The sequence below is a fragment of the Pseudarthrobacter sp. ATCC 49987 genome, assembly GCF_009928425.1.
Lineage (GTDB): Bacteria > Actinomycetota > Actinomycetes > Actinomycetales > Micrococcaceae > Arthrobacter.
In genome coordinates, this window is the sequence record NZ_JAABNS010000001.1 from 2334466 (window position 1) to 2390649 (window position 56184).

56 protein-coding genes (2 of these 56 cut by a window edge) are annotated in these 56184 nt (G+C 68.4%); 14 read left to right on the forward strand and 42 right to left on the reverse strand.

The genetic code is table 11. The features are described from left to right. Positions 1-303: the 5' end (the start) of a molybdopterin molybdotransferase MoeA gene (locus GXK59_RS10960; protein ID WP_160666722.1), read on the reverse strand. 921 nt of this gene lie to the left of the window's left edge; 303 of the gene's 1224 nt are visible here — the first part of the coding sequence; the start codon lies at positions 301-303; its stop codon lies off the left edge, out of view. Positions 304-394: 91 nt separating this feature from the next. Beyond that, on the reverse strand, positions 395-1966 hold the full coding sequence (locus tag GXK59_RS10965; RefSeq protein WP_160669109.1) for a molybdopterin-dependent oxidoreductase: 1572 nt from the start codon (positions 1964-1966) through the stop codon (positions 395-397). A 238-nt stretch (positions 1967-2204) separates the two neighbouring features. On the opposite strand from GXK59_RS10965, the gene moaA reads away from it, so the two are divergent. Next, positions 2205-3341 carry a GTP 3',8-cyclase MoaA gene (gene moaA, locus GXK59_RS10970; protein ID WP_202129113.1) on the forward strand — a complete coding sequence of 379 codons (1137 nt, stop codon included), beginning with the start codon at positions 2205-2207 and terminating at the stop codon, positions 3339-3341. 7 nt (positions 3342-3348) lie between these two features. Further along, positions 3349-3615 carry a MoaD/ThiS family protein gene (locus GXK59_RS10975; RefSeq protein WP_160666724.1) on the forward strand — a complete coding sequence of 89 codons (267 nt, stop codon included), beginning with the start codon at positions 3349-3351 and terminating at the stop codon, positions 3613-3615. Positions 3616-3645: 30 nt separating this feature from the next. Here GXK59_RS10975 and GXK59_RS10980 read toward each other — a convergent pair whose 3' ends face one another. Further along, positions 3646-4779, reverse strand: coding sequence for a helix-turn-helix transcriptional regulator (locus GXK59_RS10980; RefSeq protein WP_160666726.1), 1134 nt, complete (start codon positions 4777-4779; stop codon positions 3646-3648). A gap of 132 nt (positions 4780-4911) precedes the next feature. On the opposite strand from GXK59_RS10980, the gene GXK59_RS10985 reads away from it, so the two are divergent. Beyond that, positions 4912-5193, forward strand: coding sequence for a hypothetical protein (locus GXK59_RS10985; protein WP_160669111.1), 282 nt, complete (start codon positions 4912-4914; stop codon positions 5191-5193). 27 nt (positions 5194-5220) lie between these two features. Here GXK59_RS10985 and GXK59_RS10990 read toward each other — a convergent pair whose 3' ends face one another. The 15 genes from GXK59_RS10990 to GXK59_RS11060 all read right to left on the reverse strand — a co-directional run bounded on the left by GXK59_RS10990 (position 5221) and on the right by GXK59_RS11060 (position 22080). Further along, entirely contained in the window at positions 5221-6126 is a 906-nt protein-coding gene (locus tag GXK59_RS10990; RefSeq protein WP_160666728.1) for an alpha/beta hydrolase, read from the reverse strand. Then, entirely contained in the window at positions 6123-6812 is a 690-nt protein-coding gene (locus tag GXK59_RS10995) for a TetR/AcrR family transcriptional regulator (protein ID WP_160666730.1), read from the reverse strand. The genes GXK59_RS10990 and GXK59_RS10995 overlap by 4 nt, the downstream gene beginning before the upstream one ends. Further along, positions 6809-8425, reverse strand: a complete 1617-nt coding sequence (locus GXK59_RS11000) for a class I adenylate-forming enzyme family protein (RefSeq protein ID WP_160666732.1) — start codon at positions 8423-8425, stop codon at positions 6809-6811. Before GXK59_RS11000 ends, GXK59_RS10995 begins: the two co-directional genes overlap by 4 nt. Then, positions 8422-9693 (reverse strand): branched-chain amino acid ABC transporter permease, encoded by a 1272-nt coding sequence (locus GXK59_RS11005; RefSeq protein WP_202129114.1) that lies wholly within the window; start codon positions 9691-9693, stop codon positions 8422-8424. The genes GXK59_RS11000 and GXK59_RS11005 overlap by 4 nt, the downstream gene beginning before the upstream one ends. After that, on the reverse strand, positions 9690-10565 hold the full coding sequence (locus tag GXK59_RS11010) for a branched-chain amino acid ABC transporter permease (RefSeq protein ID WP_024366608.1): 876 nt from the start codon (positions 10563-10565) through the stop codon (positions 9690-9692). Before GXK59_RS11010 ends, GXK59_RS11005 begins: the two co-directional genes overlap by 4 nt. Beyond that, the gene (locus tag GXK59_RS11015) at positions 10562-11341 is read right to left on the reverse strand and encodes an ABC transporter ATP-binding protein (protein WP_160666734.1); all 780 of its coding nucleotides are present in this window, start codon (positions 11339-11341) and stop codon (positions 10562-10564) included. The genes GXK59_RS11010 and GXK59_RS11015 overlap by 4 nt, the downstream gene beginning before the upstream one ends. Then, positions 11338-12102, reverse strand: a complete 765-nt coding sequence (locus GXK59_RS11020; RefSeq protein WP_160666736.1) for an ABC transporter ATP-binding protein — start codon at positions 12100-12102, stop codon at positions 11338-11340. The genes GXK59_RS11015 and GXK59_RS11020 overlap by 4 nt, the downstream gene beginning before the upstream one ends. 111 nt (positions 12103-12213) lie before the next feature. Then, entirely contained in the window at positions 12214-13410 is a 1197-nt protein-coding gene (locus GXK59_RS11025; RefSeq protein WP_160666738.1) for a substrate-binding domain-containing protein, read from the reverse strand. Positions 13411-13652: 242 nt separating this feature from the next. Next, positions 13653-14138 carry a DUF1579 family protein gene (locus GXK59_RS11030; protein ID WP_160666740.1) on the reverse strand — a complete coding sequence of 162 codons (486 nt, stop codon included), beginning with the start codon at positions 14136-14138 and terminating at the stop codon, positions 13653-13655. A gap of 182 nt (positions 14139-14320) precedes the next feature. Beyond that, positions 14321-15664, reverse strand: a complete 1344-nt coding sequence (locus tag GXK59_RS11035) for a M16 family metallopeptidase (protein WP_160666742.1) — start codon at positions 15662-15664, stop codon at positions 14321-14323. A 163-nt stretch (positions 15665-15827) separates the two neighbouring features. Next, positions 15828-18086: a polyribonucleotide nucleotidyltransferase gene (locus tag GXK59_RS11040; protein WP_160666744.1), complete on the reverse strand. Its 2259-nt coding sequence runs from the start codon at positions 18084-18086 to the stop codon at positions 15828-15830. Positions 18087-18333: 247 nt separating this feature from the next. Then, positions 18334-18603, reverse strand: coding sequence for a 30S ribosomal protein S15 (rpsO, locus tag GXK59_RS11045; RefSeq protein ID WP_024366600.1), 270 nt, complete (start codon positions 18601-18603; stop codon positions 18334-18336). 158 nt (positions 18604-18761) lie between these two features. Continuing rightward, complete coding sequence (gene kynU, locus GXK59_RS11050) at positions 18762-20054, reverse strand: kynureninase (protein ID WP_160669113.1); 1293 nt, start codon at positions 20052-20054, stop codon at positions 18762-18764. Positions 20055-20059: 5 nt separating this feature from the next. Beyond that, positions 20060-20914 (reverse strand): tryptophan 2,3-dioxygenase, encoded by an 855-nt coding sequence (kynA, locus tag GXK59_RS11055; RefSeq protein ID WP_160666746.1) that lies wholly within the window; start codon positions 20912-20914, stop codon positions 20060-20062. A gap of 143 nt (positions 20915-21057) precedes the next feature. Next, positions 21058-22080, reverse strand: a complete 1023-nt coding sequence (locus GXK59_RS11060; RefSeq protein ID WP_160666749.1) for a bifunctional riboflavin kinase/FAD synthetase — start codon at positions 22078-22080, stop codon at positions 21058-21060. Between the two features lie 235 nt (positions 22081-22315). Between GXK59_RS11060 and GXK59_RS11065 the strand changes: the two genes are divergently transcribed. Continuing rightward, a complete protein-coding gene (locus GXK59_RS11065) occupies positions 22316-23101 on the forward strand; it encodes a DUF937 domain-containing protein (protein ID WP_160666751.1) in 786 nt (261 codons plus the stop codon). Positions 23102-23320: 219 nt separating this feature from the next. After that, on the forward strand, positions 23321-23530 hold the full coding sequence (locus GXK59_RS11070; protein ID WP_160666753.1) for a hypothetical protein: 210 nt from the start codon (positions 23321-23323) through the stop codon (positions 23528-23530). Here GXK59_RS11070 and GXK59_RS11075 read toward each other — a convergent pair. From GXK59_RS11075 to GXK59_RS11085, 3 genes are all read right to left on the reverse strand, one after another. Further along, positions 23508-23960 (reverse strand): hypothetical protein, encoded by a 453-nt coding sequence (locus GXK59_RS11075; protein ID WP_237393860.1) that lies wholly within the window; start codon positions 23958-23960, stop codon positions 23508-23510. The genes GXK59_RS11070 and GXK59_RS11075 overlap by 23 nt on opposite strands. Before the next feature lie 149 nt (positions 23961-24109). Beyond that, complete coding sequence (locus GXK59_RS20700; RefSeq protein ID WP_237393861.1) at positions 24110-24346, reverse strand: hypothetical protein; 237 nt, start codon at positions 24344-24346, stop codon at positions 24110-24112. Between the two features lie 477 nt (positions 24347-24823). Then, on the reverse strand, positions 24824-26575 hold the full coding sequence (locus GXK59_RS11085; protein ID WP_160666755.1) for an HNH endonuclease: 1752 nt from the start codon (positions 26573-26575) through the stop codon (positions 24824-24826). 481 nt (positions 26576-27056) lie between these two features. Here GXK59_RS11085 and GXK59_RS11090 point away from each other — a divergent pair, with 481 nt between their 5' ends. Continuing rightward, the gene (locus GXK59_RS11090) at positions 27057-27629 is read left to right on the forward strand and encodes an NUDIX domain-containing protein (RefSeq protein ID WP_160666757.1); all 573 of its coding nucleotides are present in this window, start codon (positions 27057-27059) and stop codon (positions 27627-27629) included. Here GXK59_RS11090 and GXK59_RS11095 read toward each other — a convergent pair. From GXK59_RS11095 to truB, 3 genes are read right to left on the reverse strand one after another with little or no spacing between them, the layout of a single operon-like run. After that, entirely contained in the window at positions 27626-28081 is a 456-nt protein-coding gene (locus tag GXK59_RS11095) for a hypothetical protein (RefSeq protein WP_160669114.1), read from the reverse strand. The two genes, GXK59_RS11090 and GXK59_RS11095, sit on opposite strands and share 4 nt — an antisense overlap. A 45-nt stretch (positions 28082-28126) precedes the next feature. After that, complete coding sequence (locus GXK59_RS11100; protein WP_160666759.1) at positions 28127-28480, reverse strand: hypothetical protein; 354 nt, start codon at positions 28478-28480, stop codon at positions 28127-28129. After that, on the reverse strand, positions 28480-29445 hold the full coding sequence (truB, locus tag GXK59_RS11105; RefSeq protein ID WP_160666761.1) for a tRNA pseudouridine(55) synthase TruB: 966 nt from the start codon (positions 29443-29445) through the stop codon (positions 28480-28482). Before truB ends, GXK59_RS11100 begins: the two co-directional genes overlap by 1 nt. Positions 29446-29515: 70 nt before the next feature. On the opposite strand from truB, the gene GXK59_RS11110 reads away from it, so the two are divergent. Then, entirely contained in the window at positions 29516-30673 is a 1158-nt protein-coding gene (locus GXK59_RS11110; RefSeq protein WP_202129115.1) for a pyridoxal phosphate-dependent aminotransferase, read from the forward strand. Between the two features lie 146 nt (positions 30674-30819). Then, positions 30820-31020, forward strand: a complete 201-nt coding sequence (locus GXK59_RS11115) for a hypothetical protein (protein ID WP_160666765.1) — start codon at positions 30820-30822, stop codon at positions 31018-31020. Positions 31021-31072: 52 nt separating this feature from the next. On the opposite strand, the gene GXK59_RS11120 is transcribed toward GXK59_RS11115, so the two are convergent. The 3 genes from GXK59_RS11120 to GXK59_RS11130 form a co-directional block, all read right to left on the reverse strand. Beyond that, positions 31073-31420 (reverse strand): CU044_2847 family protein, encoded by a 348-nt coding sequence (locus GXK59_RS11120; protein ID WP_160666767.1) that lies wholly within the window; start codon positions 31418-31420, stop codon positions 31073-31075. Between the two features lie 28 nt (positions 31421-31448). Then, a complete protein-coding gene (trxA, locus tag GXK59_RS11125; RefSeq protein ID WP_160666769.1) occupies positions 31449-31886 on the reverse strand; it encodes a thioredoxin in 438 nt (145 codons plus the stop codon). A gap of 102 nt (positions 31887-31988) precedes the next feature. Beyond that, positions 31989-32474 carry a nucleoside deaminase gene (locus GXK59_RS11130; RefSeq protein ID WP_160666771.1) on the reverse strand — a complete coding sequence of 162 codons (486 nt, stop codon included), beginning with the start codon at positions 32472-32474 and terminating at the stop codon, positions 31989-31991. Between the two features lie 215 nt (positions 32475-32689). Between GXK59_RS11130 and GXK59_RS11135 the strand changes: the two genes are divergently transcribed. Beyond that, a complete protein-coding gene (locus tag GXK59_RS11135; protein WP_237393862.1) occupies positions 32690-33823 on the forward strand; it encodes a ScyD/ScyE family protein in 1134 nt (377 codons plus the stop codon). 96 nt (positions 33824-33919) lie between these two features. Here GXK59_RS11135 and rbfA read toward each other — a convergent pair whose 3' ends face one another. From rbfA to rimP, 5 genes are all read right to left on the reverse strand, one after another. Continuing rightward, on the reverse strand, positions 33920-34429 hold the full coding sequence (gene rbfA / locus GXK59_RS11140) for a 30S ribosome-binding factor RbfA (protein WP_160666775.1): 510 nt from the start codon (positions 34427-34429) through the stop codon (positions 33920-33922). A gap of 250 nt (positions 34430-34679) precedes the next feature. Further along, positions 34680-37571, reverse strand: a complete 2892-nt coding sequence (gene infB / locus GXK59_RS11145; protein ID WP_160666777.1) for a translation initiation factor IF-2 — start codon at positions 37569-37571, stop codon at positions 34680-34682. Between the two features lie 152 nt (positions 37572-37723). Continuing rightward, entirely contained in the window at positions 37724-38065 is a 342-nt protein-coding gene (locus GXK59_RS11150) for a DUF448 domain-containing protein (RefSeq protein WP_160666779.1), read from the reverse strand. 263 nt (positions 38066-38328) lie between these two features. Then, the gene (gene nusA / locus GXK59_RS11155) at positions 38329-39309 is read right to left on the reverse strand and encodes a transcription termination factor NusA (protein ID WP_024366138.1); all 981 of its coding nucleotides are present in this window, start codon (positions 39307-39309) and stop codon (positions 38329-38331) included. Continuing rightward, complete coding sequence (gene rimP / locus GXK59_RS11160; protein WP_160666781.1) at positions 39309-39926, reverse strand: ribosome maturation factor RimP; 618 nt, start codon at positions 39924-39926, stop codon at positions 39309-39311. The genes nusA and rimP overlap by 1 nt, the downstream gene beginning before the upstream one ends. 108 nt (positions 39927-40034) lie before the next feature. Here rimP and GXK59_RS11165 point away from each other — a divergent pair, with 108 nt between their 5' ends. The 3 genes from GXK59_RS11165 to GXK59_RS11175 all read left to right on the forward strand — a co-directional run bounded on the left by GXK59_RS11165 (position 40035) and on the right by GXK59_RS11175 (position 43277). Then, on the forward strand, positions 40035-41195 hold the full coding sequence (locus tag GXK59_RS11165) for a ferritin-like domain-containing protein (RefSeq protein ID WP_237393864.1): 1161 nt from the start codon (positions 40035-40037) through the stop codon (positions 41193-41195). A gap of 235 nt (positions 41196-41430) precedes the next feature. Then, positions 41431-42162 carry a VIT1/CCC1 transporter family protein gene (locus tag GXK59_RS11170; RefSeq protein ID WP_160666785.1) on the forward strand — a complete coding sequence of 244 codons (732 nt, stop codon included), beginning with the start codon at positions 41431-41433 and terminating at the stop codon, positions 42160-42162. A gap of 26 nt (positions 42163-42188) precedes the next feature. Continuing rightward, positions 42189-43277 (forward strand): aminoglycoside phosphotransferase family protein, encoded by a 1089-nt coding sequence (locus tag GXK59_RS11175; protein WP_160666787.1) that lies wholly within the window; start codon positions 42189-42191, stop codon positions 43275-43277. Here the strand turns inward: GXK59_RS11175 and GXK59_RS11180 are convergent. The 8 genes from GXK59_RS11180 to GXK59_RS11215 form a co-directional block, all read right to left on the reverse strand. Then, the gene (locus GXK59_RS11180) at positions 43274-44707 is read right to left on the reverse strand and encodes a pyridoxal phosphate-dependent decarboxylase family protein (protein WP_160666789.1); all 1434 of its coding nucleotides are present in this window, start codon (positions 44705-44707) and stop codon (positions 43274-43276) included. The genes GXK59_RS11175 and GXK59_RS11180 overlap by 4 nt on opposite strands. Positions 44708-44787: 80 nt before the next feature. Continuing rightward, a complete protein-coding gene (locus GXK59_RS11185) occupies positions 44788-45582 on the reverse strand; it encodes a sulfite exporter TauE/SafE family protein (protein WP_160666791.1) in 795 nt (264 codons plus the stop codon). 19 nt (positions 45583-45601) lie between these two features. Further along, positions 45602-47413: a proline--tRNA ligase gene (locus tag GXK59_RS11190; RefSeq protein ID WP_160666793.1), complete on the reverse strand. Its 1812-nt coding sequence runs from the start codon at positions 47411-47413 to the stop codon at positions 45602-45604. A gap of 427 nt (positions 47414-47840) precedes the next feature. Continuing rightward, the gene (locus GXK59_RS11195) at positions 47841-48728 is read right to left on the reverse strand and encodes a GNAT family N-acetyltransferase (protein ID WP_160669115.1); all 888 of its coding nucleotides are present in this window, start codon (positions 48726-48728) and stop codon (positions 47841-47843) included. Continuing rightward, positions 48691-49857 (reverse strand): flavodoxin-dependent (E)-4-hydroxy-3-methylbut-2-enyl-diphosphate synthase, encoded by a 1167-nt coding sequence (ispG, locus tag GXK59_RS11200; RefSeq protein WP_160666795.1) that lies wholly within the window; start codon positions 49855-49857, stop codon positions 48691-48693. Before ispG ends, GXK59_RS11195 begins: the two co-directional genes overlap by 38 nt. A 38-nt stretch (positions 49858-49895) precedes the next feature. Continuing rightward, positions 49896-50189 (reverse strand): YciI family protein, encoded by a 294-nt coding sequence (locus GXK59_RS11205; protein ID WP_160666797.1) that lies wholly within the window; start codon positions 50187-50189, stop codon positions 49896-49898. Between the two features lie 97 nt (positions 50190-50286). Next, positions 50287-50784: a hypothetical protein gene (locus GXK59_RS11210; RefSeq protein ID WP_160666799.1), complete on the reverse strand. Its 498-nt coding sequence runs from the start codon at positions 50782-50784 to the stop codon at positions 50287-50289. Then, entirely contained in the window at positions 50781-51512 is a 732-nt protein-coding gene (locus GXK59_RS11215; protein ID WP_237393865.1) for a MarR family transcriptional regulator, read from the reverse strand. Before GXK59_RS11215 ends, GXK59_RS11210 begins: the two co-directional genes overlap by 4 nt. A 227-nt stretch (positions 51513-51739) precedes the next feature. Between GXK59_RS11215 and GXK59_RS11220 the strand changes: the two genes are divergently transcribed. Next, positions 51740-52207 (forward strand): hypothetical protein, encoded by a 468-nt coding sequence (locus GXK59_RS11220; RefSeq protein WP_160666801.1) that lies wholly within the window; start codon positions 51740-51742, stop codon positions 52205-52207. Here GXK59_RS11220 and GXK59_RS11225 read toward each other — a convergent pair. Together GXK59_RS11225 and dxr are read right to left on the reverse strand one after the other, a co-directional pair. After that, entirely contained in the window at positions 52191-53522 is a 1332-nt protein-coding gene (locus tag GXK59_RS11225; protein WP_160666803.1) for a M50 family metallopeptidase, read from the reverse strand. The two genes, GXK59_RS11220 and GXK59_RS11225, sit on opposite strands and share 17 nt — an antisense overlap. An 18-nt stretch (positions 53523-53540) precedes the next feature. Continuing rightward, the gene (gene dxr, locus GXK59_RS11230; RefSeq protein WP_160666805.1) at positions 53541-54725 is read right to left on the reverse strand and encodes a 1-deoxy-D-xylulose-5-phosphate reductoisomerase; all 1185 of its coding nucleotides are present in this window, start codon (positions 54723-54725) and stop codon (positions 53541-53543) included. A gap of 71 nt (positions 54726-54796) precedes the next feature. On the opposite strand from dxr, the gene GXK59_RS11235 reads away from it, so the two are divergent. Then, positions 54797-56184 carry the 5' portion of a lipase maturation factor family protein gene (locus GXK59_RS11235; protein WP_160666807.1) on the forward strand. The gene runs 109 nt beyond the window's last position, so 1388 of the gene's 1497 nt are visible here — the first part of the coding sequence; the start codon lies at positions 54797-54799; the stop codon falls past the right edge of the window.

A 56184-nucleotide genomic window follows, 5' to 3' on the forward strand; every position in this document is an offset into this window, starting at 1 on the left:
CGGGGCGGCTGTCCCGGGGGCCAGTTCAGGGGGCGCGGCCCCGGCCGCGACGGGGGCGACGACGCGCAGTTCGGCGCCGCCGTCGGGCACGTCGGCGCTGCGGATGGCAAAGCCGTCCATCTGCGAATTCGCGAACGGCGGCAGGTCCAGCGGAGCCACGATGTCCGCCGCGAGTCCGCGGCCCAGCGCCGAAAGGAGCGGGAGCCGTTCAACCCGGTCCGGGGTGCGGAGCGGGGACAGCAGCTGGCGGACCGCTTCGCGGTGCGCTTCCACGGTGACGTGCCGTGCCTGGGTGCGGTGCATGCGTTGGTGACCCCTCGTCTTGAGCCATAGGCTGAGTTCGCCGGTCCGGCTCCTGGCCCGGCTCCGTGGCCTGGCGTGTTGGCCCGGCCCGTTAGGACTTCACGTCAACTCTAACCGTGTGAAAGCCCGTGGCCCCGCTGGGCGCCACCGGCGCACGGTCCTCCACCTGCGCGGCGCCGTTGAGGTCCGTGGCCCGGACCTGGACCTCGTACTGGCCGGGGGTCAGCGGCAGGTCGAGTTTCCACTGGTACCAGGTGTCGTGGGAGATCCCGGGAGCGAGCTCCGCCTGCTCCCACGCGCCGCGGTTGACCCTGAGCTCCACGCGGCCGATTCCGGTGTGCTGGGCCCAGGCCACCCCGCCGAAGGCCACCGTGCCGGCGCGCACGGAGCGGCCGTCCCGGGGCACATCGATGCGGGACGAGGTCTTGATGGGCCCCCGCTCGCTCCAGCCGCGCGGCGTCCAGTATCCGACGTCATCCGCGAAGCGCGTCACCTTGAGCTCGGTGACCCACTTGGTGGCCGACACGTAGCCATACAGGCCGGGGACGATCAGCCGGGCCGGGAAGCCGTGCTCCAGCGGCAGCGGTTCGCCGTTCATGCCAACAGCCAGGAGCGCGTCCCGGTCGTCCGTCAGCACGTCCAGCGGGGTGCCGGCGGTCCAGCCGTCAGTGCTGCGGGACAGGACCATGTCCGCCCCGTCCTTCGGGCGTGCGAGTGCCAGCAGTTCCCGGACCGGCCAGCCGAGCCAACGGGCGTTGCCAATCAGGTCCCCGCCCACCTCATTGGAGACGCAGGCAATAGTGACGTGCCGTTCGATCAGGGGTTTGGCCAGCAGCGCGGCGAAGTCCAGGGAGATCTCGCGCTCCACGAGGCCGGTGACCTTGAGGGTCCACTGGCCCGGGTCCACCACCGGGACGCGCAGCGCGGTGTCGATCCGGTAGAAGTCCTTATTGGGAGTCACCAGCGGGCCCACGCCGTCCAGCCGGACCTCCGCTCCGGCCGGGACCGGCGGGGCCGGGGACGCCGGCGCGGGGAGCGCCAGTTTGCTGCGCAGTTCACTCACGACGGCGGCGGCGCCCCGGATCGTCGAGGCCAGGACGCCGGCGACGGCCGCGACGGCGGCCGTTCCGCCGAGCGCCTGGAAGAAGCGACGGCGGGAAGGAGGCTGCCTGGGGGCGGTCGTTTCCGGGGCGGTCGTTTCCAGACCGGGATCCGCGGGCGGGCGTGCCTCGCCGGTTTGCCACTCCCCCAGCCGCCGGACCAGCCACCGCAGCAGGATCATGGACAGGACGGCGGCGAGCAGCGGGACCGGGATCGCGTTCACGGTCAGTTCGGTCCGGCCAAGGACGGCCACGAGCCCCACCACCCCGAAGACGGCGATGATGGCGACCCCGGCGAGCCTGCGCCGCAGCTCCACAATTCCGGACAGCGCGGCCAGTGCAGCGATGAGAAGCCCCATGCCGCCCAGCAGGGCAATCTTGTCCGCCGTGCCGAAGAGCGACACAGCCCAATCCTTAACGCCCGGCGGGACCGCGTCGATCACGGCGCCGCCGACAGCAGTTACCGGGGACAGTGAGGGGCTCACGAACCCAGCCGCGAGTTCCCCCAGGGCAAGCCCCGTTCCGACGGCCACGACTCCGGCTGCGGCCGCCCAGGCGGTCACGTGCCGGGCCGGACTTGGCCGGCCGGGTTTCTGCGGCCCGGGGGTGGCCGTCCCGGAAGTGGGCGTGCCAGGCGTCTGCTGGCCGGGCCGCGGTGTGGCGCCTGGCGTGCCTGAGTGAGCGTGCGGGGTGGTGTTCACTCCACCAGCATAGGTACGCGCCGGTACGACGGAACCGCCGACGGCGGAATCCTGGCACAACAGGAGTGATGCCGGCGCCGAGGTGGCGTAGCCTGACGTTATGAGTGTTCAGCTAGGTATGCCCCAGCCCCGCGCGGATGACGGACCCGGCGCGGGCACCTCCGGCGCGCAGCTGGCCGCGCGCCCGGCCGGAATGCCCGCCGGCCTCGTGGACCGTTACGGCCGCCGTGCCACCGACATGCGGCTGTCCCTGACGGACAAATGCAACCTGCGCTGCACCTACTGCATGCCGGCCGAGGGCCTGGAGTGGCTGTCCAAGCAGGCGGTGATGTCGGCGGAGGAGATAGTCCGGATCGTGCGGATCGGCGTCGACATTCTGGGTGTGCGCGAGCTGCGGCTCACCGGCGGGGAACCTCTGGTCCGGGCCGATCTGCTGGACATCATTTCGGCGCTCCGCCAGGCCCACCCTGACCTTCCGATCTCCATGACCACGAACGCCGTCGGGCTGGACAAGAAGGCTGCCGGGCTCAAGGCCGCCGGACTGTCCCGCATCAACGTCTCGCTCGACTCGCTGCATGAGGAGACGTTCACCCAGCTGACCCGCCGCCCCTTCCTGAACAAGGTCCTGGCCGGCGTGGACGCGGCCTGGGCGGCCGGACTGGGACCCGTGAAGCTCAACGCCGTGCTGATGCGCGGCATCAACGACGTCGAATCCCCGGCATTGCTGGCTTGGGCGCTGGACCGCGGCTACGAGCTTCGGTTCATCGAGCAGATGCCGCTCGACGCCGACCACGGCTGGACCCGCCGGAACATGATCACCGCCGCGGAAATCCGTGAGCTGCTCTCCGTGGACTACGTGCTCAGCGCCGATCCCCGGGACCGCGACGGCGCCCCGGCGGAACGCTTCGAGGTCCGGGCCAGGGTCCCGGGCACGGCCGAGGCCGCCGGCCCGGTGCTGGGAACCGTGGGGATCATCGCCTCCGTCACCGAGCCGTTCTGCTCCGACTGCCGCCGCACCCGCATCACGGCCGAGGGCAAGATCATGAGCTGCCTGTTCTCCCGCGAGGAAGTCGACCTGCTGGGGCTGCTCCGCGAAGGTGCCAGCGACGAACAACTCGCCGGGCGCTGGCAGGACGCCATGTGGATCAAGCCCAAGGCCCACGGCATGGACCACGTCGGACTGGACGCCCCGGACTTCGTCCAGCCGGACCGCAGCATGAGCGCCATCGGAGGCTGAACCACCTGTGAACGTACGTTACTTCGCTGCCGCGCGCGCTGCCGCCGGCGTCGATGAAGAGAGTTTTGACCTCCCCGCGGACGCCACCGTCGCCTCACTCCTGGCGGCGATCCTCGCCGTCGAACGACCGGAACCACCGGCCGGGACCCCGCCGCTGGCGCGCCTGCTGTCCCGCAGCAGCTTCCTGCTCAACGAGGTGGCGGTGCGGAACCGTGCAGCGGCGCTGAAGCCGGACGATGTCGTCGACGTGCTGCCGCCGTTCGCCGGCGGCTAGGCCCGGCCCGCCGGGCGCCGCGGGGGCTCGTCACGACCGGCCCGCTGCGCCGGGCCCGGGCGGCACGGCCGCAGTGCCAAGGGCCAGGCCCAGCAGCGCGCTCCGGCTCCGGACGCCGCAGGCAGCGAAAACAGCCTTGAACTGGTCCTGCACGGTGTAGGGACGGATTCCCAGGGCGGCTGCCAGCTCGGCCGTGTTAAGTCCGCCGGCGGTGAGTCCCAGGAGCCGGTGCTGTTGCGGGGTCAGGGCAAAGCAACGGGCGAACACCTCCAGCCTGTCCGCCGCCGGGCACTCCTGGATGGTCACCGCGAGCGGAGGCGTTGCCCCCGGCCGGCTGGCGTCCATCCTGGTAGAACGCAGCAGCGCCCAGGCGCCGCGGCCGACGGGAAGACGGGACATCGCCGGGCGGGCGTCCACCCCGGCTTCCCTGGCCAGCAGCTGGGCGGCGACGTTGAGGACCTCCGCCGGAATGCCCTCGTACGGCCGGGGTCCGCGCTGCAGCAGCCCCAGCCAGTCGCCGGCTGACGCGGTCTGCCCCACCACGGCCAGCTCCTCATCGAGCGTCAGCACGGCCTGCGGCGGCAAGGGCTTCCGGACAGCCGGCCCGGCAGGGCTGCTACCTCCCGCGTCCCGCCGGCACTGTGCCGCCCGGCTCCGCCGGAGCCCGGCCGCCACGAGCGGCGCCGCCGCGGCAACGTACTCCGTCTCCGGCTCGCTGAAGATGCCCTCGTCCCCGGAACGCCAAAGGTCCAGCCAGCCCCAGCAGCCGTGTTTGTCGGCAAAGACCGCGGACAGCATGTCCGTCACCCCGTAGCGGGCCAGCAGCCCGGACCACAGGGGGCTGCGCGCCGGGTGGCCGCCGGTCTCCACCAGCAGGGTGGTGGCCGGCCGGGGCTGGCCCATCAGGGCGGTCCAGCGGCAGTCCGGTGTCAGGTACTTGAGCCGGATCAGGTCCGGAAGCTCGTCCGGACAGGGGATCCTGGCCATCGGCGAGATGCCGGTGGCCGATTCAGGATCCGCCAGCGGCCAGGCATAGGCGCTGAACGGCACCATCCGGCCCAGTTCCGCCAGCACTCCCCGGCGCAGCTCCCGGTCGTCGGGGACGTCGCGGCAGAGCTGCCCGATGCGTTCCAGGCTCCGGCTCAGCGCCCAGCTGGTGGTCATGGATTCAGTATGCCCCTTGGGCTTTGCCTGCTGAATCCGCCTCCAGATTTCTGGGATACCGCACGCTGCCCGCGCACGCCTAGCGTGGAACATCCCCGTAACGAGGGGACACCAACGGAAGGAAAGATTGTGATGTACACCTTGCAGATCGAGCACGGGATCAAGGATTTTGGCCTCTGGAAGAGCGCATTCGACCGTGACCCCGTCAACCGCGCAGGGTCGGGCGTGACCGCGCACCGGATCAGCCGACCGGTGGAGGACCCGCACTATGTGGTGGTCGAACTCGATTTCGAGCGGCGGGCCCAGGCGGAAGCCCTCCTGGCAAACCTTGAGGCGAACGTCTGGCAGTCCCCCACCGCGGCCCCAGCCCTCCAGGGTGCCCCGAAAACCCGGATCCTGGAGTCAGCCAGCTGATGCGCAGGCGCCGCCCGGCGCCCCTGGCTACGCGACCGCCAGCGCCTCCCGCACGGTGTCCGCGACAGCAGCGGCGCCTGCCCCGCCCATGACGATCGTGTAATGGTTGACGTCCGGGATCTCGCGGACGGTCAACGCCGGCAGCTTCTCCGCCCAGGCATCCAGATAGCCGGGCGCGTACAGACCGCCGGGCTCATTGAGCAGGCCGCGCGGCGCCCGCAGCACGAGGGTCTCCACCGCGAGCTCCTCCAGTGCTTTCAGGAGTGAGGCGCCACGGTGCAGCTCTGCGGTGTCGTCCGCCATCGCCTGGTAGCGTGTGGCTGGCCGGAACACCGGCGCCTCGCCGGTGAGGTCGTAGTCGACATATTCCTCCACGAGCGGGCTCCAGTCCGCGCTGAACGCTGGATGCTGCCTCCAGAAGCTCCGGTAGACCTCCCGGCTGGCGAAGGTGGCGTTGAGGCGCTCCGCCGCCGGACCGAGCACGGCAGCGACGATCTGCTCGTCGCTGAGTCCCACGGGCACCTGCAGCGGCAGTCCGCCGTCGACCAGTACCAGGGACCGCACCCGCTCCGGGTACAGGTTCGCGAGGACCACGGAGGCGAAGGCGCCCATCGAATGGCCAACGACCACTACGGGCCCGGTGCTCAGCGCGGCCAGTACGGCCGCGAGGTCCTCGGCGTGGGAGGGCATCCCGTACGGCGCGGGCAGGGCGTTGCTCCGGCCCCGGCCGCGCAGGTCCGGGGCAATGATCCTGATGTCCGGCAGGGCCTGGGCCAGCGCCGGCCAGGCCTTGTGGGACGCTGTCACGCCGTGCACCGCCAGGATGGTCGGGGCGGCCGGGTCCTCGGGGCCCCAAAGGGCGGTGTGCAGGTTTCCGCCCCGGACCGCGACCTCGGTGGTCCGGTAGCTGGAGTTGCTTGTTGCCTGGATCATGGGGCTGTCCCTTCCGGGGTCTGAATGGTGCCGAAGTCGGGGCCGGGGGCGGCGCCCTGGCCGGCCCCCGGGGCCGGGGCGAGCGCACGCTCGATGAACTGCATCATTTCCTCAAAGACTTCCTCCGGGACATCCGGCCGGGCGCCCTGCGCGGGTTCGGCGCCTTCCTCGTCCCACAGCACCCAGCGCATGCCGATCAGCTCGCCGATGCCCATCAGGGCCCAGGCCGCGACGGTGGGATCCATCGCCCGGACTTCGCCGCTGAGCTGCGCGGCTTTGAGCCCCTCGATGTAGCCGTTGACGATCCGGGTGTAGTGCAGCCGCAGCGCGCCGGGTGAGACGAATTCGGCCTGCCGGATGATCCGGTACAGCGCCGGATGTTCCGCGGTGAACTTGAAGAAGGCCCGGAAACCCGCGCGTTCGGCCGCGAGCCGGGTGCCGGCTGCGCGCGCGGCATCCGTCATGGCGTGCCGGACCCGCCGGTTCAGGTCCTCGACGACCTCGTCAAAAATGGCCTGCTTGCCCTCGAAGTACAGGTAGAAGGTGCCAAGGCCGACGCCGGCCTCCTCGGTGATTTTCACAATCGAGGCCTCGTGGTAGCCCACCGAGGCGAACACCGTTTCGGCGGCCTGCAGCAGCTTGGCCCGGGTGCGGGTGCCCCTCGCGGTGCGCGGCGCGGCGCTCACCGCCGGCCCCCGTCCGCGGGCACTGCAGCGGCCGGGTGTTCGGGGCGTCCTGCCGGTCCGCTCCCGTCGAGCTGCTGGCGGAGCCGGGTCCGCAGCACCTTGTTCAGCGCCGTGCGGGGCAGGGCTCCAACCATTTCGATCCGTGCGGGAACCTTGAAATGCGCCAGCTGGGCAGCGCAGTGCTCGAGAAGTTCCTGCTCGTCCGTGGCCAGACCGGGGCGGATCACCACAAAGGCCACACCGGTTTCGCCCCAGCGCTCGTCTTCCACGCCGACGACGGCGGCCTGCGCCACCGCCGGATGGGCCAGCAGCGCCGCCTCGACCTCGGCCGGGGCCACGTTTTCGCCGCCGGAAATGTAGATGTCCTTGAGCCGGTCCACGACTTTGATGTAGCCGTCGGCGTCGCGTTCCACCAGGTCCCCGGTGCGCAGCCAGTCCCCGGCCATAACGGCGGCAGTCGCGGCGGGGTCGCGGAAGTAGCCGGCAAAAACCCCGGGCCCGCCCACCAGCAGTTCCCCGGAGGCGGCGCCGTCGAGGATTTCCCCGGTCACCGGATCGGCCACGGCGACGGCGACATGCGGGTACGGTTTGCCCGAATATCCCACCATCCGGGCGGCGTCCTCGTTGGCCAGGCAGAGCACATTCGGGGACGCCTCAGTGAGTCCGTAGCCCTGGCTCAGCGCCACTCCCCTGCGGTGCCAGATCCGCAGCAGCGGCGCCGGCATGGGCGCACCGCCCACGACGGCGTGCCGGAGGCTGCCCAGCTCGGCGGACGCGAAGTCGGGATGCTCGGCGAGCATCAGGTACTGGGTGGGGACGCCCATCAGCATGCTCACGCGCCGCTCCGCGATCAGCTGCAGGACCCTGCCGGGTTCGAAGCCGCGTTCGAGCACCACGGTGGCGCCGGTCCACCACGCCAGCAGGGGCTGGATGTTCCAGCCGCCGACGTGGAACTGCGGCAGCACTGCCAGTACGACGTCGGTGCTGCCCAGGTCCAGCGTCCGGGACAGCGAGAGGTTGGTCCAGAAGCAGTTCGCATGGGTCAGCACGGCGGCCTTGCTGGCCCCCTCGGTGCCGGACGTGAAGATCATCAGGAGGGGGTCGTCGTCGCGCACTTCCCTGCGGACCTCATGCCGGCCGCCGGTGACCGTCCGGGTGGGAGCGGGGACCGACTTTTCGATGCCGCCTGGACCCAGGGCGGCGGTCCGCGGCCGGTGCACCAGCAATGTGCTTGCCCCGGCGGCGAGGGAATCCAGTTCGTTTTCGACGAGCAGCAGCTGCGGGTCGGCGAGCTCAAGCTGCGTCGCGAGCTCCTTGGGCGAGAGCCGCCAGGACAGCGGGACGAGGACCAGCCCGGCCTTGGCGCAGGCGAAGAACACCACCACGTGGTCCGAGCTGTTGCCGGTCAGGGTCGCGATCCGGTCCCCCGTGGCGTAACCGGCCGCCGTCAGGCCGGCGGCGAGGCCGGCCGCCCGGCGTTCCAGCTCGCCGTAGCTCAGCGTGCAGCCGCGGTCGTCGATGGCGATCCGCTGCGGGGTGGCGAGGCTGCGGTCCGTGGTCCAGCGGCCCAGGGTGTGCAGCCCGACAGGCCGTCCGGTTCCGGAGGTGCTCATGCCGATTCCTCCAGGATCTCGCGGGACATCGCTGTCCTTTCACTTCCGGTGCTGTCATGTCCGGGGCTGTTAGGTCCCGCACCGCGGCCGCCGCGCCGCGCTTTTTGCCGGTCCCGGCGATGGGCCAGCAGCTGCGCGGTTCCCGTCAGGCCGCCGGGCAGGAAGAGCACCACGAGGATGAACAGGGTGCCCAGGATGAACAGGGGTTCAGACAACGGTACCCGCAGGATGTCCGGCAGCGCATCGATAGCGTCGGAGTTCGCCAGCGTCGTGAGTCGCTGGTCCAGGATGGTGTAGAAGACCCCGCCGATCACCGCACCCCAGCGCGAGCCGACGCCGCCCAGGACCACCATCACGAGCAAGGTGATGGTCAGGTCCGCGGACATGGCCCGCGGGACGGCGCCGCTCTGCAGCAGCAGGAACACCATGCCGATGATGCTGACCAGGATGGCGGAGACCACGAAAATCAACAGCTTGACGAGGTACGGCTGCAGGCCCAGGACGCGGACGCGGAGTTCGTTCTCGCGGACCGCGGCGGCGACGTGGCCGGCGCGGGAGGACTGCACCCAGGTGACCACGACGAAGACGGCCACGAGCACCGTCAGGGCCAGCCAGTAGAGGTTGCGGGTATTGACCACGCCCACGAGGAAGTCGGGCAGGTTGTCGGTGCGCAGCGTCAGGCCTTCGTCTCCGCCGGTGGTGCCGTCAGGGTTGCGTCCGACGATCACCGAGCCGGCCTGGGCGAACGCGAGTGTGACCATGGCGAACGGAATGCCGCTGACCCGCAGGCTGATACTGCCCACCACATGGGCCAGCACGATCACGATCAGCAGGGTCAGGCCCATTGCGGGCAGCAGCGGGATGTCCAGGTTCTGCAGGATGATTGCCAGCCCGTAGACCCCGGCGCCGAAATACAGCGCATGGCCGAAGGACAACAGCCCGGCGACGCCGAGCAGCAGGTGGTACGTCAGGGCGGCGGCGGCCATCAGCATGCACATCGCGAGCAGCTGCAGGGATCCCGGCGTGTACGTCGGTCCGGGCAGCACGCCGGGCAGGGACAGGTTGAGCAGGGGCAGCAGGACCAGGAGCACGATGCCGGCGACCCCGGCTGCTGTGCCGGCGATCCTCCGGCGGGTCAGGCGCGGCCGGCCGGGCTGGTTGTGCGGGTTGGCGGGGCGGGTTCCCGTAGTGCCCCCGCCGGTGCCTTGGGTGTCGGTCCTGTCGGTGCCCGCCCGGTTGGTGCCGGTGGCGTCGGTATCGGTGGTCATGAGGTTCTCCCGAGCAGGCCGGAGGGACGGAACAGCAGCACAAGCGCCAGCGCCAGCACGACGACGAAGTCGCCGGTGCCGCCGAGGTAGAAGTTGGCGAACTGCTGCAGGACGGCGACGGCGACGGCGGCAATGGCCGCGCCGGTCAGCGAGCCCAGTCCGCCGATCACCGTGACGATGAAGGCGAAGATCAGCAGCGAGCCGCCCAGCATCGGCGAGACGTAGCCGAAGTAATGCGAGGCCAGGACGCCGCCCAGCCCCGCGGCCGCACCGCCGATCGTAAAGACGAGGGTGAAGGCCTTCCGGACGTCGATGCCGAGGGCCGTCACCATGGAGCGGTTCTCGACGCCGGCCCGGATGATCATGCCGTAGCGGGTGTTCTTCAGGAAGAACACCAGGGCCAGCAGCACGAGGACGGCGGCGATGATGCAGACGAACCGGTCATTGGGGACGCGGGCGCCGAGGATTTCGGTGGTGTCCTTGAACCAGGCAGGTCCCTGGATGAACACCGGGTCGGTGCCCCAGATGCCGTCGAAGAGGGCAACCGCGGCGAGCGAGAGGCCCACCGTGATGAGGACCTGTTCGATGTGCCGCTGGTACAGCCGACGGATCAGGACGAACTCGGTGAAGGCGGCGAACGCGGCCCCTGCCGCGGCCCCGACCAGGAGGGACAGCAGGAACGTCCCCCAGTTGTCGGAACCGGTCCGGCGGGCGATTTCCCAGCCGGTGAAGGCTCCGAGGGTCAGGAATGCGCCGTGCGCGAAGTTGAGCACGCCCATGAGCCCGTAGATCAGGGACAGGCCGGCGGCCACGAGGAAGTACAGGGCACCCAGGCCCAGGCCGGTGAAGAGCAGGAGGACGACGGTACTCACAGGGCGGCGCCTTTCCCGGCCGGTGTTTCGGCTGTTTTCCCAGTACTCTCCCGTGCGTGGCCCTCAGCGGAGACGCCCAGCAGGCGCTGGGTCAGCTCGGCGTCGTCGAGGAATTCCAGGGCGCTGCCGGTGTGGACCACCCGGCCTCCGGAGAGGACGACGGCGCCCGCGGCGAGCTGCCGGACGACGTGCAGGTTCTGTTCGACCAAGAGGATGGGGACTGTCCTGGCGGCTTCGGCCAGGGTCTCGGCGACCTCGGCCACGATCTTCGGGGCCAGGCCCTTGGTGGGTTCGTCGACAAGCAGGATCTTGTTGGTGTTCAGCAGCGCACGGGCCAGCGAGACCATCTGCTGCTGGCCGCCGGAGAGCGTGCCCGCCATCTGGGCGGACCGGGCCAGGAGGTCCGGGAAGAGCTCCTCGACGAGCTGGCGCCGGGGTGCGGCGTCGCGTTCGGCGAGCCGGAGGTTTTCCGCCACCGTGAGTTTGGAGAACACCTCACGGTCCTCAGGGACGTAGCCCACCCCGCTGCGGATGATCTTGAACGTCGGGTCCTTCTCGATCCGCACGCCGTCAAGCTCCACGGCCCCGGTGCGGTCGATCAGGCCGATGATGGCCTTGATGGTGCTGGTCTTCCCGACGCCGTTGCGGCCCAGCAGCGCGGTGATGCCGCTGGCCGGGACGGTGAAGGAAACGTCCTCCACGACCTGCTGTCCGGCGATATGGGCGTTGAGGCCCTCAAGCCTGAGTATCGGGCGGGCTTCCGCTGCGGCGGTCATACGGGCTCTCCAAGGTAGGCGCTCTGTACGGTCGGGTCCGACATCACGGCCTCCGGGCTGTCGAGGGCGAGCAGGCTGCCGTGGTGCATCACGGCCACCCGGTCCACGAGGCCCAGGACCACGTCCATGTGGTGCTCCACCATCATCACGGTGCAGCCGCGGTCCCGGTGCATTCCCCGGATGATCGCGGTGAGGGCCGGGACGTCCCCCGACGCCACGCCGGCCATCGGCTCATCCAGGAGCACGACGGCGGGATCCGTCGCCAGCAGCACGGCGATCTCCACCTTGCGTTTCTCGCCGTGCGAGAGGTCCCCCGCCGCCGTCGTGAGCTGGCCGGTGAGCCCGACTTCCTCGATGGTGCCGCGGGCAATCCGGGTGGCCTCGTCGGAGGCGGACGGGAAGCGCAGGATGCTAAAGCTGCCGCCGAGTTTCGCTTGGGCGGCGAGCCGGACGTTTTCCAGCACGCTGAGCCGGGGAAACAGGTTGGAGGTCTGGAAGGTCCGGCCCAGCCCTGCCCGGGCCCGGCGGTGGACCGGGTCGGCCGTGATCTCCCTGCCGTTCAGTGTGATGCTGCCCTCGGTGGGCCGCATCACGCCCGAAATCAGGTTGAACAGGGTGGTCTTGCCGGCACCGTTGGGGCCGATGACACCGACCATTTCGCCGGTGCCGATGGCGAAGCCCACGTCCTGGAGGATGCGCGCACCGCCGATCTGCAGACCGAGGCCGTCCACCGCGAGGGCGGGCAGGGCTGGGGAATTCATGCGGGTCCTTTGTGTTTTCGCTGGTCCGTGAGGGTGGTGTGCGGCGCTGTGCCATGTAGTGCAGCGTTCTGCAGAGTCCTGCAGCGTTGTGCGGCACAGCGCCGCGTCGGATTACTTCTTTTCCGGCGGGGCGACCGTGTCGCCCGGGACCACCTTGATGAGCTCCGGGGCCCAGGTGCCGCCCGTCTGGACGAGCTTGACCTGGTACATGTCCTGGACCAGGGCGTGGTCCGAGGCGCGGACTGTTTCCTTGCCCTTGGGGCCGTCGAAGCTGAAGCCCTCGAGTGCCTTGACCATGGCGTCGGCGTCGGCGCCGCCCTCCTTGATGGCCTGGACAATCATCTGGCCGGCCACGAAGCCGTCGGGGGTGAAGAGGTCGGCCTTCTTGCCGGCCTTCTCGACCGACGCGATCATCTTCTTCTCCACCTCGGTGCCCGAGGCGCCCGGGAAGTAGTGGTTCAGGAAGCTGATCTTGGCGGTGGCCTCACCATAGGCGCCGAACGTGGCGGCGTCGCCGAGCCCGGTGACGATCGGGGCGGCGTCGAAGGCCCCCTGCTGGCTCAGGGTCTGCCACATGGTGCCGGACGTTGCCCCTGCCCAGGCCACGAAGACCATATCCGGCTTCGCATCGATGAGCTGGCGGGCGAAGGGTGTCAGTTCCTGTCCGTCCGGAACCAGGACGGATTCGACGGTGGCGCCCTTGGCTCCGAGGACGGCCTTGACGGCTGCGACGTTGCCCTGGCCGAAGGCGTTGTCCTGCGCGAAGACAACCACCTTCTTGCCCTTGGTGTCGATGAAGGAGCCGGCCGTGGCCACGTCCTGCAGGCTCTGGCGGCCCGAGCGGAAGGTGTACTTGTTGATGCCCTGGATGGCGTCGGTGGCGGCGGGGCCGGAGATGTACAGGACCTTGTTCTGTGCAGCCTGTTCCGAGAGCTTGAGCGCGATGCCGGAGACGACCGTGCCGCCGATGATCTTGTAGCCCTTGCCGATCAGGTCCTTGGCAGCCGTGACGGCCTTGTCGGGATCGCCGCCGTCGTCGGCGTAGGTGAGGTTGATCTTGGCACCGTTGACGGTGCCGGTCCCGCCGGTGGCGTGGTCGATACCCGCCTGCAGGCCCTCGTAGTAGGTGGCGCCGTAGGCGGCCAGCGGGCCAGTCTTGGAGTAGATGATGCCGACATTGACCGGCTCGGCGGCCTTGGTGCCGCCGGACTCGGCCGGCGCTGCGCTGCCCGCGGTGGGTGCGCAGGCACTGAGGGCCAGCCCGGTGGCCATAACGGCGGCCATCAGGAACTTCTTTGTATCCTTCACGGGATGCCTTTCGTTGAAACTCCAGCCGGGAACTGAGGAAAAGTTCTGCAAGAGATCGGACAGGAAATGCGCTGAACCTGAAAGGTGATTCAGATTACGGCAAATCTATGGCGCAGCTCAGGGCGTGTCAACGGATTTCTTGGGCGTCTTTGCAACGTTATGGCAACGTTTAGTGGGTGCGGGAACGTCCCACCCTCCCTCAGCTCAGGTGCGGGAGCGTCTCGGGCGGGCGGCAGTGGCGCTCAGGCGGGGACGGCGGCGTCCGCGGCCGCGCGGCGGCAGACTGAGGTCATAAAGGGCGTGAATTCGCTCGCGGAACCGAGCCGGAGCCCGGCGCTGTGCGTCAGCACGCCGTCGTCCACCCGGAACGTGTGCCGGGACGTGCCGCGGTCGCTGCGCCGTTCCATCGTGAGGGTGCCCTCCTGCCAGCTGGCGCGCGCGGGCGCCTCCGGGGGCAGCCCCATGCTGTTGACGTGGTACCAGAGAGTGTCCAGACGGGACGGGTCCATGGTGAAGACCCCGTGGCCTTCGGAGCGGGTGCCGTCGGCCTCTGTGTGCCGGTAGCTGTGGGTGACGGCCAGCCCGGCGGCTGCGCGGGCGAACGTCAGTTCGACGGCGGCCTCACGGGCCGGGCCCCAGGGCGTGGCCTGCCACTGTGTGGTTCCCACCCAATGCCCGAGGAACGCTTCAAGCGCCTCGTGTGCACTGCCTGGCAGCGGCCGGTCCATATTTTCCTTCCAGGGGTTCCTTCCGGGTGGGGTCCTCCGGGGTGGCCCGTCCCCATCATCACGCAGCGCCGCCTGCCGTGTCTAGGTCCGGGCCCGCCACTCCGGCCGGTGCAGGCCCAGCTCAGGGGCCTGCGGGGCCGGCGGTCGGAGGCGGGAGGGCGGCCAGAGGGCAGCGGCAAATCTCAGAGGCCGAAAGTCTCGGTTTCCTCGAAGGGACCCACCACCGTGACGGTCCGCGGGGCGGCCGCGAGTTCGCGGGCGAGCTCCTGGACTTCGGCCGCGGTCACGGCCTTGATCTGGCGCAAGGTCTCGTCGATGTCCTGGTATTCACCGGAAACGAGTTCGGCGCGGCCCAGCCGGGACATCCGTGAGCCGGTGTCCTCCAGCGCCAGCACGATGCCGCCGCACAGCTGCCCGACGGCCTTGCGGAGTTCCTCCTCGGAGATCCCGCCCCCGGCCAGTTTGTCGAGTTCGGCCCCGAGCAGGTCGACGACCTGCCGGACTTTCGACGGCGTGCAGCCGGCGTACATGCCGAAGTAGCCGGCGTCGGCGTAGGAGGAGGCGAAGGAGTAGGTGGAGTACACCAGCCCGCGCTTCTCGCGGACTTCCTGGAACAGCCGGGAGGACATGCCCCCGCCGAGGACGGCGTTGAGCACACTCATCACGAAGCGGCGGTCGTCGGTGGCGACGATGGTGGGGCAGCCCATGATGATGTTGGCCTGTTCCACCGGACGCTTGACCACGTGCAGGCCTGCGGTGCCGGTGATGTCGGCCCGGTCGGTGGAGCGGCGCTGCACCGGGGCCGCGTCCGGCTCCAGGCTCCAGCCGGCGGAGTGCAGGGCCTCCACGACGAGTCCGCAGACGACGTCGTGGTCCAGTCCCCCGGCGGCGGTGATGACGAGCTCGTCCGGGCGGTAGTAGCGGCGGTAGTGGTCCCAGACGGAGTCGCGGGCGACGGCGCGGATGGCGTCCGGGGTGCCGCCGATCGGGCGGCCGAGCGGGTGGGTGCCCAGCACGGCAGCGACAAAGTGCTCATGCGCGACGTCGGTGGGGTCGTCGCTGTCCATCGCGATTTCCTCGAGGATGACGTCGCGTTCCTGCTCCATCTCCTGCGGGTCCAGCACGGCACCGGTGATCATGTCCGCGATGACGTCGATGGCCATCGGCAGGTCGGTGTCCAGCACGCGGGCGAAGTAGCAGGTGCTTTCCTTCGCCGTGGCGGCGTTGGATTCCCCGCCGACCTCGTCGAAGGCCGACGCGATCTCCAGGGCGGTGCGCCGCTTGGTGCCTTTGAACAGGAGGTGCTCCAGGAAGTGGGTGGAGCCGTGCTGTCCGGGCGCCTCGTCGCGGGAGCCGACGCCGACCCAGAAGCCGATGGTGGCCGAGCGCTGGCCCGGCATCGCCTCGGTCAGCACGCGGACGCCGCCGGGCAGCACCGAACGGCGCACCTCGGAACCGCCGTCGGCGCCGTGGATCAGGGTGTCAGCGTGCTGGTTCTGCTCGAGCGGCAGGGGGACGACAGTCATCAAGGCCTTTCAGTAAATACATGCCAAATCTGCCTGCAATCGTACCAGCGGGGCACTCCCCCGACGGTCCCGCACCGGCATCGGCAGACTAAATCGACACCGGCTTAAACGGCGGCGGGGCCGGTGGAAGATCCACCGGCCCCGCCGTTTGAGTCAGGAAAGACTACTCTGCGGACTCCAGGGAGACCTCAGCGTCGTCGGGGTTCTCTGAATTCCCAGTTCCTGCCTCGTCAGCCACAACGGGCGAGAGGGAGAGCTTGCCGCGGTCGTCGATCTTGGTGATTTCCACCTGGATCTTCTGGCCGACGGAGACGACGTCATCGACGTTGTCCACGCGCTTGCCGCCGGCGATCTTACGCAGCTCGGAGATGTGCAGCAGGCCGTCCTTGCCCGGAGTCAGGGAAACGAAGGCGCCGAAGGTCGTGGTCTTGACGACCGTGCCCAGGTAGCGCTCGCCGATTTCCGGAATCTGCGGGTTGGCGATGGCGTTGATCGCGGACCGTGCTGCATCGGCAGACGGGCCGTTCGTGGCGCCAATGTAGACAGTTCCGTCGTCCTCGATCGAGATGTCGGCTCCGGTGTCTTCCTGGATCTGGTTGATCATCTTGCCCTTCGGGCCGATGACCTCGCCGATCTTGTCTACCGGGATCTTGACCGCGATGACGCGCGGCGCGAACTCGGAGAGCTCGTCCGGGGTGTCGATCGCCGAGTTCAGGACGTCCAGGATGTGCAGGCGCGCTTCGCGGGCCTGCTTCAGGGCGGCTGCCAGGACGGAGGCCGGGATGCCGTCGAGCTTCGTGTCCAGCTGGATGGCCGTAACGAACTCAGCGGTACCGGCGACCTTGAAGTCCATGTCGCCGAAGGCATCTTCGGCGCCGAGGATATCGGTCAGGGCGGCGTAGCGGGTCTGGCCGTCAACCTGGTCGGAGACCAGGCCCATGGCGATACCGGCAACGGCGGCCTTCAGCGGCACACCTGCATTGAGCAGGGACAGCGTGGAGGCGCAGACGGAACCCATCGACGTCGAACCGTTGGAGCTGAGAGCCTCAGACACCTGGCGGATGGCGTAGGGGAATTCCTCGCGGGAGGGCAGCACCGGCATGATGGCGCGCTCTGCGAGGGCACCGTGACCGATTTCGCGGCGCTTCGGGGAACCGACGCGGCCGGTCTCGCCGGTGGAGTACGGCGGGAAGTTGTAGTTGTGCATGTAACGCTTGCGCGTCACGGGAGACAACGAGTCGATCTGCTGTTCCATCTTGAGCATGTTCAGCGTGGTGACACCCATGATCTGGGTCTCGCCGCGTTCGAAGATGGCCGAGCCGTGGACGCGGGGCAGAACCTCAACCTCGGCGGTGAGCTGGCGGATGTCCGTCAGGCCACGGCCGTCAATGCGGATCTGGTCCTTGAGGATGCGCTGGCGCACAACCTGCTTGGTGACGGAGCGGAAGGCTGCGGACAGCTCCTTCTCGCGGCCTTCGAACTGGCCGGCCAGGGAAGAGGTGACCTCGTCCTTGAGCTCGTCGGAGGCGGTGTCGCGCTCCTGCTTGTCGGCGATCTGGAAGACAGCAGCCAGCTTCTCGGCGGCAGCGGACTCAACAGCGGCGTAGACGTCGTCCTGGTAGTCCAGGAAGACCGGGAACTCGACGGTCGGCTTGGCGGCGCGTGCTGCCAGGTCGGACTGCGCTTCGCAGAGTGCCTTGATGAACGGCTTGGCAGCCTCGAGGCCCTCGGAGACAACCTCTTCGGTCGGGGCGGTGGCGCCCTGTTCCTTGATGAGGTTCCAGGAGTTGTCGGTGGCTTCGGCTTCAACCATCATGATGGCGACGTCGTCACCGGCGATGCGGCCGGCGACGACCATGTTGAAGACGGCGTTCTCGAGCTGGGAGTGCTTCGGGAACGCAACCCACTGCGGGCCGTGCTCGTCCTGGACGAGGGCAACGCGGACGCCGCCGATCGGGCCGGAGAAGGGCAGGCCGGAGAGCTGGGTGGACATCGAGGACGCGTTGATCGCGACCACGTCGTAGAGCTCGTCCGGGTTGATGGACAGCACGGTGACGACGATCTGGACCTCGTTGCGCAGGCCCTTGACGAAGGCGGGGCGCAGCGGACGGTCCATCAGGCGGCAGGCCAGGATGGCTTCCGTGGAGGGACGGCCTTCGCGGCGGAAGAACGAACCCGGGATGCGGCCGGCGGCGTACATACGCTCTTCGACGTCGACGGTCAGCGGGAAGAAGTCGAAACCTTCACGCGGGTGCTTGCCGGCGGTCGTTGCGGACAGCAGCGCGGTCTCTTCGTCGATGTAGACCATCGCTGCGCCGGCTGCCTGCTTGGCAAGGCGGCCGGTTTCAAAGCGGATTACACGCTTGCCGAAGCGGCCATTGTCAATGACTGCTTCTGAGAACTGGATTTCGGGACCCTCCATAGAGAGTCACCTCCGTTTCGTGGTTCACGGAGTCCAGCCGCATCAACCCAGTCCAGCGTCTGTCTGCTGGCCTGCACTGCACCCGGTCATCGATCGAGACCCACGGGCTAAGGCTTCACTCGTTGAAGCCGTTCCCGGAAGTCACTACCGAAGACCGCGAATGCGTGATGCGGTTGATCCTCCTGTTGAGTTTTGTGTGAAGAAGGCGGCCCTTTCCGTCACGGAAGGGGCCGCCCCTTAAAGCTGACTAGCGGCGCAGGCCGAGACGCTCGATGAGCTTACGGTAGCGGGTGATGTCAGTGTTCTTGAGGTAGGTCAGCATGCGCTTGCGACGACCAACCATGGCCAGCAGGCCGCGCTGGGTGTGGTAATCGTGCTTGTGCACCTTCATGTGCTCAGTGAGATCCTTGATCCGCTGAGTCAGGACTGCAACCTGGACCTCCGGTGAACCGGTGTCGCCCTCGGACGTTGCGAAATCCTGAATGATGGACGTCTTTACAGCGGCTTCAAGTGCCACGATAACTCCTAGAGATGTGCCGTGAGGCCCGAATCAGTAACTCACTGCCGGGGGTGCTGCGCCGGTGATTCTGCTCCGAAGAGAGGATTCCCGTACACAACAAGAGCCAGCCGCCACGGACTGCAGCCGGATCCAACGTTTAGTTTACCGGCACGCCGCTAATCTTGTCGAAACGGCCGGTCCTGCTGTTGCCCGGAAGGGCCCTCATCCAGCCGTTCGCGGATGGCGGCCACGCCGCGGTACACCTCGGTGAAGGATGTGCTCAGTGGGGACAGCCCGATCCGGAGGCCGTGCGGCGCCCGGAAATCCGGAACGACGTCCTGCTCCCACAGCGCCGCGGTCATCTCCCGGAAAGCGGGGTGGTCCACGGTGATGTGGCTGCCGCGCAGCTCCGGGTCCCGCGGCGTCGAGAGTTCAACACCCGCCGGGGCGAGCCAGGCGTCGTGGAGTTCGACGGCGAAGGCGGTCAGCATGCGTGACTTCTCCCGGACCGCGGCCATGCCGACTTCCTCGAGCAAGTCCAGGGTGCCGCGCATGGCGAGCATCCCGAAGACCGCCGGGGTGCCGCTGAGAAAGCCGCGGATGCCGGCGGCGGCCTCATAGCCGGGTCCCATTTCGAAGGCGTCCTTGCGGCCCATCCAGCCCCAGATCGGCTGCTGCAGACCGGGGAGGTGCCGGGCGTTGACATAGGCGAACGCAGGCGAACCCGGTCCGCCGTTGAGGTACTTGTACGTGCAGCCGGCGGCGAAGTCGACGCCGGCGGCGTCCAGGGCGATCTCCACCGACCCGGCGGAATGGCACAGGTCCCACACCACCAGCGCACCGGCGTCGTGCACTGCCGCGGTGATCCCCGGCAGGTCCGCGAGGAACCCGGAGCGGTAGGCAATCTGGCTCAGGACCACGACGGCGGTGGCCGGGCCGGTGGCGGCGCGCACCTGCTCGACGGTCACGCCGGAGGAGGGATCGGCGTCGATCCAGCGCAGCGTCAGTCCCTCCTCGCGGGCAATGCCCTCGACGAGGTAGCGGTCGGTGGGGAAATTCTCTGTGTCCAGCACGATTTCGTTGCGCGCCGGGTCCCCGACCGCGGCCAGCGCGGCCCGGATCAGCTTGTACAGCACCACCGTGGTGGAGTCGGCGATAACGGTCTGCCCGGCGGCGGCGCCGAGGACGGCCCTGCCGAGCTGGTCGCCGATGGCCTGCGGGAGCTCCAACCATTCCTCGTCCCAGCCGCGGATCAGTCGGCCGCCCCAGCTGTCCTGGATAAAGCTGCTGATGTCGGTGACGGTGCGCCTGAGCGGCCGGCCGAGGGAGTTGCCGTCCAGGTAGGCAAGTTCCGTGTCGGCGCCGATGAAGTGGCCGCGGTAGGCGGCCAGCGGATCGGCGGCGTCCAGTTCCCGGGCGCGCTGCAGCAGGGCGTCGCCGTTCCTTGCCGCGGCCTCTGCCGGGTGCAGGGCGCTCACTGGCCGATCTCCGTCCGGACGGCGAAGAGTTCGGGGAAGAAGGTCAGCTCGAGGGCCTTCTGCAGGAAGGCGGCTCCGCTGGAGCCGCCGGTGCCGGACTTCATGCCGATGGTGCGCTGCACCGTGCGAAGGTGGCGGAAGCGCCAGAGCTGGAAGTTGTCCTCGAGGTCCACGAGTTCCTCACAGGCCTCGTAGGTTCCCCAGTTGTCCGCGGCGTTCTCGTAGATGTACTTGAACACCGGGACCAGCTCGGCGCAGAACTCGTGCGCCCGCGTGACGTCCCGCTCCAGCAGTGCGGCGGGCACGTCGAAGCCCTGGCGCTTGAGGTAGGCGAGGAAGTCGTCGTAGATGCTCGGGGATTCGAGGATCTCCAGCAGCATCGCGTGGGCCTCGGGGTCGGATTCGAACACCGGCAGCATCTTGCGGTTCTTGTTGCCCAGCAGGAACTCGACCGCCCGGTACTGGCTGGACTGGAATCCCGAGGAGTTGCCCAGGAAGCCGCGGAATTGCGAGTACTCGGTGGGTGTGAGGGTGGCCAGCACGGACCACTGCTCGGTGAGGGTTTTCTGGATGTGCTTGACCCGGGCGATCGCCTTCAGCGCCGAGCCGAGGTCGTCGGTGCGGAGCCAGGCGGCGGCGCTGCGGAGCTCGTGCAGGACCAGCTTGAGCCACAGCTCCGTGGTCTGGTGCTGGATGATGAACAGCATCTCGTCGTGGTGCTCCGGCGTGCTGACCGGCTGCTGGGCGCTCAGCAGCGTCGGGAGCTGCAGATAGGACGCGTAGCTCATCCGGGAACTGAAGTCGCGGACAATGTCCTTGTCCAGCTCCCGCGTATTTTTCTCAATCGTCACGTTTCTTGCCTTCCTTGCCCAATGGCCGTGCCTCACCGCGCGGACCGGCCGGCGAACCTGCCGGAACCGGCCGCCGCCAGCCTGCGCCTCCGGGCGGCGGTCCGGCGGTCCGGCACAGGGGCCGCTTGCAGCGGTTCGGCGCCTTAGCGCGCGTACAGAATGTTGTGGGCCTGGACGACGTCCAGGCGCATCTGGTCCACCAACGCTTCAGGGCCACGGTACGCCACCATGCCCCGCAGCCGGGCGACGAATTCCACCACTACTGTCTGGCCGTACAGATCGAAGTCCTCGACGGCTTCTTCCGGCCGGTCAATCACATGTGCCTCGACCTGCCGGCTGACGCCGTCGAAGGTCGGGTTGGAGCCGACGGAGATGGCAGCGGGCCAGCGCGTGCCGGCCTGGTCCACGAGCCAGCCGGCATAGATGCCGTCCGCCGGGATGTAGCCGCTCGCCTCGGAGGCCAGGTTGGCGGTGGGGAAGCCGAGGTCGCGGCCACGCGCGGCGCCGTGGACCACCTCGCCCCGCATCCGGTGCGACCTTCCGAGGACGGCGGCTGCCGTGGCGACGTCGCCCTCCCGCAGTGCCTCACGCACCCACGTGGAGGAGCACCGGCGGTCCTTGCCGTCGTCGCCGTCGTGCGCTTCGCTGTGTCCTTCGCCGTGTCCTTCGCCGTGGAGCGGAAAGCCTTCCGAGCCGAATTCGCTGATGACCAGCACCTCGAAGCCGAGCTTCCGGCCGAGGTCCTGCATGGTCTCCAGATCCCCGGAGTTGTTCCGGCCGAACCGCGCATCGTGGCCGATCACCACGTGGCTCGCCTTGAGGCTGCCGACCAGGACGTCGGCGACGAATTCTTCGGGGGTGAGGCTGGCCAGCTCGAGGGAGTACTTCATGACCAGAACGGCGTCGAGGCCCAACTCGCTGAGCGCGACCAGCTTGTCTTCCAGACCCATGATCAGTTCAGGGGCGGATTCGGGGCGGTGGACCTGCGCCGGATGCGGGTCGAAGGTGATGGCGACGGCCCGGGCGTGGTTGAGGCGGGCGACCCGGATGAGCTGCGAAAGCACCTGTTGGTGGCCGCGGTGTACACCGTCAAAGTTGCCGAAGGTAACGACGGAAGGACCAAAGTCCGCCGGGACTTCGGACGGATCGTTCCAGATGTGGACCATCAACCTCGCCTTTTGATTCCTGCCATGTGCACCTCCGGAGAAACCTGCCGGCTCCGGAACTCTCCTAGATTACCCGCAAACGTGGCGGGCTTCCGACGATACTGCCGGGCACCGGGCAGCGCCCTTTCGGGTTCAGGACACCCCGGCTAGGATGCAGGGGCAATAATCCGGCGGCGTCTGCGCGGGCGCCGTTTCCAGCGAGGCCCGCCCTGAGGTGCGGCTGAAGGAGAACCCCATGACCGAGTTCGACGACATCCTGAGGCAGATCCCGGTAGACCAGATTGCCGGCATGCTCGGCACGGACCGGCAGACGGCCCAGGCCGCAGTGGAGGCCGCGGTACCCACGCTGCTGGCCGGCATGCATAACAACGCACAAGCCTCCGACGGCGCCGCCTCGCTTGAGTCGGCGCTCAGCCAGCACCGGGACGGGCTGATGGAGGGCGGAGTGGATGCCTCGCAGGTGGACACTGCGGACGGTGAAAGGATCGTGAGCCACGTCTTTGGCGGGCAGCAGGACCAGGTAGCCAGCCAGTTGGCCGGAACGACCCAACTCGGTGGTGTGGGCGGGGACCTGATCAAGAAGCTGTTGCCGATCCTGGCTCCGATCGTGATGTCCTACCTTGCGAACAAGGTCCTCGGAGGCCGCGGACAGTCCTCCGGGGCGGATGGATCAGGCGGTAGCGGCGGGTCCGGCCAGGCCGACGGGATCGACCTCGGCGGCATATTGGGCGGGATCCTTGGCGGTGCTGGAGGGGCCGGAGGCGGCGTGCTGGGCGACCTGTTGGGCGGACTGCTCGGCGGGGGCCGGCCGAAGACGCCCGCGGCCGTTCCGGACGCCAGTCCGGACGCCGCGCGGGAACCGCAGGCTCACCCGCAGGGCCGGCCCGACGGCGGTGCGCCGCGCCCCGGCGAGCTGATCGACGTCGCCCTCCCGGAGAGCCAGCCGGACGAACGGAAGGAAGAGGGCGACCAGTCCGGCGGGCTCGGCGGGATCCTGGGCGGCCTGTTCGGGAAGAAGTAGTCGGGGCACACGGCAGGCGGCAAACGGGGCTGGTAGGGTCATCCCATCCGCGCCGGGGACCGCCGGCCGGGTCAATGTTGGGGGACATGACTATGAGCTTCACTGCCCGGGCGCCGCACCTTGCCACCGTTTGTTTGATCCTCGCTGCGGGAATGTCGCTGAGCGCGTGCGGCGGTGCAGCGGAAGCGGCCGGGAACGCCGGCGCTCCCCCAGGAAACGGTGGCCGTCAACACGAGGACCAACACCGTGGTCGATGCCTTTAGCCGGAACATCAACGACGCCGGGCGGCCCACGAAAATCACGGACGTTCCGTACACCATTGTTCCCGATCCGTCCTGGCCGGCAGAGTCCGTGATCATTATCGACACGGGGACCAACAAGGTGATCGAGCACTTCCGCGTCGACCTCAGCGGCAACCCGTTGCGCTAGCGCCCGCAACTCGGCGGTGCACTGTGCCGGGACTGCGCGGCCGGGGCGAGCCAGCAGCAGCACGGTAGTTCCGCCAGTGCAGGAGCACGGCGGCCAGGATCAGTGGAACGTGGATGCCCGGAAGGTTCCTCGCAAACCAGTGCGGCAGATAGATGTCGGTGACAGAGCCCGTCTCGTCGCCCAGGTCCTTGGCCACGGCGGTGAGCGGGCAGTGAAAGCCGTTAGCGGCAAAGACCAGGGTCTCGGCAGTCACGACGCCGGCGGCCAGCCCCACCCGCCGGTCCGTGCGGCCGCGGACACCGGCGTACAGGACGTAGACCATGCAGGCTTCGATCGTGAACCAGGCAAAGGTGTGGAATGCCTTCACGGCCCTCAGCAGGGACGCACGTTCTGCCTTCCGCAACTCTCGTGGCGCTTTGAGTCCAGCCATGCCTCCAGCGTAGCCGCGGCCCATCGTCTGTTCAGGGGCTTTCGGCCCGGGCAGACCCGGCGGGCAGCTGCGCGAGCCAGGCGTCGAGTTCCCGGGGATGGCGGAACAGGATCGTAGCCGGCATCCCGGGGTCCGCTCAAGCCCCCGCATCACCTGCCGCTTCCGCGTGAAGGACCGGAAATGCCACGGAGAATCGAGTCCTCGATGAAGATCCCGGCAATGGTTTCCTCATTGCCGTTGCAGACAGGTTCCCGGGTCAGCACCCGGCGCAGCGTGCGGCGCACCAGCCGGGCCAGGGAGAGCCAGCGCGGATAGTCCAGGCCCACGATGAGCTCCGCCCGAGGCAGCACAACGTCGCACCAGGCACCGTAGGCGCTGTCCAGCACCCAGCGGTCCGGGCTGCAATCGAGGCTGCGATGCCACGCTGCTCCTCGACGGTGCGCTGCTGCCAGCCGGGCAACCAGCCGATGTCGTCGTCCGCCGAGAACTCGGGCAGACCCGTGGCCTCGGCGGAGGCGCGGGCGGCTGTCGACTTGCCGCTGCCGGTCACCCCGTAGAAGAGGACAAGGGAGGGCGCCGGAAGATCGTCCGCCGTGCATTCGCGGATGTTCACGGATGTGTTCATGGTTTGTCCCCCTGGATCTGGCCAACGCAGGGCCCGGCCTCCTCTTGCGCATCGGCGATACGCTAGCACCTCCTGCCCGTGGCCGGGGGACGGCCGTGTGCTTCCGAGGTGCTGGCGCTGTACGGGTCCGTGGGCTGGACGGCCTATACCCGGGAACCCGACAAACTCTTCAGCGCCGGTGCGGGTCTTTGCGCAGTTCCGGTAGTCCCGGATTTGCCCGCAGACCTGATCTCCGGCCTCATTCCAGGCGGAAGTAGCTGTTCCGCCGGGGCACCTGGCGCGGATCAATGTGCGGCGGGGGGATGAACCAGGGGATGCCGCTATGCAGCTGAATGGTCCACTGTTCTTTGTGGACTACGTGGTGGTGGTGCGAGCAGAGCAAGGCTCCGTTGCCGGTGCCGGTGCTCCCGCCGCGGGACCAATAGTCGACGTGGTGGGCCTCGCACCAAGGCGCCGGGATGGTGCACTGGGGGAAGGCGCAGCCCCCGTCCCGCGCCATGATGGCTTTTCGAATGTGCGGAGGGAAAATCCGCGAGGCCCGGCCGATGTCCAGGACGCGGCCGTCGCCGCCGAGCACGAGCGGAATGATGTCGGCGTCGCAGGCGATCTTGCGCACGGTCGAGGCCGTGACCTGTCCGGTGAACATCAGGGTTCCCGCGCCGGATCCCGGCCCGAGTGTCTGCGGGTTGGCGGCGCCGAGCTGTTCGAGGAGGTCCCGGTAGTCGACGGTGACCATTACCTGCGGGCGAAGGCCTCCGGAAGCGGGCAGTTCTCCGGCCGCGAGGGCCACCTTGCACGCACCGACCAGGCCATCGAGCAGCCGTTGCGGGCGGGTGCGCTGATCCAGCCGCCCGGCAGCGGCCGTCTCCTCCGCAGCCGCGTCGTCCACGGCACCGCCGGCGCCGGGCCGGGCGTCAGCGTCGGCGTTGCCGTCAGGACCGGCGTCAGGACCGGCATTTTCGGCCGTGCCTGCGTTGGGGTCGGAGGCAAGACCGGTCCGCGGGTTGGTGGCGGTGTTCATGACCGTGAGCAGGTGCTCGAATTGGTCGGCGGTGGCGAAGATTTCCAGGTGCTGCAGCCCACGGTGGGACCGGCGGATGAACGCCCCTTGGCGCTGGCGCAGTTCCGGCTCACTGGGCTCGGCACCGTCCTGGTCCAGTGCGTCCGTCCAGCGCTTCGCGATCCGGGTCAGGAAATCCTGGTCGTTCTCCACCGCCGTGCGGGTCAGTGCATGTTCCATCCGGACAACGTCCCCGGGCGCGGCCACATGCCTGACCCGGTCCAGGGACAGGCTGATCAGGGTGGCCGCCCGCGAGGCAATGTCCCCGGCTGTGAGGACAGCCGCGAGTTCCTCCCTCACTGCCGGCAGTGGCTGCCCTGACAAGCCGGAGCGCGGCAGAACGTCCGAGGCCAGGGCCAGCCGGCGCCGCGCCTCCGCCGCGGTGATCCGCAGCCTCGCCCGCAGGAACTCGGTGGTGTTCCGGTAGCCGTCATCGACCCAGCCCTGCGCACGGTCCGCGCCGCCCTGGACGTTCCAACCGGAATCGGGCCCGGCGCCCGCAGTCGCCGGCGCCGTCATAGTCGCAGTCCTGGTCGCGGTTACAGGAGTCGTCGCTGTCGCGTCAGTATTCCAGCCGGTCAACCAGCCGGCTGGGGCGCCGGAACTAAACTTCGCAGCCGCGTTCCTGGCTGCCGCCGCCTGGTTTCGGGTCCGGTCGACCGCCGCCGCGGCCACCAGTTGCAGGTAGTCCACGATGCGGGACAACTCCTCGACGCCGCCGGCAAAGTCCGAGGCCTCGGTCACTCCAAACAGCGCTGCATCAGGAACTGCCGTCACGTTTGCAGAGCGGAGCAGGACCAGCGCCCGATCAAGAGCACAGCCCACGTCATCCGTCTCGTGTGGAACGGGCGGCAGCCGGGGGATTTCGAGCAGTATTCCGGCGCCAGGCCGTGTGGCCTGTAGCGGGATGAAATCTTCACTGGCTTTCATAGCCAAATTCTTCCTCGTTGCTGTGACATTCTGGGGGCCGTGACTTTGTGGAATCTCCTGAAGAACATACGGGTGGAGAGATAGCTGTAATCACCAGGACTTAGTGAGTGATCCGTTGCTCCGGCTCCCCGAGGGGCTACCTCCAATGATTCCCGATTCCAGCTGTGGTGGCCCTCGGTGGCTCCCCTATGTGGATAACTGACGTGGTGGGCCGGGAGTTTCCGTTGGCGAACCCTCTTGGGAGGTAGCAAGCCAGGCGTCTGGTTGCTTCAGAGGATGAGACGGCTCGTTCCTTGGTGCCGTTTTAGTAGGTCACCTCGACCTCAATGCCATCGCGCCAACCTGTTGCGACGAAGACTGGAAACCGCCCGCTGCTGACCGACGGATCCCGCCGTGCCCCCGGCGCGTAGACCGTCTGAAATGTCTTCCCGCGGGGTCACACTTCGGCAGGTACGGGCACGGACCGTGGGAAACTGAGGGCATGGACAGCACTGATGCCCCGACATCCAGCCCGGCCAGCCCCCAAACCGGGCGGCCCGGCGAAGCACACTCCACCGAGCTCCCCTTTGAACTGCGCCGCCCCCTCGGGCCCCGCGATCCAGGCGACGCGTGGGTTGAGGGCGACCGCGGACGGTTCTGGGGGCGATTTGGCTCGGCCGGACTGCTGGTACATGACCCCGCCAAGGGCGTCCTCCTCCAGCACCGCGCCCTGTGGAGCGACAATGGCGGCACCTGGGGTCTCCCGGGCGGGGCCCTGCACCAGGGCGAAGAAGCAGTCGACGGCGCCCTGCGGGAGGCCAAAGAAGAAGCCGCCGTGCCGCCGGAGAAGGTGCGCGTGCTGTTCACCTCGGTGTTCGACGTCGGCTATTGGAGCTACACGACTGTCGCCGTCGAAGTTGTGGACGCGTTCGAACCGGAGATCAGCGACCCCGAAAGCCTGGAGTTGCAGTGGGTGCCGGTCGAGCTCGTCGGCGGCAAGGACTTGCACCCCGGCTTCGGCGCGGCCTGGCCAGGCCTTCGCAGCAGGCTCCTCAACGCCGGCACACCCGGCTAGGTCTCTAAGGCCCGTTTCGGGGCCGGACGGCGGCGGTACAGCCAGATGAGGCCCAGGATCGGCAGCAGCAGCGGGATGAACGCATAGCCGCGGCCAAACAGCGACCAGACCGTCTCATGCGGGAAGTTGACCGAGTCGAACACGCTGAGCGCCCCGACCACCAGTACACCCACCAGTTCCACGAGCACCGCCGCGACGGAGACCTTGAACCAGGTGCGGCCCGCCTTCGCGAGGGACACCGTCGCCACGAGGTACACGACGGCGGCGAACGCCGACAGCAGATACGCCACGGGGGCCTCGGAAAACTTGGTGAGGATCTGGTATCCCGCCCGGGCCGTCGCCGAAATGGCGAACACGGCGTAGACGGCGATCAGCAGCCGGCCGGGGCCGGTATTGCGGGTATCCCGCGCCGTCCAGGCCGGGGCCGCCGCCGGGTCCGACGTCGTTCCGATGTCCTCATGCGAAGGTTTCGCCGTCACGTTTTTGCCTCTTCCACGTCAGTACCAAATCTGATTCATCCGGGCGGCCATCACCATCGCGGTGACGCCGACGGCGGCCAGCACGAAGTTGCTCCAGCGGGTGCGTTCCAGGATGCCCCAGTACACCGCGCCGACCGGCAGCAGGAGGGCCGTCAGCAGGTAGCCCCAGAACTCCCAGGGCTCCCCCGCAATCTGCTCCCCGCCCGCAACCCGGACGATCGAACCCACCAGGTAGACCAGCAGGGACAGTTCGACGGCGGCGACCGAGAGGATCGTCGTATCGTTCGGCGCCTTTTTGAGGATGCCGGCGATCAGGCAGATAACGCTCGAAACAAGGCCGACCACCAAAATGATGTAGAAATACGCGTCCACTACTGCCCGGCCTGCTGTTCCGCAACCGGCTGCTTCGGGGCACGCTTCTCATTGTCCGGCGCGAAGACCAGCACCGGTTTGGCGTAGCTTCCCTTATCGGCGAGCAGTGCCACAAGCGTCCCGTCCGGGGCGAACGCTGCGGCCGGATTCTCCGGTGTGGCGGCCCCGGGCGTCCCGGCGTCCGCTCCTGCGGCGATCCTGCGGCCGAAGGAGATTTCGGTGGTTTCCTCGTCGCTGAGTTCACGGTTGGGCATGAGCGCCCGCGCGGCCTGGGACATTTCGAGCACGTCCAACTCTTCGGCGAGCTGTTCGAGGGTGTGGGCCTGGTCCAGCGTGTAGGGGCCCACCTGGGTCCGGCGCAACGCCGTCAGGTGGCCGCCGACGCCGAGCGCTTCGCCGAGGTCGCGGGCCAGCGCCCGGATGTAGGTGCCGGAGGAGCATTCCACGGTCACGTCCACGTCCAGCGCCTCGACGTCTGACTCCTCCGCGTGGACGCGACGGATCCCGTGGACTTCGAAGCGGTGGATGGTGACCGGCCGTGCGGCCAGCGTGACCTCTTCGCCGGAGCGGACCCGGGCGTAGGCGCGCTCGCCGTTGACCTTGATGGCGCTGACGCTGCTGGGGACCTGTTCGATCTCACCGGTCAGGGCGGAGACGCCGGCCCGGACCGCATCCTCGGTGACCGAGGCGGCGCTGCGGGTGGCTGTGACCTCGCCCTCGGCGTCGTCGGTGACGGTTGATTCGCCCAGGCGGATGGTGGCCGTATAGGTCTTGGAGGTGCCCACAATGTAGGTGAGCAGGCGGGTGGCCTTGTTGATCCCGACCACCAGAACGCCCGTCGCCATGGGATCCAGGGTGCCGGCGTGGCCCACCTTTCGGGTACCGGCGAGCCGCCGCATCCGTCCAACCACATCGTGGCTGGTCCAGCCTTGCGGCTTGTCCACTATTACCAGTCCAGAAAGCACGCTTCCCAGTATATCTGCGCCGGGGCTGCCCCCCGCGCCGGAAGAAGCTGCGGCGGTTAGGATGGCAGACATGCCCGAGCTTGCCGCCCACGTCCGCGACGTCCCCATCAACCAGATCCGCGAAATCACCGAAGCCGCCTGGGGAACCCCCGGCGCCATCGTCCTGAGTATCGGCGAACCGGGTTTCGCCGTCCCCCGCCATATCCTTGAGGCCGGGATGGCCTGCCTGGACCGCGACGAGACGAACTACACCCCCAACGCCGGCATCCCGGCCCTCCGCGAGGCATTCGCAGCCAGGTTCCGGGAACACAACGCGACGCCTGTCGGGGCGGACCGCGTGTACGTCGTCGACGGCGCCCAGCAGGGCCTGCACTTCGCGATGAGCCTGCTGCTCTCCCCCGGCGACGAAATCCTGATCCCCAATCCTGGCTACCCGACCTTCGCGATGACGGCCAGCCTGCTGCACGCCGTCCCGGTGCAGTACCCGCTGTATCCGGAGCACGACTTCCAGCCCCGGATCGAGGACATCGAGGAGCTCATCACCCCGCGGACCAGGGTGCTGATCCTCAATTCGCCGTCCAACCCGCTGGGCGCCGTCCTGGGCGGGGAGCTCACCCGCGGCCTCGTGGCGTTGGCCGTCCGGCACGATCTGTGGATCATCTCCGACGAATGCTACGAGGCGTTCACGTATGACGTCCCGCATGTGAGCCCCGCCCGCTTCGACAGCGACGTCCCCGGCGAATCCCGGGTGTTCACGTCGCTGACGCTCTCCAAGACCTACGGCCTGACCGGACTCCGCATCGGCGCGCTGATCTGCCCGCCTGGCCTGGAGCAGAAGATGAACAACGTGATGGAGGCGATTGTCTCCTGTGTCGCCGCGCCCTCGCAGTACGCGGCGCTGGCGGCTCTGACGGGCCCGCAGGACTACGTCAGCCACGCCCACGCACACTACCGGGCCAACCGGGATGCTGCCTCGGCCGTGTTGGAATCCAAGGGCATCCCCTTTCTGACGGCGCAGGGGGCCTTCTACCTCTGGGCAGACGTGTCCCACGTCAGTGGCGGAGACGTCCGGGGCTGGGTCCGGCGCTTCCTGGTCGATTCCGGCGTGTCCTTCGCCCCCGGCACCGCGTTCGGTTCGATCGGCGAGGGCTGGATCCGGATCGCGCTCTGCAGCAGCCAGGCCGATCTCGTGGAAGGCCTCCGCCGACTTCCGGCACGGGTCGGCTAACAGCCCACAGCCCAGTCTCCGGGGCCCTGTCCCCTACCGCCGCGGCGGTGCAACGCCTAACCTGAGCGCAGCGCAATGAATTTCGCGCGGCGTTCCGGGAGCTGCCGTTCCGGGATTGGTGTTGGAGTTTAGTCAGGGAGGTTCACATGTGGTGGCAGGACTTGTTATGGGGCATCTGGAACGGGCTCACTGCGTGGATTGTGCTGATCGTCCATGTCTTCGGACAGTGGAGCGAGTTCCCTTTCTACAACACGGCCCGCGCCGGCAACTGGTACGACTTCGGCTTCCTGCTGGGGGTGGGCTCGCCCCTCCTGGGTGGCCTGGGCGCCCGGGGCAGACGCCGCTGAGCAGGCGCCCCGCCTACTGTGTTTGTCCGCTTATCCGGTTGGCCGGGCGGCCTCACAGCATGATCTCTTCCTCCGGTGACAATTGCGCGGCGGGCGCGCGGGTGAAGGACAGCTTGACGATGAAGTGGGCCTCAGCGCAGTTCTGCGCGATGATGGCCCCTGCCCCGCCGGCCAGCTTCACGCCGAACTGAAGCTCCAGGTGCTCGGCGCCGACTTCCTTCAGGACCTCGGCCGCCGCGTTGGCCGCCGGCCGGATGGCGGCCAGCGCATCTTCAAGCCGCCGCCCGGCGTCGGTAATTCCCTGCTCGTTCCGCGAGGGACGCTCGACGCCGAAGCTGTCATCCGCGGCCTCGACCAGGACCGTACCGGAACCAACTTCGTAACGCAGTATTGCGGTCATACTTTCCTCCATCTCGCCAGTGGGACGGTCACGGTTGGCCCGCTGCCAGCGCGCCGTCGAGCCATTGGCGCAGGGCCGCTGCCGGCGGAGCACCCGTCTGGCGGGCGACGACTTTGCCGTCCCGGATCAGCAGCATGGTCGGAATGGCCTGGATATCGAAGCGCCGCGACAGTCCCGGCGACTTGTCGACGTCGACCTTAACGAGTTTCACCCGGCCGGCCCGCTCCTGGGCCAGCTTGTCCAGCACAGGGCTGACCATGCGGCAGGGACCACACCACGCGGCCCAGAAGTCGATCAGCGCCGGCGTCGAGGACTGCTCGGCGATAACTCCGAAGTCCGCGTCCCCGGCGTCGACGATCCAGGGCAGGTCCTTCCGGCAGTTGCCGCAGCGCGGATGGCCGGCGGCCGCCGCCGGAATCCGGTTGGTCTTCCCGCAGTGGGGACACGCGATCAGGCTGGAGCCCACGGACCGCCGCCTTCCCGAGTCCCCGCAGTCATGGTTCCATGGGACGCCACCGCGCGGAGCGGGCATAGAGTCCAAAGTCCCCCGGACTCGCGGGACGCGATCTCAGTACTCGATGCGGTCGGGGTTGTCGCGCCAGGCCCGGAAGGGAACGTCCGACGCCGGGACGGCCGTGTGGCGGACCGGCATGAGGTCCGGCCGGGTTCCGTCGAAGTATTCGTAGAAGAGCGCGTCGTCGAAGCCGGCGGCAGCCGCGGCGTGACGGTCCGCGGCGAAGTAGACCCGGTCCACCCGGGCCCACAGGGCAGCGGCGAGGCAGAGGGGGCACGGTTCGCAGCTGGCATAGAGCACGGCACCGCTGAGATCGAAGTTGCTGGATGCGGCGGCGGCCGTGCGGATGGCCACCACTTCGGCGTGGGCTGTGGGGTCGTTGTCCCGTGTGACGCGGTTGACGCCCTCATGGATCCGCCCGTCGGCTGTCACCACCAGCGCTCCGAACGGTCCGCCGCACGCGGCCACACTCGCGGCGGCGAGCCGGATTGCCCGGTCCAGGAAGCGGTTGACATCGGGGGCGGAGGGTGGCGTGAGCATGGTCCGATCATAGCCAGCAACGGCGTCCGTTGCGGAAGATCCGGCCCTGCCGCGAAGCCATCGACTTTGCGCCTCCCAGGGCCTACTATCCGATTGAGGGAGCCGCCGTGACTAGTCCGGCGGCCGCTGCACCGGTCTCAACGGTCTCATTGGTCTCAACACAGTGGATATTTCATCATTCGCCACGGGAGCCAACTATGAGAAAGAGTTTGTCATTGCTAGCCACGGCCGCAACCGCAGCCGTGCTCCTCACCAGCGGGACAGCCGCCGGCGCGGCCCCCGGCGGGAACGGCCGCGGGAACGCCGGAGAGGCAGCGCCCGTGGTGCTCACCGGCAGGCTGGTGGGGCCGCTTCATGTCAGCGCCGGGCGCCACGGCTCCGTGACGGTGAGCGAGTCCTTCGCCGGCAGGCTGACGCGGGTCGACTCGGCGGGGAACCAGAAAGTCCTCTACGAAACTCCTGACTGGAACGTTGCGGGCAACGCCCAGCGGAACGGGAAGACCTACGTCCTGGAGAGCCAGGGCGCAGGACCCGACCCGGCTGAGCTGGCCGGCCACGTCCGGATCATCGACGAAGACGGGCACCAGCGGACGCTTGGCGACTTCGCCGCCCTGGAGACGGAGGACAATGCCGACGGCACAACCCGGTACGGCTTCCGTGACCTGCCGGACGGCTGCGCAGCGCAGCTGCCAGCCAACATGCCCGCCAGCTACAAGGGTGAAGTGGATTCGCATCCGTACGCAATCGCCGTCACCGAAAGGACCTTCTACGTCGCCGACGCCGGGGCCAACAGCGTGGTGTCGGTTGATGCCCGGAGCGGCAAGACCGAGACCGTCGCTGTGCTGCCGCCGCGGCCCTACAAGATCACCCCGGAGGCCGCGGCCTCCAACGGCCTGCCCGACTGCGTCGTGGGAACAACCTACGACTTCGAAGCGGTGCCGACCGACGTCGCCGTCGGCCCCGATGGCTGGCTGTACGTGACCTCGCTTCCGGGCGGTCCGGAAGATCCGGCACTGGGCCCGCGCGGGGCGATCTTCAAGGTGAACCCGGACGACGCCGAGGTGAAGCTCGTGGCGGAAGACATCATGTCGCCCACGGGACTCGTCCTGGACGACAACGGTGACATGTACGTTGCCTCGCTGTTCGGCGAGGGCGTCCTCAGGATCGACCCGGACTCGGGCGAACAGACAGTGGTGCTCGCGGCCGGCTTCACCGCCGACGTCGACCTCCGCGGACACATCCTCTATGCCACGGTCAAAGCCCTGCCCGGCCCCGGAGGCCCACCCGACGGCCAGGTCATGTACCTGGATCTGGAGTCCGGGCGGCACGATGCCTCGGTGAAGTCCTGACGCAAGGGCGCGCGGCTAAACAGGAATGGCCGGTCCCCCACCGGGGCCGGCCATTTCCTTGCAGTCCTGCAGTGGTGCAGGACAAATGTTGCTGGACTACTTGTTGGTGTCCTCGTCGACGTCGTCTTCGTCGATGAGGTCCAGGTCCTCTTCGTCGAAGTCGTCCTCGTCGAGCTCCACGTCCTGCGGAGTGTCGCTCTTGTAGGGGTCGGCGTCGCCTGCGTGCTTTGCGCTGGCGGCGAGTGCGGCCACCTCGGCGTCACGCTTCTTCGCGGCCCGGAGCAGTTCCTCCAGGTTGGAGGCGTTCACCGGGATCTGGTCGGCGACGAACTCGAGGGTCGGGGTCAGCCGGACGGTGATGTTCCGGCCGACTTCCTGCCGCAGCACGCCCTTGGCTTTCTCAAGCCCCTTGGCAGCCTCGGCCTGGACCAACTGGTCACCGAACACGGTGTAGTAAACCGTGGCGTGCTGCAGATCATTGGTCACACGCGCATCGGTAACGGTGACGCCCTCAAGCCGGGGATCCTTGACCCTACGGCCCAGGGCCTCAGCAACAACAACCTTAATCCGCTGCGCCAACTTGGCAGCCCGTGCGGGATCAGCCATTTCCACTCCTAAAAATTTGGATGTACGACGGCGCCGGGGCAACTTGCGTACACACGTTGGGTTTATTGCCACGCGCCTAAGGCGAGTCTACGACGGACTCCCGTTGGATTCTTTCCGTCGGCCTGGGAGTGGCATCGGGCCTGTCGGAGCCGGGCGGTTTGCGATCGAAGATCGAAAACCGCCCGGCGAAGGGGCGGGGCCGCCGGAAAGAATCCAACGGCCCCGCACCTTTCATACACCGGACTTCAGACTAGACGCGCGGCTTCTCGCGCATCTCGAAGGTCTCGATGATGTCACCTTCGGTGATGTCGTTGAACGAGCCAAGACCGATACCACATTCGAAGTCCGTGCGGACCTCGGTGGCGTCGTCCTTGAAGCGCTTGAGCGTCTCAACGGTGAGGTTGTCACCGATGATCTTGCCGTCGCGGGTGACACGGGCCTTGGCGTTGCGTCGGATAACACCCGAGCGGACGATCGAGCCTGCAATGTTGCCGAACTTGGAGGAACGGAACACTTCGCGGACCTCGGCGGTGCCAAGCTGGACCTCTTCGTACTCCGGCTTGAGCATGCCCTTGAGGGCTGCCTCAATGTCATCAATTGCTGCGTAGATGACGGAGTAGAAGCGCATGTCCACGCCTTCGCGGTCTGCCAGTTCGGCAACCCGCTCGGCGGGCTTGACGTTGAAGCCGATGATGACGGCGCTGTCGACCGTTGCCAGGTTGACGTCGTTCTGCGTGATCGCACCGACACCGCGGTGGATAACGCGGAGCTGGACACCCTCGCCGACGTCGATCTTGAGCAGCGCGTCTTCGAGGGCTTCCACGGCACCGGACACGTCACCCTTGAGGATGAGGTTGAGGGTGTCGATCTTGCCATCGGCGACGGCCTGGTCGAAGTCTTCCAGGCTGATGCGCTTGCGGCGCTTGGCCAGGGCGGCGTTGCGGTCCGCAGCTTCACGCTTCTCGGCGATCTGGCGGGCGGTGCGCTCGTCAGCGGTCACGAAGAAGGTGTCGCCGGCGCGCGGGACGTTGGACAGACCCAGTACCTGCACGGGGCGGGACGGGCCTGCCTCGGTCAGTGCACTGCCGTCGTCGTCGAACATCGCACGGACGCGGCCGTGGGCCGTGCCTGCCACGATGGTGTCGCCGACGTGCAGGGTGCCGGACTGAACCAGGACGGTAGCAACCGCGCCGCGGCCCTTGTCCAGGTTGGCTTCAATCGCGATACCGCGGGCGTCCTTGTTCGGGTTGGCGCGCATGTCCAGGGCTGCGTCTGCGGTGAGCAGGACAGCCTCGAGCAGCTCGTCGATGTTCAGGTTCTGGCGGGCAGAGACCTCCACGAACATGGTGTCGCCACCGTACTCTTCCGGAACCAGTCCGTACTCGGTCAGCTGGCCGCGGACCTTTTCCGGGTTGGCGCCTTCCTTGTCGATCTTGTTCACGGCCACGACGATCGGCACGTTGGCCGCCTGCGCGTGGTTGAGGGCTTCAATGGTCTGCGGCATCACGCCGTCGTCCGCTGCCACCACGAGGATGGCAATGTCGGTGACCTTCGCACCACGGGCACGCATGGCGGTGAACGCCTCGTGGCCCGGAGTGTCGATGAAGGTGATCTTGCGGTCGGTACCTTCGTGGGCATGCGTGACCTGGTAGGCACCAATGTGTTGCGTGATGCCGCCGTGCTCGCCGGCCATAACGTCGGACTTGCGGATGGCATCGAGCAGTCGGGTCTTACCGTGGTCAACGTGACCCATGACGGTCACAACCGGAGGACGGGCCTCAAGTTCCTCGTCGCCTTCGGCTTCCAGCTCGGCATCGAAGTCGATGTCGAAACCGGAGAGCAACTCGCGCTCCTCATCTTCCGGGGACACGACCTGGAGCTTGTAGCCAAGCTCCTCGCCCAGCAGGGCGAAGGTCTCTTCATCCAGCGACTGCGTGGCGGTAGCCATTTCGCCGAGGTGGAAGAGGACGGTCACCAGTGCTGCGGGGTTCGCCTCGATCTTGTCGGCGAAGTCCGTGATGGACGAGCCACGGCGAAGCCGGACTACGGTGTTGCCGTCGCCGCGGGGCACACTGACGCCGCCCAGCGACGGGGCACTCATCTGCTCGAGTTCCTGGCGTTTGGCACGCTTCGACTTGCGCTGCTTGCCACGGCCTGCGCCGCCCTTACCGAAAGCACCCTGGGTGCCACCGCGACCGCGGCCACCCTTGCCGAAGCCGCCGCCGGCCGGAGCGCCGCCACCGGCACCGGGAGCACCGGTACCTGGAGCGCCACCCGGACGGCCCGGACCGCGGGCCCCGCCGCCGGGACGTCCTGCACCAGCGGGTGCGGGACGTTCGGTGCGGTTAGGCATCATGCCGGGAGTCGGACGGTTTCCGCCGGCCCCTGCCGGACGGCCAGCGCCTGCTGCGCCGGCCGGACGCGGAGCACCCGGGCGTGCGCCCGGAGCGCCGCCGGTGCGGGGAGCACCGGGACGGGGGCCACCAGCGCCTGCTGCGGGACGCGGGCCGCCGGGGCGTTCGCCCTCGGTGCGGCTTCCGCCCGGACGCGGCATGCCCTGGGAAGGAGCGAACGGGTTGTTACCCGGACGCGAGGGACGTTCGTTGTCGCCGCCGCGGCCCCGGGGCATGCCCTGGGAGGTGGCGAACGGGTTGTTGCCGGGGCGGGGACCGCCCGGGCGGGGTGCCGAGCCACCCTGGCGTGCCGGAGCAGCCGGGGTTTCAGCCTTGGGTGCCGGACGTGCGCCGGGCTTGACGCCCGTCGACGGTGCTGCCGGGGCCTGAGCCGCGGGAGCTGCCGGAGCGGCGGGGGCCGCAGGGGCGGCACTCGGTGCCGGAGCAGCCGCTGCCGGAGCCGGAGCTTCAGTCTTGGTTTCCGCAACCTTGGGGGCAGCCGGAGCCGGCGCAGGCGCCGGACGGTTTGCCGAGGGGCTGGCGGGTGCCTTGGGGGCGGACGCGGGCGCTTCGGACTTCGAAGCTGCTGCTGCGTCGGGGAAGGCGTTGCGGAGTTTCCTCACAACGGGGGCCTCAATGGTGGAAGAGGCAGAGCGAACGAATTCGCCCAGTTCCTGCAGTTTGGTTACTGCATCTTTGGAAGTAATACCGAGCTCTTTAGCGAGCTCATGTACGCGGACCTTGGCCACATTTCTCCTGTCTCGGTCCGCACCGAGCCAGGCACGAACCGTCTACTTCTTACTGCGGACCTCCGCCGCGAGTGCAGCTGAAAGGTCCATTGCAGAGCGCAACAAAGTTGTCATCGTTGCGCACTCATCGCTGGGAACTCATCGGGTTTCCATCAGTTTTCTGACCCGCTTTCAGGTTGGACGGTTGTTGCTGCGGCCACCGGGGTGTCCACGGCTTGCGTGCCCGCCATGATCCGGCGTTCGACGTCGGCGGTTCCGGCAGCGCCGTTGAGGGCGCGTCCGAACGCTCGACGTTTGACCGCCAGTGCCAGGCACTTTTCGCTGGGGTGCAGCCATGCACCCCTGCCAGCCATCCGGCGTCGTTCATCGACTACGACAGCGGATGAACCGCTGCTGTCGGCGACGAGCCGGAGTAGCTCCGACCGCGTGCCCTTTTTCCGGCATCCGATGCAGGTACGTTGCGGCTGATTCCCGAGGTGTTGCACGTGTGCCACTTACGAGTTTCTTCCTGCCAGTACATATCTGCCGGCCCTGGCGTCCTGAGCCTGCCTGGCCAAGGGGTTGTCACCAACACCTTCGCCGGACGCAATCCCGGACGCGCAAGGACACGCGGACACCGGCCGTTAGGCGCGGTCATGTCTATTCTAGCCCCTCGAGCGGCCGGACCCCGAACTTACGGGGCCCGGGACGCTGGCAGGCGGGCCGGAAGTCCGGCCCTTTTGTTGTGACCCCTTTGCCGGGGCCGCCACGGTGGGGCCTATTTGTCGCGGCTGACCGCAGCGTCCGAGACGATGTCGATCCGCCAGCCGGTGAGCTTGGCGGCGAGGCGGGCGTTCTGGCCCTCCTTGCCGATGGCGAGGGAGAGCTGGTAGTCCGGGACCACCACACGGGCCGAGCGGGTTGCCTCGTCCGTGATGGTGACCGAATTCACCCGGGACGGGGACAGTGCGCTGGCGATGAACGTCGCGGGATCGTCGCTGTAGTCGACAATGTCGATTTTTTCGTCGTTGAGTTCGTTCATGACCGCACGGACACGCGATCCCATTTCACCGATGCAAGCGCCCTTGGCGTTGATGCCGGGGTTGTTGGCTTTGACGGCCATCTTCGTGCGGTGTCCGGCTTCGCGGGCCAGGGCGACGATTTCCACGGAGCGGTCCGCGATTTCCGGGACTTCCATTTCGAAGAGCTTCCGCACGAGACCCGGGTGCGAGCGGGACAGGGTGATGGACGGGCCCTTGGTGCCGCGGTGCACGTCGATCACAAAGGCGCGGAGCCGGTTGCCGTGGGTGTACTTCTCCCCCGGCACCTGCTCGGGCGGCGGCAGCAGTGCCTCCACCGTGCCCAGGTTGACCTGGATCATGTGCGGGTTGTTGCCCTGCTGGATGGTTCCGGCAACCAGTTCGCCCTCGCGGCCCTTGAACTCGCCGAGGACGTTGTCGTCCTCAACGTCGCGCAGGCGCTGCAGGATGATCTGGCGTGCAGTGCTGGCGGCGATGCGGCCAAAGCCTGCGGGAGTGTCTTCGAATTCACCGATGGGGGCGCCGTCGTCGTCGATCTCCGTGGCCCAGATGGTCACGTGCCCGCTCTTACGGTCCAGCTCGGCACGGGCCTTCTCGAAGGCTCCCGGCGTCTTGTGGTAGGCCACCAGCAGGGCCTGCTCGATCGTCGGAATCAGGAGATCCAGCGGGATTTCACGCTCACGCTCCAGGAGTCTCAGTGCGCTCATGTCAATATCCATTAGGCCTCCTCAGAAGGTCCATTGTGTGCGTTCTCCAGGCCAGCCTCTTCGAGGCGGCTGAACTCTATCTCGACTTTTCCACTGCGGATCCTGTCGAAAGGAAGCTTGATGGGCTCACCCTGTTTGGGCTTCATGCCCTTCTTCACGGTGATCTCCGGGACCAGGGTGACGCCCTCGTCATCGACGGACTGCACCCGGCCCGTGACGTTCTCGCCCTGCAGGACATTGACCTTGACCATCCGGCCGCGGGCACGGTGCCAGTGCCGCTCTTCGGTAAGGGGACGGCCGACGCCCGGAGAGGAAACCTCAAGCTCGTACGGGCGCGCGTCGGTGCTGGGATCGTTGTCCAGGATGTCGGAGAGGGTCTTGGAAATCTCGGCGATGACGTCGAGGCCGACGCCGCCTGCCTCCTCCTGCGGCAGGTCCACCACCACGTGGACCACCCGGTTGGCGCCGGCGACGTGAATGGAGACGTCCTCCAGGTACAGCCGGTTTGCCTGGACTTCGGGCTCCAGGAGGGCATGCAGCCGCTCGGCCTCGAAGTTGTGGGCGGGTGCGGCTTCAGCCTTACCCGTTCCGGTCCGGTCTGTTGAAGTCGTGGCTTCTGCGTTGGTCATGATGCCGGCCGCCTCCCGCTCTAGATGATGTTGTGTGTACTAGCCTAGCGATTTTCCGGGCGCCGTGGTGCACTTCAGTTCCCGGCCGGCATGACAACATGGTCTGTTGTGAAAGACGACAGCAGGGAAAAGCGGCGGCGGGAGCTCATGCCCCGCATCGCGCTCCTTGCTTGCCTCGCCCTCGTGGTTGCCAGCCTTGGCCTGGGCTGGAGTCCCGGACGCCCCAAGGAGCCCGCCGAACCGCCGTTTTCGGAACAGGCGCGGTCCGCAGCGCTAACCGAAACGCTGCGGCTGCGAGCCGCCGGCGAGCAACTTGGCACGTCCACCGCCGGCGACCCACAGCCCGCCGTGGCGCGGACTGTGAGTTTGCTGACAAGCCATTCCCGGGCCCTCCTGGTGCCGGGCCACGACGCACCGGCCGCCCCGGCGTCGCCGGGCATTGCCACTGCTGCCGCGTCTTCGGCTGTTCCGTCCGGAGTTCCGTCCGCAGTTCCGTCTGCTGTTCCGCTGCCCGCGTCCGCGGCCGCGCTGGCAACCGAACTGGCGGCCAGCGCCTCGCAACGGCTCGCCGACGCTTCCGTAGCCGACGGCGGAATGGCCCGGTTGCTTGCCGCCGTCGGGACCGCCCAGCTGCTCCAGGCGTCCGCCCTCGCCGCCGCCGTCGGGGCGCCCGCGTCCGCGGTCCCCGACCCCGCCGCACCCCAACTGTCCGGCGCGTGCCCCAGTGCCGCCCCGGCATCGCCGTCGTCGTCAGGGCCGTCGTCAGGGTCGATCCCAGGGTTTTCGGCCGGCGCGGATGCTGCGGCTGCGTCTCTTCCCGGTGCGCTGGCGGCGACAGTCGAGAGCGAACTGGAGACTGTGTACGGCTACCAGGTGGCCCTGACCCGGCTGGGTGGTCCGGCGGCCGGCCCGGCGTCGGAGCAGCTCGCCCGGCATGAGGCCCTCGCCGCCGGCGCGGAAGAACTGAGCCGGATGCATTGCGCTCCCGTCCCGCCGCGCGCAGCCGGGTACACGATGGCACCGGCGTTCCTGGCCTCTCCCGCTGCAGGCCTCGGCGGACTGGAGGCGTCGGCGCTGCCTGTCTATGGCGATCTGGTTGCCCTGAGCGAGGGCCAGACCCGGCAGTGGGCGATCGCCGGCCTCGTGGGTGCCGCGCGCCGGTCCGCCCTCTGGGGTGCGGACACCGGCGTTCTTCCCGGCCTGGCGGCGGACCCCAACCAGTTCCCCGAGCTGCCCGCTCCCGCTCCCGCTGTGACGCCCACCCCTTAGCCAGCTGGTCCGCCCGCTCCCGGCCACTTCCCGCACTTCGGGCCACTCCCGGCCGCGCGGGGCGGCTTTGGGCCCCAAAAGCCACAAACCCGGCCAGGTGCGTGGCGTGTCCGTGTCAATGTGCCCCCGCTGCGCCGCACACGGGTAGCGGGAACCGCTGTGCCGGGGTGCAAGCCGCGGCTAACTTAGGCTCGTAATACTGGTGAGCCAGGGGCGCCGGTGGTTTGCTGTAGTCATGGACAGTCAAGCCGCCCCCACCCAGCACGAGAACGAGCCCCACCACAACGACATCGCGCACCGCCTCAACTGGCTGCGCGCAGGTGTGCTGGGCGCCAACGACGGCATCGTGTCCGTCGCCGCGATTGTGGTCGGCGTCGCCGGCGTGACCACGGACTCCGGCCCCATCCTTATCGCCGGTGCCGCCGGCGTTGTGGGTGGTGCAATCTCGATGGCCCTGGGCGAATACGTGTCCGTGAGCAGCCAGAAGGACAGCCAGCAGGCGCTGATCGAGAAGGAACGCCGGGAGCTGGCCGAACAGCCCGAAGAGGAACTTGAGGAACTCGCCGCAATTTACCAGGGCAAGGGCCTCAGCGCCGACACCGCCCGCACTGTGGCCTTGGAACTCACCGCCCACGATGCCCTCGGCGCCCACCTTTCCGCCGAACTCCACATTGACGAGACGGACATTGTCAGCCCCTGGCACGCGGCCTTCGCCTCCGCCGCGGCGTTCCTGATCGGTGCGATCCTCCCCATGCTGGCCATCCTGCTGCCGCCGGAAAACATCCGGGTGCCGCTGACGTTCGTGGCCGTGCTGGTGGCCCTGGCCCTGACCGGAGCCATCGGCGCCTGGATCGGCGGCGGTTCGAAGTCCAAGGCGGCCATCCGCGTGGTGATCGGCGGTGCGGCGGCGCTGATCGCGACCTTCCTGATCGGCAGCTGGCTCGGCGCCAGCGGCATCACGGCCTGACAACCGGCAGCTACTACGCTGGATCCGTGAGCCAGCCTGCAGACGTCCCGATCCCGCCCGACCTCAGCCGCCGCTACGGCGCCAGCGCCACCGGCCGCGACTGGCTGGCGTCGCTCCCCCGGCTGATCCAGCAGTCCCTGGACCGGTGGCAGCTCGAGCTTGAGCTCGCGCCCGGCACACTGCCCTGGAACGGCCACGGTGCCATCGTCGTCCCGGTGCGCCGTCGCACCGGTGCCGCAGCCGGGGTGGCCGCCGAAGATGGTGCCGAAGGAGCTGCCGGCGCTGCAGTCCTCAAAATTGCCTATCCGCACGACGAAGCGCTGGTGGAACCGCATGCCCTCGCCCTCTGGAAGGGGGACGGGGCGGTCCGTCTGCTGGCGCACGACGCCGGCGCCGGGGCGCTGCTGCTGGAGCGCCTGGACCCCGTCGGCTCGCTTCAGGACGAGCCCCTGGACGTGGCGGCACCGGTGTGGGGTGAGCTTGTTCGCCGGCTGAGCCTTGTGCCCGACGGCGGGCCGGACTGGCGGGTGTTCGAGCACGTGGCGGCCAGGGCCGAGCAGTGGAGTGACGAACTGCCGGAGACCTGGGAACTGCTGGGCCGGCCCTTCCCGCGCTGGCTGCTGGAAGCCGCGCTTGAGGTCTGCCAGACGCGAGGAGCCGTCGGCCGCCGCTCCGGCCGCGACGTGCTGGTCCACACCGACCTGCACTACGTGAATATCCTGGCCCGGCCTGGCCGCGATGGCCCCGAAAGAGGCGCACCGGAACCGGCCGACGGCTGGGCCGCCATCGATCCGCAGCCGATGATCGGCGAGGCGGAATTCGCGGTGGCACCCTTGCTGTGGAACCGGATTCCTGAGCTGCCCCGGGCGGATCCGGAACAGGGCCTGCTGGAGCGCTGCCGTGACTTCAGCCTGGCCGCCGGCCTCGACGCCGACGTCGCCCGGCAATGGGGCCTGGCCCGCGAGGTCGACAACGCCCTCGGGTATGCCGCGAAGCCGGGCCATGAAGGCGACCTCGCCCGTTCGCTCTGGGTGGCCAGCACACTGGCCGGCCGCACGCTGCCGGAGCTTCCCACACCCCACGGGCTGCCGGCGCCGGGCGACGCAGGCAGCTAGACGTTCTGGCTGCGGACCGCGGCCAGGGCGTCCCGGACGGCGTCCATGGCAACCGCCACGTCGGCGTCGTCCGTGCTCCAGTTGCTCACGGAGATCCGCAGGATGTCGCGGTCCTGCCAGCGCGAACCGGACATCCAGACCCGGCCGTCGGCGATGATGCGGGCCGTCACGGCGCGCGTGGCGGCGTCGTCGCCGAAGGCCAGCGAGACCTGGGTGTAGTCGACGTCGTTGAGCACCTCGACGCCGTCCAGTGCGGACAGCTGCTTCGCCAGTTGCGCAGCGCGCTGCACGAGCGTGCGGACCTGGCTGGCGACGCCGTCCCTGCCGAGCGACTTCAAGGCCGCCCACACCGGGACGCCGCGGGCCCGGCGGGAGAGTTCGGGGACCTTCTCGAACGGGTCCGCCGTGCCGTCCGCCGCCTGGATCAGGTAGCTGGTGTGCACGCCCATGGCGGAGCGCAGGGCCTGGACATCCCGGCAAACCGCGATGCCGCAGTCGTAGGGGACGTTGAGCGTTTTGTGCGCGTCGGTGCCCCAGGAGTCGGCGAGTTCCAGCCCGGCGGTCAGTTCGGCGAGTTCGGGGACCGCGGCGGCCCAGAGCCCGAAGGCGCCGTCGACGTGTACCCAGGCACCGTACGATTTTGCGACGGCGATTGCCTCGAGGAAGGGGTCGAAGGCACCGGAATGCAGGTTCCCGGCCTGCAGGCAGACCAATGCCGGGGCCCGCCCGGAGTTGTTTCCCCGGCTTGGCGCGCCGTCCAGCGTGCGCCCGAGGGCGCGGTCCAGTTCCCCGGGGATGATGCGGCCCTGCCGGTCCGCGGCGACGGCCGTGGGCCGGCCCAGCCCGAGGTACCCGAGGCCGAGGTCGATCGTGTCGTGGCGTTCTTGGCCAACGAAGCAGTGGATCCTGGGGCCGCCGGCGAGGCCGTTGACGTCCAGGTCCCAGCCTGCCTCCGTCATCAGGCGCCACCGCGCCGCGGCGAGGCCGGTGAAGTTGGCCATGGTGGCGCCGGTGGCGAAGCCGACGTCGGACTCTGCCGGCAGCCCCAGCAGCTCCAGCAACCAGCCGCCGGCGGCCTCCTCAATGGCGGCAGTCGCGGGAGTGGCGTAGCGCAGCCCGGCGTTCTGGTCCCACGCACTGACCAGCCAGTCCGCGGCCAGGGCCGCCGGAAGGGTCCCGCCGATGACCCAGCCGAAGAAGCGTCCGGAGGGCATGGCCATCAGTCCGGGCTCAGCCTTCGTTGCCAGGTAGTCCACCACCTCAGCCGCCGGCGTTCCGTCCCGGGGCAGCGGCCCGCCGAAGTCGGCCGCAAGGTCCGCCGCGGTCACGCGCGGGCCAACATGCCGGGTTTCCTGGCTCTCCAGCCACTGGCGTGCGTGCCGGGCCGCAGCCTCCAGGGCATCGCCGTAGCGTTCTTCCGATGCTGACATAGCTGCATGCTACGCCCGCGGGCACTGTACGGGCAGCCCTCACGGGTGCGGGCGCCGGTGCGGGTCCGGGGGCGCTGATGCTACGCGATGCTGTCCTGCCAGATGTCGGAGCCGAGCTTGATGATGAGCGCCCCCACGACGGCGAGGAACACAATGCGGATGAACTTGTTTCCCTGTTTGACGGCCGTCCGGGCGCCAAGGTACCCGCCGGCCATGTTCGCCAGGCCCAGGACGAGCCCGAGACCCCACAGCACGGCACCGTGCGGCACGAAGAACAGCAGGGCGCCGGCGTTGGTGGCCATGTTCACGATCTTGGCCTTGGCGCTTGCTTCGAGAAAGGCGTAGCCCATCGCGGAGACCAGCGCGATGATGAGGAATGATCCGGTGCCGGGGCCGATCAGGCCGTCATAGAAGCCGATCACGCCGCCGATCAGGCACGCCAGCACATAGTGCCGGTGCCCGCTGTGCCGCAGCCTGGTCAGTTCCCCCACGTTGGGGCGGAAAGCGGTGAAGAGCGCGACGGCGACGAGCGCCACCACGATGATGGGCTTGAACACGCTCGCCGGGAGGTTCGCGGCGAGTACCGCCCCGCCGAAGCTGCCGGCCATGGCGATCACCGCCATGGGCAGCGCCGTGCGCAGGTCCGGCCGCACCCTGCCGTAGTACGTAACGGCACTGGTCGTCGTGCCGAAGATCGAGCCCATCTTGTTCGTCGCCAGCGCCTGCACCGGACTGATGCCCGGCACCAGCAGCATGGCCGGGAGCTGGATCAATCCCCCGCCGCCGACGACGGCATCGACCCAGCCCGCGGCGAAGCCGGCGACCACGATCAGGATGAGAGTACTGAGCTCGATCGACTCGAGTCCGGAAACCACGCCTGCCTAGTTCAGCTGGTCAGCTGTTGCGCACGGCGTTGACGACGTAATCGACAGCCTTGTCCACGGCGATGTTCTCGGCGTTGCCGCTGCGGCGGTCCTTGATCTCGACGACGCCGTCCACCAGCCCGCGTCCGACGGCGAGGATGGTCGGCACACCGACGAGCTCAGCGTCGCCGAACTTCACGCCCGGGGACACCTTGGGACGGTCGTCGTAGATCACTTCGAGGCCGGCGGCTTCCAGGTCAAGGGCCAGCTTCTCCGCGGCGGCGAAGATCTCCTCGCCGCGGCCAACGGCCACCACGTGGACATCGGCCGGCGCGACGGCGCGCGGCCAGATCAGGCCCTTGTCGTCGTGGTTGGATTCGGCCAGGGCCGCGACGGCGCGGGTGACGCCGACGCCGTACGAACCCATGGTGACCACTACCTGCTTGCCGTTCTGGTCCAGGACCTTGAGGTCCATGGCTGCGGCGTACTTGCGGCCGAGCTGGAAGATGTGGCCCATTTCGATGCCACGGGCGGTTTCCAGCGGGCCCGAGCCGTCGGGGGCCTCGTCGCCGGCGCGCACCTCGGTGCACTCGATGACGCCGTCCCAGCCGAAGTCGCGTCCGGCGACCAGGCCGAAGACGTGCTTGCCGGGTTCGTTGGCGCCGGTGACCCAGGCGGAGCCGCGGACAACCCGGGGATCCACGAGGTACAGCAGTTTGGCGGCGCCCTCGGTGCCCAGCAGGGGCGCGTCCAGGGACAGGCCGGGGCCAAGGTAGCCCTTGACGATGAGGGGCTGCTTCTTGAGGTCTTCCTCGTTGGCGGCCTCGATCGTGATTTCGCCGCCGATCGGCAGGAAGGACCCGATGTTCGCTTCCACACGCTTGAGGTCAACGCCGCGGTCGCCGGGCAGGCCGATGACGACGATCTGGCGTTCGCCGGTCGGGAGGGTGACGGCGAGGACGACGTTCTTAAGAGTGTCGGCGGCCGTCCAGGCGCCGCCGTCGGCCCCGCTGCGGGGCGCCAGGGCGTTGGCGGCGTCCACGAGGGTCTCGATGGTGGGGGTGTCCGGGGTGTCCCGGACCTCTGCGGCGGGAGCGTTGCTGAAGTCGATGTCCGCGGGGACGACGGTGGTGACGGCCTCGACGTTGGCCGCGTAGCCGCCGGCGGAGCGGACGAACGTGTCCTCGCCGATCTCGGTAGGGTGCAGGAATTCCTCGCTCTTGGACCCGCCCATGGCGCCGGCCGTGGCAGCCACCGGGATGACCTCGAGGCCGAGGCGCGCGAAGATCTTCAGGTAGGCGCCGCGGTGCGCGGCGTAGCTGGCGTCCAGGCCGGCGTCGTCAACGTCGAAGGAATAGGAGTCCTTCATGATGAACTCGCGGCCGCGCAGCAGGCCGGCCCGGGGGCGTGCCTCGTCGCGGTACTTGTTCTGGATCTGGTAGATGCTCAGCGGCAGGTCCTTGTACGAGGAGTACAGGTCCTTGACCAGCAGGGTGAACATTTCCTCGTGTGTGGGGGCCAGCAGGTAGTCGTTGCCCTTGCGGTCCTTGAGCCGGAAAATGCCGTCGCCGTACTCGGTCCAGCGGTTAGTGGCCTCGTAGGGCTCCTTGGGCAGCAGGGCCGGGAAGTGGACCTCCTGGGCGCCGATGGCCGACATTTCCTCGCGGATGACCGTCTCCACTTTGCGCAGCACGCTCAGGCCCAGCGGAAGCCACGTGTAGATGCCCGGGGCGGCCCGGCGGATGTACCCGGCGCGGACCAGGAGCCGGTGGCTGGCCACTTCGGCGTCGGCGGGATCTTCACGCAGGGTGCGCAGGAACAGCTTGGAGAGTCGAAGGACCACTGGGTATCTATCCGTTTCTGGGAAGGTGCGGGGCAAATCAGCAAAGCTGTGAACATAGGCTGTGAATGGGTTGGACCGGCAAAACCGGCCCACAAGTCCAGGTACTAATCTACCGTCAGCCCGGACGCAGAAGAGCCACGCCATAACTGACGGAAGCCCCCGGCCGTTCCCGGCTGGTCATCCTGTCATGGCGTGGCTCTGCGGCCCCCAGATCCGCCAAAGTTCCGGCTGTGGGCTCCTGGTGTTGCCCTCAATGGCGTCTGCATCCCGGCAACTGCACCCGTGGAAACACGTGCCCATGCGACACGGCTAGATCGAATTTATGTGACACAGGCCACGAAAACAAGAGTCCCGATTCAGATATTCTGCGGTGATGCCAGTGTTACGGCTGGGATGGAAGATCACTGCAGTTATAAAAGTGCAGAAATTAGAAGAGAACAGTGGCGAACGTGCCCACCTGGCGGAAGCCCACGCGCTCGTAAGTGGCGCGGGCCCGGGTGTTGAAATTGTTGACGTACAGGCTGGTGACCGGGGCAAGGGTCTGGGCCAGGACGACGGCGGCTGCCATGTAGCCTGCGCTGAGGCCCTGGCCGCGGAACTCCGGGTTCATCCAGACCCCCTGGACCTGCGTTACCTCCGGGGTGACGGCCCCCAGCTCGGCTTTGAAGACCACCTCGCGCTCGGGGCTCAGGTGCACCATGGAATGGCCCTCGCGGATGAGGCCCTTGACCCGGCGGCTGTAGTACTCCCGGCCGCCGAGGTAGGGCGAATAGCCCACTTCCTCCTCGAACATCGCCGCGCACGCGGGCAGGATCCGGTCGAAGTCCGCCAGCTGGCCGAAGCCCAGCTGCGGATTCGGCGTCACGGCGGGCGGCCCGGAAATTGTCATCAGCGGCTGGTCATCGCGGATCTCGTGGGCCGTCTGGCCGAACAGTTCCAGCCCGGCGTACAAGGCCAGGACCGTGTCGGCCGGACCGAAGATCGAGGCGTACCGCCGGCCCGAGCGGTGCGCGGCGGCTGCCACCGCGCCGGCAAGCCCGGGGTCCAGCTGCACGGGCACCAGGTTGGCTCCGGCCCAGCAGGCGCCGAGGAGGGTGCCGCCGTCGAACACGCCAAGGATGCTGGCCCCGCCGGTCGTGGGCGCCGCCGAACCGGCGGTTGCCAGGTGCGACAGGATGAAGACATTGGCGACGGCGTCCTGCCGCGCCAAGTCCACGAGCTGGGAAGTGTCCGGCCCCCCAAGGGTCCGGACTGCGACACCGGGAGCGGCGCCGTCCTTACGAGACGCTAACCACGGGGCTACCCTTGACAGCATCTTCGCCATCGGCCTCCCCCATCTCTTCGGCGATACGCATGGCCTCTTCGATCAGTGTCTCAACAATCTGGTCCTCCGGGACAGTCTTGATGACCTGGCCCCTCACAAAGATCTGGCCCTTGCCGTTGCCCGAGGCGACACCGAGGTCGGCTTCGCGGGCTTCGCCCGGTCCGTTGACGACACAGCCCATCACGGCAACGCGCAGCGGGATCTCCATGCCTTCCAGTCCTGCCGTGACCTGCTCGGCCAGCGTGTACACGTCCACCTGGGCGCGGCCGCAGGACGGGCAGGAGACGATCTCGAGCTTGCGCGGGCGCAGGTTGAGCGACTGCAGGATCTGGTTGCCGACCTTGATTTCCTCCACCGGCGGGGCGGAGAGGGAAACCCGGATGGTGTCGCCGATGCCGCGGGACAGCAGGGCACCGAAGGCCGTGGCCGACTTGATGGTGCCCTGGAAGGCCGGGCCTGCCTCGGTCACGCCAAGGTGCAGCGGCCAGTCGCCCTGTTCGGCCAGCATCTCGTAGGCGGCGACCATGATGACAGGATCGTTGTGCTTGACCGAGATCTTGAAGTCGTGGAAGCCGTGCTCCTCGAACAGTGAAGCTTCCCAGACGGCGGATTCCACGAGGGCTTCCGGGGTGGCCTTGCCGTATTTCTTCAGGATGCCGGGCTCGAGCGAGCCGGCGTTGATGCCGATCCGGATCGAGGTGCCGTGGTCCTTGGCCGCGCGGGCGATTTCCTTGACCTGGTCATCGAACTTGCGGATGTTGCCGGGGTTCACCCGGACCGCGGCGCAACCGGCTTCGATCGCGGCAAAGACGTACTTCGGCTGGAAGTGGATGTCCGCGATGACGGGGATCTGGGACTTGCGGGCGATGATCGGCAGGGCCTCGGCGTCGTCCGCGGACGGGCATGCGACGCGCACAATGTCACAGCCGGAGGCCGTGAGCTCGGCGATCTGCTGCAGCGTGGCGTTGATGTCCGTGGTGGGGGTGGTGGTCATCGACTGCACGCTGATCGGCGAATCGGAGCCGACGCCGACCGAGCCCACCTTGATCTGGCGGGTCTTGCGGCGCGGCGCGAGGACGGGGGGCGGTGCTGACGGCATTCCCAGGCTGACCGAGGTCACATGGACTCCTTGTGTCGAAGTAGGTCTGGCGGGGGCGGCTAGGCGGCGTGGCCGGCCAGGAGGCCGGTCACGGGAGCCCAGGCCATGGTGCGGGTGCCGGAGATGGCACCGGCGGCGGCGAAGGGGTCCTGCTTGAGGACCTGGTTCAGGGCCTGCTCATCGGCGGCCTTGAAGATCAGCAGCGCGCCGGCGCCGTCACCGTAGGGGCCGCTGGCGAGCAGTGTTCCCTCCTGGGCAAGTCCTGCGGTCCATTCGCGGTGCGCCGGGCGGGTGGCGTCGCGGGCTTCGGAGGATTCGGCGTCGTATACGTACTCAACAGCAAAAACAGTCATACGGATACACTATCGCCCCGCCGGCCAGGTACCCATCCGGGCGGCTGCCCGGCCGGGTGGTGCGGCGGCGTCATGGTCGCCTGACGGAGCGGCGGCGTCAGCCGAGGACGAGCACCTTGGCCAGGGCTGCGACGCCGGCCGCCCACAGCAGCGACGTGAGGGTGCCGATGATGAACCGCTCTGCGGCCACTGGGGTCTCCTTCAGCTCGGCAAAACGGCCCAGGCCCTTGATCGCGACCACGTAGGCGATGGCGACCGGCTCGCCGGCGAGGATTGCGAGGCAGACGGCGAGGCGTTCGAGCACGCCGATGATCGCGCCCCCGCGCAGGATCCGGACGCTGCTGACCGAGGTGGCCGCGGTGCCTGCCGCCGGGGCCGCTGGGCCTGCGGTTGCCGTGGTGGTGACCGGGGTGCCACTCATGGCCGAGGGATCAACGGTGACATCCGCCGCGGGGTCGTTCGCCGGGTCGGCGGCACCGGCGCCGGCGTCCTGCCGGTCATCGATGGTCCGGGCGAGCCGGAAGACCAGGGCCGTCACGGGCCAGCCGGCGAAACCGGCGATGAGCAGTGTCAGGGTGATCCAGAGGCCGTTCACCGGTCTCCTTCCGTGCTGTCCGGGGTGCGGGGGTCCGCGGGCCGTCCTCGGGCGTCATCGCTTCCGGCGATGACCCCGTGGGCGAAGGCCAGCAGCATTTCCGCCGCGGGCCTCGCCGCCCATTCTTCCTGCCAGCCGGAGCGCAGGAGTGCACGGCTCACCGATTGTTCGGTGATTCCCAGTTCCCGGGCGACGATTTTCTGCGTCCCGTGGGTGCCGGTGTGGCCGTGCTGCACCGAGCGCAGCACATCCACGACCTTCCACTGCGCGGCCGTCCGGTCCTGGACAAGGCGTCCGATCAGGCGCAGCACTGCCTCGGCATTGGCGCAGGCGCGGGCCCCGGCAGAGCCAGCGGGCGAGGGTGCGGCCTCCCCCCTGCGCAGGCCGCCGGAGACGACGGCGATTGGCACATGGGCGGCCCCGGACTTGGCCTTCTCGACGGCCACGCGTGCCGCCACGAAGGCCGGCCCGGATCCTTCCCGCGGGCTGGCCGGCAGCGGCAGGTCCACCGACCCCACGCCGATTCCCACGTACCAGCGGCCGCTGCGGAGGGCATGCAGGGCGATGTCCACGACTTCGTCGGGGCGCTGCACCACCCCTTGGACCTCGTCGCCCACGGAACGTTCGAAGCGTCCGGCTGTGGAGAGACCGGCCAGTTCCGCCAGGAGGTCCGGGACGCGGTCGATGTCGGCGCTGCTTCCCCGCTGGTCGATGGTCATCACGTACATAGCACCACCCTAAAGGGCTGATCTTAGAGAATCAATCATTTTCAACTGATTACTTAAAATAAGCCAGAATAAGCTGATATTTGGAAATCAGCGCGATCCGGTTAGGCCGTGCGCCGCTCAGCGCCCCCGGCCCGCAGGGCTAAGGGCCGGACAGCCGACCCGTTGACAGCTCCCCCGCGCCGGGCCAGTCTGGGGCACAGCAACAACGACGCCGCGGAGGTGGGCCGGTGGCGACACCAACGGAAGCGGCGTTCATCGCTTTCGGTCTCGGTTCCCAGGCCGTGCTCGCCGCTTTCTTCGCCGCCCGGCGCTGGCGTCCCGGACTCGCGGACCGCCTGGGCTGGCTCGCCTACGCCGTCGGCGGGCTCGGACTCCCGCTCGGCCTCTGGTTCCTCGTCGAAGGGCAGTCCTGGCGGCTGTATGTGGGCCCACTCCTGCTAGGCACCTGGGCGCTCTACGGCAGCTATCTCGATCTCTGGCGCCGGGTGGAATGGCGCTCACCGCCCAGGCCGGGTCTGTTGATCCCCTACGTGGCCCTGTACTTCTGGGCACAGATGTTCCTGTGGTGGCCGCTCTGGGACCTCCAGCGCCTCGCATGGTCCGTCTTTCTGGTCCTGTTTTGCGTCAACACCGCCCTGAACCTCGCCGGACATTTCCGCAGGCCGGAGGGCCGCGGCGTCAGCCGAAGAGGTTGACCGGCTTGACGATGTCCGCGTAGATCAGCAGGGCGCCCATGCCCATCAGCAGCACCGCCACCACGTAGGTGACCGGGAGCAGCTTGGCGATGTCGAACGCGCCGGGGTCCGGGCGGCCGAAGAGCTTGGCGATCCTGCGCCGCGCCCCTTCATAGAGCGCGCCGGCGACGTGGCCGCCGTCGAGCGGCAGCAGCGGAATGAGGTTGAAGACGGCCAGCGCGAAGTTGAGTCCGGCCAGCAGGCCCACCAGGGTGGCCACCCGGGACTGCATCGGCACCTGCTCCATCGCGGCGACTTCGCCGGCCACGCGTCCCACCCCGACCACGCTGATGGGTCCGTTGGGGTCGCGGGGCTCTTCGCTGAACGCCGCCTTCGCGACACCAACCACGCGCGCCGGGAGGTTCACGACGACGCCGGCGATCTGCTTGATGTTCTCGCCCGCCATCGGCAGAACCGTCGACGCCGGCTGGGGCACGAGCGCAGTCTGCGCACCGATGCCCAGGAAACCGACATCCTGGTATTGGAGGGTGCCGTCGGCGCCCTTGGCCTGGCGGCCGTCGTCGCCCATCACGGGACGCGAGGAGAGGACCGGCGTGACGGCGGTGGTGACCGGGACGCCGTCGCGCTCCACCGTGATGGTGACCTGTTTGTCCGCGGACGCGCGGATCCAGCCGGTGAGTTCGTCCCAGCTGGTTACGGGTTTGCCGTCGAAGGAGGTGATGACGTCGTTGGGCAACAGGCCCGCGGCGGCGGCGGGGGTGGGCTTGCAGTCTGCGGAGTCCGGGTCCACGGTTTCGCCGGCCTTGACCTGGCACTTGGAGACGTCGGCGATCGTGGTGGTCTGGGTGGCCATGCCGAAGCCCATCAGCAGCACGGCGGTGAGCGCCAGTCCGATCAGCATGTTCATGGCCGGTCCGCCGAGCATGATGATGATCTTCTTCCAGACCGGAAGTTTGTAGAAGACGCGGTTCGCGTCGGCGGGGCCGACTTCCTCGTGGGCCAGGGAGCGGGCGTCCGAGGCGAGCGACTGGAACATGCCCGTGCTGGAGGGACGGACCGTGCCGTCCTCCTTGTTCGGCGGGTACATGCCGATCATCGAGACGAAGCCGCCCAGCGGGATGGCCTTGAAACCGTACTCGGTCTCGCCCTTCTTGCGGGACCAGATGGTGGGCCCGAAGCCGATCATGTACTTGGTGACGCGGACCTTGAACAGCTTGGCGGGCAGCAGGTGGCCCACTTCGTGAAGGGCAATGGACACGGCGATGCCGATCGCCACAAAGACGACACCGAGGATAAAGAGGAGGACGGGACTCATACTTCGATCTGCTGCTTCCTAGACGCTTCTGACGGCTAAACGTTCGTGGGTGCGGGCGCGTGCCCATCTTTCAGCATCCAGCACGGACTCCACCGTCAGCCCGGAGGACCCTGTGTGTTCGCTGAGGACTGCTTCGATGGTATCGACGATGTCGGTGAACCGGATCCGGCCGGCATGGAAGGCCATGACGGCCTCCTCGTTCGCGGCATTGAAGACGGCCGGGTACGTGCTGCCCTGCTTGGCGGCGTCCTTCGCCAGCCCGACGGCGGGGAACGCCACGGTGTCGAGCGGCTCGAAGGTCCAGCTGGTGGCCTGGGTCCAGTCGCAGGCCGGGGCGGCCTTCGGTACCCGGTCCGGCCAGCCGAGGCCCAGGGCGATGGGCAGGCGCATGTCCGGCGGGGAGGCCTGGGCAATCGTGGAGCCGTCGATGAACTGGACCATGGAGTGGACCACGGACTGCGGGTGGACCACGACGTCGATCTTCTCCAGAGGGATGTCGAAGAGCAGATGCGCTTCGATCACTTCCAGGCCCTTGTTGACCAGGCTGGCGGAGTTGGTGGTGACCATCAGGCCCATATCCCAGGTGGGGTGGGCGAGGGCGTCCTGCGGGGACACATCGTGCAGCTCTTCACGGGTCTTGCCGCGGAAGGGCCCGCCCGAGGCCGTGAGGATCAGCCGGTCCACCTCGCCCGCGGTGCCGGAGCGCAGACACTGGGCGATGGCGGAGTGTTCGGAGTCGACCGGGACGATCTGGCCTTCGCGGGCCGCGGCCTTGACCAGGGCGCCGCCGACAATCAGGGATTCCTTGTTGGCCAGGGCCAGGGTGGCGCCGGATTTGAGTGCCGCAAGGGTGGGCGCCAGGCCGATGGAGCCCGTGATGCCGTTGAGAACCACGTCAGCTTCGATCTCCGCGATCCGGGTGGAGGCGTCCGGGCCGGTGATGATCTCGGGGCGGTAGCCTGTCACTCCGGCCGCGGCGGCGGCGTTGTCGATCAGTGTCTGGAGCGCCGTTGCGTCGCCGGCGGCTGTGCCGACAGCCAGGGCGCGGGTGTGGACGGCCTGCCGGGCCAGGAGTTCGAGGTTGCCGCCGCCCGCGCTGAGCGCGACGACCTCGAAAAGGTGCGGGGCGCCGTCGACGACGTCAAGCGCCTGTGTGCCGATGGAACCGGTGGACCCGAGGAGGACGATCTTGCGCGGCTGCATGATTCAAGTATCCCGCACCGGGTTCTGTGCTCGGGCCGCCCGCCTGGTCCTGCAGGCGTAACGTGGTGATCGTGGAGTGGACGGCCTGGTTTGATGCGCCGGAATACGAGTTCGCCCGGCAGGTGCTGCAGCGCGGCATCGCCACGCTCTATTTTGTGGCCTTCCTGTCCTCGCTCAACCAGTTTCCTGCCCTCCTCGGCGAGCGCGGGCTGTTGCCGGTGCCGGATTTCCTGGCACGTTCCAGCCGGCTGCGCAGGCCCACCCTGTTCAGCTGGCGCTACACGGACCGGCTGCTGCGCACGGTGTGCTGGGCCGGGCTGGCCATTGCGGCCACGATCGTCATGGGCCTGCCCCAGCTAGGCCCGCCCTGGGTTCCCCTGCTGGCGTTCCTGGCCCTGTGGCTCTTGTACATGTCGATCGTTAATGTGGGGCAGACCTTCTACGGCTTCGGCTGGGAGATGCTGCTGCTCGAGGCCGGGTTCATTGTGGCGTTCCTCGGCTCGGACCAGACTCCCCCGCCGCGGACCATCCTGATCCTGCTGGCCTGGCTGGTGTTCCGGCTGGAGTTCGGCGCCGGCATGATCAAGATCCGCGGCGGCCGGGAATGGCGTGACCTGACCGCCCTCTACTACCACCACGAGACCCAGCCGATGCCCGGGCCGCTCAGCCGGCAGGCGCACTTGCTGCCCAAGCCGTGGCACCGGATCGAGGTCCTGGGCAACCATTTTGCGCAGCTGGTGGTGCCCTTTTTCCTCTTCGCCCCGCAACCGCTGGCCAGTATGGCCGCCGGCATCATCATCTTCACGCAGCTCTGGCTGGTGGCGAGCGGGAACTTCGCCTGGCTCAACTGGATGGCGATCCTGCTGGCCTTCGCCGCGGTCAGCGACCCCGTGGCGCATGCCGTCATCCCGGCGATCCCGCTCGACTGGCATGCTGCGTCGGCAGGGACTGCGGCAGGGGCCGGTGCCGGCGCGGCCGGCGCGGCCGGCAGCCAGGCGCCGGTCGCGTGGCTCGTGGTGGTCCTGGTCGCCACGGTGCTGCTGGTGGTGCTCAGCTACCGCCCGGTCGAGAACCTGTTCTCCCGCTACCAGCTGATGAACGCCGCCTTTAACCGCTGGCAGCTCGGGAACACCTACGGAGCTTTCGGCACGGTCACGAAGCAGCGGATCGAAATCGTGGTGGAGGGCACCTTCGCCGCGGATCCCGACGACGCCGCGGACTGGCGGGAATACGGGTTCCGCGGAAAGCCCGGCGACGTCCGCCGGATCCCGCGCCAGTGGGCGCCCTACCACCTGCGCCTGGACTGGCTGATGTGGTTCCTGCCGCTGCGCACCGTGCACGAGCAGTGGTTCTATGCCTTCCTGGCCAAACTGCTGGTGGCCGACCGGCCCACCCTGCGCCTGCTGCGGCATGATCCGTTCGACGGCGCCCGGCCCCGCTGGGTGCGGGCCAGCAGCTA

Excerpts from the sequence above, each read along its gene's own strand:
- GXK59_RS11065 (WP_160666751.1), top strand. The coding sequence starts at position 22,316 with ATGACCGAGTTCGACGACATCCTGAGGCAGATCCCGGTAGACCAGATT.
- GXK59_RS10985 (WP_160669111.1), top strand. The coding sequence starts at position 4,912 with ATGTACACCTTGCAGATCGAGCACGGGATCAAGGATTTTGGCCTCTGG.
- GXK59_RS11075 (WP_237393860.1), bottom strand. The coding sequence starts at position 23,960 with ATGGCTGGACTCAAAGCGCCACGAGAGTTGCGGAAGGCAGAACGTGCG.
- moaA (WP_202129113.1), top strand. The coding sequence starts at position 2,205 with ATGAGTGTTCAGCTAGGTATGCCCCAGCCCCGCGCGGATGACGGACCC.
- GXK59_RS11020 (WP_160666736.1), bottom strand. The coding sequence starts at position 12,102 with ATGAATTCCCCAGCCCTGCCCGCCCTCGCGGTGGACGGCCTCGGTCTG.
- rimP (WP_160666781.1), bottom strand. The coding sequence starts at position 39,926 with ATGACCAACGCAGAAGCCACGACTTCAACAGACCGGACCGGAACGGGT.
- GXK59_RS11060 (WP_160666749.1), bottom strand. The coding sequence starts at position 22,080 with ATGGTCCACATCTGGAACGATCCGTCCGAAGTCCCGGCGGACTTTGGT.
- GXK59_RS10980 (WP_160666726.1), bottom strand. The coding sequence starts at position 4,779 with ATGACCACCAGCTGGGCGCTGAGCCGGAGCCTGGAACGCATCGGGCAG.
- rbfA (WP_160666775.1), bottom strand. The coding sequence starts at position 34,429 with ATGGCTGATCCCGCACGGGCTGCCAAGTTGGCGCAGCGGATTAAGGTT.
- GXK59_RS11005 (WP_202129114.1), bottom strand. The coding sequence starts at position 9,693 with ATGACCACCGATACCGACGCCACCGGCACCAACCGGGCGGGCACCGAC.
- nusA (WP_024366138.1), bottom strand. The coding sequence starts at position 39,309 with ATGGATATTGACATGAGCGCACTGAGACTCCTGGAGCGTGAGCGTGAA.
- GXK59_RS11130 (WP_160666771.1), bottom strand. The coding sequence starts at position 32,474 with ATGCTCACGCCACCCTCCGCCCCCGATGTCAACCGCTTCCTGGACCGG.
- GXK59_RS11040 (WP_160666744.1), bottom strand. The coding sequence starts at position 18,086 with ATGGAGGGTCCCGAAATCCAGTTCTCAGAAGCAGTCATTGACAATGGC.
- GXK59_RS11195 (WP_160669115.1), bottom strand. The coding sequence starts at position 48,728 with ATGCTGTCAAGGGTAGCCCCGTGGTTAGCGTCTCGTAAGGACGGCGCC.
- GXK59_RS11085 (WP_160666755.1), bottom strand. The coding sequence starts at position 26,575 with ATGAAAGCCAGTGAAGATTTCATCCCGCTACAGGCCACACGGCCTGGC.
- GXK59_RS11215 (WP_237393865.1), bottom strand. The coding sequence starts at position 51,512 with ATGTACGTGATGACCATCGACCAGCGGGGAAGCAGCGCCGACATCGAC.
- GXK59_RS11000 (WP_160666732.1), bottom strand. The coding sequence starts at position 8,425 with ATGAGCACCTCCGGAACCGGACGGCCTGTCGGGCTGCACACCCTGGGC.
- GXK59_RS11090 (WP_160666757.1), top strand. The coding sequence starts at position 27,057 with ATGGACAGCACTGATGCCCCGACATCCAGCCCGGCCAGCCCCCAAACC.
- GXK59_RS11035 (WP_160666742.1), bottom strand. The coding sequence starts at position 15,664 with ATGACTGTCGTCCCCCTGCCGCTCGAGCAGAACCAGCACGCTGACACC.
- GXK59_RS10990 (WP_160666728.1), bottom strand. The coding sequence starts at position 6,126 with ATGATCCAGGCAACAAGCAACTCCAGCTACCGGACCACCGAGGTCGCG.
- GXK59_RS11030 (WP_160666740.1), bottom strand. The coding sequence starts at position 14,138 with ATGGACCGGCCGCTGCCAGGCAGTGCACACGAGGCGCTTGAAGCGTTC.
- GXK59_RS11110 (WP_202129115.1), top strand. The coding sequence starts at position 29,516 with ATGCCCGAGCTTGCCGCCCACGTCCGCGACGTCCCCATCAACCAGATC.
- dxr (WP_160666805.1), bottom strand. The coding sequence starts at position 54,725 with ATGCAGCCGCGCAAGATCGTCCTCCTCGGGTCCACCGGTTCCATCGGC.
- GXK59_RS11015 (WP_160666734.1), bottom strand. The coding sequence starts at position 11,341 with ATGACCGCCGCAGCGGAAGCCCGCCCGATACTCAGGCTTGAGGGCCTC.
- GXK59_RS11205 (WP_160666797.1), bottom strand. The coding sequence starts at position 50,189 with ATGACTGTTTTTGCTGTTGAGTACGTATACGACGCCGAATCCTCCGAA.
- GXK59_RS11170 (WP_160666785.1), top strand. The coding sequence starts at position 41,431 with ATGGACAGTCAAGCCGCCCCCACCCAGCACGAGAACGAGCCCCACCAC.
- GXK59_RS11120 (WP_160666767.1), bottom strand. The coding sequence starts at position 31,420 with ATGACCGCAATACTGCGTTACGAAGTTGGTTCCGGTACGGTCCTGGTC.
- GXK59_RS11225 (WP_160666803.1), bottom strand. The coding sequence starts at position 53,522 with ATGAGTCCCGTCCTCCTCTTTATCCTCGGTGTCGTCTTTGTGGCGATC.
- GXK59_RS11115 (WP_160666765.1), top strand. The coding sequence starts at position 30,820 with ATGTGGTGGCAGGACTTGTTATGGGGCATCTGGAACGGGCTCACTGCG.
- GXK59_RS11180 (WP_160666789.1), bottom strand. The coding sequence starts at position 44,707 with ATGTCAGCATCGGAAGAACGCTACGGCGATGCCCTGGAGGCTGCGGCC.